Source organism: Streptomyces sp. NPDC001880 (assembly GCF_053594575.1).
In genome coordinates, this window is sequence record NZ_JBSFET010000029.1 from 31,165 (window position 1) to 75,282 (window position 44,118).

Consider the following 44,118-nt stretch of genomic DNA (forward strand, 5'->3'; position numbering starts at 1 on the left):
GGTCGCCACCGCGGTCGTCCCGGCGGTCGTGGCCGCGGTAGCCACCGCGGTCGCCGCCACGGCTGTCCCGGCGGTCGAAGTTGCCGCGCTCGTCGCGACGGTCGTCACGGGCGGCGGGCTGCTCCGGCACGGAGACGGCGGCCTCGATCGCGGCCTCCGCCTCGGCGGCGACCTCGGCGACGGCGGCCTCGGGGTCGTCGCCCCGCTCGCGCGCGGCACGGGCGACGAGGCGGTCGGCCTCCTCGCGCAGCTCACCGGCGCGGCGCTGGACGCGCTCCAGCTGCCTGGTCAGGTCGGCGACCTCGCGCTCGGCCTGCTTGGCGGCGTTGTTCGCGGAGTCGGCCTGGACCTCGGTCAGCGAACGGGCACCGGTGATCTCGGCGACCTCCGGGTCGAACGCGCCCGCGCCGCCGACGATGTGGCGCGAGGCGTCGACGCCCGCGTCCTCCATCAGACGGAAGATCTGACGACGCTGGTGCGGCAGCGCCAGCGAGACGACGACACCGGACTTGCCGGCGCGGGCGGTACGGCCCGAGCGGTGCAGGTAGTCCTTGTGGTCACCGGCCGGGTCCACGTTCAGCACCAGGTCGATGCCGTCGACGTGGATGCCGCGGGCGGCGACGTCGGTCGCGACGAGCGCGTTGACGTAGCCGTCCTTGAAGTCGGCGAGCACCCGGGTACGGGCACCCTGCGTCATGCCGCCGTGCAGCGCGTCCGCCTTGACGCCCGCCTCGACGAGCTGCTCGGCGATGCGGTCGGCGCCCAGCTGGGTGCGGACGAAGATGATGGTGCGGCCCTTGCGGGCGGCGATGGCGGAGGTGACCGGTGCCTTGTCCTTCGGCTTCACGACGAGGACGTGGTGCGACATGGTCGTGACGTTGCCCTGGGCGCTGTCGACCTCGTGGCTGACCGGGTTGTCCAGGTAGCGCTTGACCAGCGTGCCGATCTCGTTCTCCATCGTGGCGGAGAAGAGCATGCGCTGACCGCCGACCGGAACCTGGTCGAGCAGCTCGGTGACCTCGGGCAGGAAGCCCAGGTCGGACATCTGGTCGGCCTCGTCGAGGACGGCGACCTGGACGTTCTCCAGGGAGCAGGCGCCGCGGTTGATGATGTCGCGCAGTCGGCCCGGGGTGGCGACGAGGATGTCGACACCGCGCTCCAGCGCGTAGATCTGGTTGCCCATCGACGTACCGCCGCAGACGACCTTCATCTTCAGGCCGAGCACGTCGCCGTACGGCTGGAGCGCGTCCGCGACCTGCATCGCGAGCTCACGGGTCGGGGTGAGGATGACGGCGCGGGGCTTCTTCTTCTCGGTGTGGCCGCCGGCCAGGGTGGCCAGGGTCGGCAGACCGAAGGAGAGGGTCTTGCCGGAGCCGGTGCGTCCGCGGCCCAGGATGTCCTTGCCGGCCAGGGCGTCCGGGATGGTCGCGGCCTGGATCGGGAAGGGTTCCGTCACACCGTTCTGCGCGAGCTTGCGGACGATGCCCTCGGGCAGGCCCAGGTCGGCGAAGGTGACGGTCGGCTCGGAGTCCGCGTCGGCGGAGTCGGTACCGGCCTGCTCGGCCAGGGGGGCGTCGGCCTCGATGGAACCGGCGGTCCCGGCGACGACGGTCTCGACGAGTTCGTCGTTCTCGATGCTCTCGGGCATGGCGGTGTGGTCAGAACTGGAAATTGACATGCGAAATGCGAAACCTTCCGGAGTCTCGGCACGCGCCCGTAACTCCGTGATTCGCAATTTCGACCGCCTCAATGCGGTCCAGCCACGGCAAGGGAGAGTACGCGCCACACGGCGCGCTTCTGTTTCGGCGCCGGGCAATGGGATCAAACGATCTACCACCATACGCACTCCCCCCTACATCGCGCAAACCGGCCTTTCGTCGACGCTGGGGCGTGTTCCGAAAACAGGGTCGTCCGCCCGGACGCCCTGACCATGCGGGACTTTCGAATCACGCCCTACGCCGGCCCCGCCTGCGGCGACACCTCGGGCGTCCGCAGCGGCACCGACCGGGCCGACGCCCCCGCCGCCTCGCTGCGGAGCTGCGCCGCGGGCGAGGCGGACGGCGGCGGCGCCGACGGCGGTCCGGACGGCTCCGGCTCGGGAGAGCTCGGCGGCTCGGGGGTCGGCGACACGGAGGGCTCCGGCGATTCGGGCTGCTGCGGCACCCCGGGCCCGGGGTGCGAGGCCGAGGGCGCGGGCGGCACAGTGCCCCGGGGCGGCTCCGTCCCACCCGGCTCCGCCCCCGGGCGCACGCCATCGGGGGCGGCCGGGGGCCCGGCGGATTCACCGGGCTCCGGCGACTCGACGACCTCCCGCTCGGAGTGCGCCTCGGCCCGGCCGCCACCGGTACGGACCCGGCCGGTGCCCGCCACGGTGCCGCCGTCCGGCCTGGCGGCGCTCCCCCCGTGCTCGGGCGACGACGACGGCAGCGGTTTCCCTTCGCCGTCGCCGACGCTCATGCAGCCGGTGGACGCGGCGACCGTCGCGGCGACGACGGCCGCCCATCGGGCGGGGACGGGCAACTGGCGCACGGGAGGCACCTCCGGGGTACGGGGACGGAGCGGTACGGAAGAAGTGGGGGTGTCGTGCCCAACTCCCTTTGCCCCGCCGGGGACACGCCCCGGACCCCGGCCCGCACACCACCCGCACGCCTTCCACGCCCCGTCCGCACGCCACCGGGCGGACCCGGGTGCGACCGGTGGCTCACCCGTAGCCGAGCGCGTGCAGCCTCGCGTCGTCGATGCCGAAGTGGTGGGCGACCTCGTGGACGACCGTGATCTCGGTCTCCGCCACGACGTCCTCCCGGGAGTCGCACATCCGGAGCGTCGGCCCGCGGTAGATGGTGATCCGGTCCGGCAGCACCCCCGCGTACCACTCGCCGCGGTCGGTCAGCGGCGTGCCCTCGTAGAGCCCGAGCAGCTCCGGGTCACCCGGGTCGGGCTCGTCCTCGACGAACACCGCGACGTTGTCCATCAACCGCGTCAGCTCCGGCGGAATCCGGTCCAGCGCCTCGGCGACCAGTTCTTCGAACTCTTCGCGCGTCATCTCCAGCACCCCGCCATTGTCCCGTACTGCCGGTCGCGGCGCCCCGGCCCGGACCACCCGTCCGACCGCTTCCGCGACGGCGCGCGCACCCCTGCCGCGTCCCCGCCGTAAACCGTTTTGGCGATAGCCGCCGGCATCCCATATGCTTCTCACGTCCCCGACGCGCTGGAAAGCGCGCAGGTGGGCCCTTAGCCCTCATCGTCTAGTGGCCCAGGACGCCGCCCTTTCAAGGCGGTAGCACGGGTTCGAATCCCGTTGGGGGCACGCTTTACCGTGTGCGAGACTCGTCTCGCACATTAGCTTGGTCCTGTGGAGCAGTTTGGAGTGCTCGCCACCCTGTCAAGGTGGAGGCCGCGGGTTCAAATCCCGTCAGGACCGCTGCAGCTTTCATGAGCTGCGTGGCTGGGTAGCTCAGTTGGTACGAGCGATCGCCTGAAAAGCGATAGGTCGCCGGTTCGATCCCGGCCCCAGCCACCACTCGAAGGCCCCGTCCGGTGGACGGGGCCTTCGTCGTGTCAGACCTCTTCCCGGTCCGCCGAATTCACACGGCCCCGGCCGCGCCAGGCCCGTACCGCCAGCACCAGCAGCACCGCCGTGACCACGGCCACCAGCGCCATGGCGTCCGGCACGTACTCGCCCATGCGCTGGGCCCACTGCTCCACGGCGAACGAATCGTCCACGTCCAGCAGTCCGGGCAGCGCCGTCGTCCCGTCGTACACGAGGAACAGCACGCCGAGACCGATGAAGAAGAGCCCGGACAACAGGGACGTGGTGTGCAGCTCGAAGCGGCCGAGCCGGAAGGCGCGGCCGCGCAGCCAGGCCCGGCGGCCCAGGTCGAAGCGTTCCCAGAGCAGCGCGAGCAGAAAGAGCGGGACCGCCATGCCCAGGGCATAGACGGCGAGCAGCAGCCCGCCGTAGACCGGGCTGCCGCTGACCGCCGCCACGGTGAGGACGCTGCCGAGGATCGGGCCCGCGCAGAAGCCGGCCAGTCCGTAGACGGCGCCCAGGGCGTAGACGGACAGGGCGGTGGTGGGGCGGATCCGGCCGCTGAGGGCGGCGATCCGGCGCGAGGCGAAGCCCAGGCCCACGATCTGCGCGACGCCGAGCGCGATGATCAGCCAGCCGGCGCCGAGGACGAGCGCGTCGCGGTGGCTGTAGAAGAGCCGTCCGGCGTACGAGCCCGCGGCGCCGAGCGGGACCAGGGTGGTGGCCAGTCCGGCGTAGAAGATGCCGGTACGGGCCAGAAGGCGCGAGGTGGAGTCGATGGAGTAGGCGAAGAAGGCGGGCAGCAGCAGCGCGCTGCACGGGCTGACCAGGGCGAGCAGCCCGCCGAGGAAGGCCGCGAAATAGCCGATGTCAGCGGTCATTTCGCATCGTCCCCGGAGCCCTGGGCGCCCTTGCCGCTCTTGGCGTCCTCGGTGTCGCGGGCCTTCTCGGCCGCCGCCTCGATGGCCGCGGTGAAGGTCTCCATGGGCTGGGCCCCGGCGATCGGGCGGCCGTTGATCAGGAACGACGGGGTGGAGGCCGCGCCGATTCCGTACCCCTCTTCCTGGTCCTTGCTCACGGCGGCGCGGGCGGCGGCGCTGTCCGCGTCGCGGGCGAACCGGTCGAGGTCGGGGACCCCGGCCTGCTGGGCGAGCGCCTTCAGCTGGTCCTTGCCGAACCCCTTCTCCATCGCCCCCTCGGCGTATGCGGCGGCGTGGAACTGCCAGAAGCGGTCCTGCTGCCCGGCCGCCCACGCGGCGCGGGCGGCGGCCTCGGACCCGGCGCCGAAGATCGGGAAGTTGCGCCACTCGATGCGCAGGGTGCCGTTGTCGACGTACTTCTTGACCAGGGCGGGTTCGGTGTCGCGGGCGAACTTGGCGCAGTAGCTGCACTTGAAGTCGGCGTACTCGATCAGGACGACGGGCGCGTCGGCGCGGCCCTGCGCGAGCTTGTCGTCGGGGTCGCGGCGGGCGAGCTTTGCCAGCTCCGGATAGACGCCGGCGTCCGGGTCGGCGGCGACATCGGCGACCGAGGAGGAGCCGGAGCCCGAGTCGCCGGGGGCGGTGGCCTGGTAGGAGACGAAGCCGAGGAGTGTGGCGGCGAGGACGACTCCAGCGCCGTAGATCAGCGGCTTCTTTTTCCTGGGCGAGGGCTTGCGTGCGGACGTGGAGCTGGGCGTGGACTTGGACATGCGGGACTCCGTGCTGGTGAGGCGGAAGGAAAAGGTGCGGCCGGGTGGGGACGGCCGGCTACACCCTCAGCACGGAGAGCTCGACGGGGGTGGGAGCGGCAGGCGCGAGGGCGCGCAGTTTCAGCCGCACGGGTGGGTGGACCGGGCCCGGTCCGGTGGCGGCGGGCAGGCCCCACTCGGCGAGGCCGGGCACCTGGTCGGACGCGGCACGGGCCCGGCCCGGGAACGCGGGTTCGCCGTCCTGCTTCCTGGTCTTGCCGCAGCCCGGCGTCGGGTGCCGGTCAGAGTCCGTCGTCACCACCGTGGCGGAGCCGGCCGGGGCGTCCGTGTCCGTCGCGGCGGCCACGACGGCGGTGGCGGACACGGTGGCCCGTGCGGCGCCGCCGGGGACGGCCTTCCCCAGTCCGCAGAACAGCCCCACTACGACCGCGAGCACCGCGATCAGGCAGCACCACTGCGTACGGGACACGGCGACCGGCCTTTCCGGGCGGGGGCAACGGGTGGTCAGCTGCCCGAAATGGTACGTGCTGTGATCCCGCAACTCTGCGCGGTGCCCAGGGGGTGACCCGGACCGCACGAAATATGTTCGCCGTTCGTCGGGCCCGGGTGAGATCCTGGGCACCGTATGTCTACTTCCTTCGCTGATCTCCAGAACCGGCTCGGACAGATCTCGCTCCGCGACGCGCACCGACTCGGCCGCCGTCTCGAAGGGGCACGCCGCATCCGTAAGCCCGAGGCCCGGCAGTCCGTACTGGACGAGATCGCCGCCGAGGCCGGAAAGGCAGCCGAGCGGCTTTCGCTGCGTGCCGCGCGGATGCCCGTCGTCTCGTACCCGGAACAGCTCCCGGTCAGTCAGAAGAAGGACGAGATCCTTGAGGCGATACGCGACCACCAGGTCGTGATCGTCGCCGGGGAGACCGGCTCCGGCAAGACCACGCAGATCCCGAAGATCTGCATGGAGCTGGGGCGCGGTGTCCGGGGCATGATCGGGCACACCCAGCCGCGCCGGATCGCGGCCCGTACGGTCGCCGAGCGCGTCGCGGACGAGCTGAAGACGCCGCTGGGCGAGGCGGTCGGCTGGAAGGTCCGTTTCACCGACCAGGTGAACCCCGACGCGACGTTCGTCAAGCTGATGACGGACGGCATCCTGCTCGCCGAGATCCAGACGGACCGCGAGCTGCGCGCATACGACACGATCATCATCGACGAGGCCCACGAGCGGTCGCTGAACATCGACTTCCTGCTCGGCTATCTGGCCCGGCTGCTGCCCAAGCGCCCGGACCTGAAGGTCGTCATCACCTCGGCGACGATCGACCCCGAGCGGTTCGCGCGCCATTTCGGCGAGGCGCCGATCGTCGAGGTCAGCGGGCGTACGTACCCGGTCGAGGTGCGGTACCGGCCGCTCCTCGAGGAGGAGGGCGACGACTCCGACCGCGACCAGATCACCGCGATCTGCGACGCCGTCGACGAGCTGCAGACCGAGGGTCCGGGCGACATCCTGGTCTTCCTCTCCGGCGAGCGGGAGATCCGTGACACCGCGGACGCGCTGAACAAGCGCAATCTCCGCCACACCGAGGTGCTCCCGCTCTACGCCCGGCTCTCGCACGCCGAGCAGCACCGGGTCTTCCAGCGCCACACCGGCCGCCGGATCGTCCTGGCGACCAACGTCGCCGAGACCTCGCTGACCGTCCCCGGCATCAAGTACGTGATCGACCCGGGCAACGCCCGGATCTCCCGCTACAGCCACCGCACCAAGGTCCAGCGGCTGCCGATCGAGCGGATCTCGCAGGCCAGCGCCAACCAGCGCAAGGGCCGCTGCGGCCGTACGTCGGACGGTGTCTGCATCCGGCTGTACTCCGAGGACGACTTCCTGACCCGTCCGGAGTTCACCGACCCGGAGATCCTCCGTACCAACCTCGCCTCCGTCATCCTCCAGATGACCGCGGCCGGCCTCGGCGACATCGAGAAGTTCCCCTTCATCGACCCGCCGGACCACCGCAACATCCGTGACGGCATCCAGCTCCTCCAGGAGCTCGGCGCGCTGGACGCGGAGGAGAAGGATCCGAAGAAGCGGCTCACCCCGCTCGGCCGCAAGCTCTCGCAGCTGCCCGTGGACCCGCGCCTGGCCCGCATGGTCATCGAGGCCGACCGCAACGGCTGTGTCCGCGAGGTCATGGTCATCGCGGCGGCGCTCTCCATCCAGGACCCGCGCGAGCGGCCCTCGGAGAAGCAGACACAGGCCGATCAGCAGCACGCCCGCTTCAAGGACGAGACGTCCGACTTCCTGGCGTTCCTGAACCTGTGGCGGTACGTCCGCGAGCAGCAGAAGGAGCGCGGCTCGTCCAGCTTCCGCCGGATGTGCAAGCAGGAGTATCTGAACTTCCTGCGCATCCGCGAATGGCAGGACATCTACGCGCAGCTGCGCACGGTCGCCAAGCAGATGGGCATGAAGGTCGAGGAGCCCTCGGCGGACACGGCCGTGCCGGAGCAGTCGGTGCACACCTCGCTGCTGTCCGGGCTGCTGTCGCACATCGGTCTGAAGGACACCGAGAAGAACGAGTACCTGGGCGCGCGCAGCGCCAAGTTCGCGATCTTCCCGGGATCGGCGCTCTTCAAGAAGCAGCCACGGTTCGTGATGTCGGCCGAGCTGGTCGAGACGTCCCGGCTGTGGGCGCGGGTCAACGCCAAGGTCGAGCCGGAGTGGATCGAGCCGCTGGCCCAGCACCTGCTCAAGCGCACCTACAGCGAGCCGCACTGGGAGAAGGATCAGGCGGCGGTGATGGCGTACGAGCGGGTCACGCTCTACGGGGTGCCGATCGTCGCCCAGCGCAAGATCAATTTCGGCCGGATCGACGCCGAGACCTCCCGTGATCTGTTCATCCGGAACGCCCTGGTCGAGGGCGACTGGCGGACCCACCACCAGTTCTTCCACGACAACCGCAAACTGCTCGGCGAGGTCGAGGAACTGGAGCACCGCGCCCGGCGCCGCGACATCCTCGTGGACGACGAGACGCTCTTCGACTTCTACGACCGGCGGATCCCCGAGCACGTGGTCTCCGGGGCGCACTTCGACTCCTGGTGGAAGCACAAGCGCCGGGACGAGCCGGACGCGCTGGACTTCGAGCGCTCGATGCTGATCAACGAGAAGGCCGGGGCCGTCACCAAGGACGACTACCCGGACTCCTGGCGCCAGGGGAAGCTCAAGTTCAAGGTCACGTACCAGTTCGAGCCGGGTGCGGACGCCGACGGTGTGACCGTCCACATCCCCCTCCAGGTGCTCAACCAGGTCACCCCCGAGGGCTTCGACTGGCAGATCCCCGGCCTGCGGGAGGAAGTGGTCACCGAGCTGATCCGCTCGCTGCCCAAGCCGATCCGCCGGCACTACGTCCCCGCGCCGAACTACGCGGACAAGTTCCTCGACCGGGCCGTACCGCTCCAGGAGCCGCTGCCGGTCACGCTGGCCCGGGAGCTCCAGCGGATGGTCGGCGTCCCGGTCTCGGCCGACGACTTCGACCTGGGCCGTGTCCCGGACCACCTGAAGATCACGTTCCGGATCGTCGACGAGCGGCGCCGCAAGGTGGCCGAGGACAAGGACCTGGAGGCGCTGAAGCTCCAGCTGCGCCCGAAGGCCCGTCAGGCGCTCTCCAAGGCCGCCGCGGCCACCGCCGGGCCCTCGGGCGAGTCCATCGAGCGTTCGGGCCTCACGGACTGGACGATCGGCACGCTGAACCGCGTCTTCGAGACGAGGCGGGCCGGCCAGCCGGTCAAGGCGTATCCGGCTCTGGTGGACCAGGGCGGGACCGTCGCCGTACGGCTCTTCGACACCGAGGCCGAGCAGCAGCAGGCGATGTGGCTGGGCACCCGGAAGCTGATCATGCTGAACGTCCCGGTGAACCCGGCGAAGTTCGCCTCCGACAAGCTGACGAACCAGCAGAAGCTGGCGCTGTCACGCAATCCGCACGGCTCCATCCAGGCGCTGTTCGAGGACTGCGCGACGGCGGCCGCCGACCGGCTGATCGGCGCGCACGGCGGCCCGGCCTGGGACGAGGAGTCGTTCCGGAAGCTGTACGACAAGGTGCGCGCCGACCTGGTCGCCCTGACCGAGCACACGGTCGAGCAGGTCCAGCAGGTGCTGGCCGCCTGGCAGGCCTGCGAGCGGCGCCTGAAGGCCACCAACAGCCTGGTCCTGGTCAACAACGTCACCGACGCCCGGGACCAGCTCGCGGCCCTCGTGCCGCCGGGTTTCGTCACGAAGACCGGGCTGCGCAGGCTGCCCGACCTGATGCGCTATCTGGTCGCCGTGGACCGCCGGCTCCAGCAGATGCCGACGGCCGTCCAGCGCGACACCACGCGCATGGAGAAGGTCCACGAGATGCAGGACGAGTACGCCTGGCTGCTCGAACAGATGCCGCAGGGCAGGCCCGTACCGCAGGAGGTGCTGGACATCCGCTGGATGATCGAGGAGCTCCGGGTGAGCTATTTCGCCCATGCGCTCGGGACGGCGTACCCGGTCTCCGACAAGCGGATCGTGAAGGCGATCGACGCGGCGGCGCCGTGAGAGGGCCCGCCCGGACAGACCGATCCGACCGTGACGGAGTCGCCACCATCAGTGAGTTCGACCTGAGCCTCTGACCTGCTGTACAGTCTGTCTTCGCAGCCAGCCGCAAGGCAAGCAGCGAAAACCTGGTCCTGTGGAGCAGTTTGGAGTGCTCGCCACCCTGTCAAGGTGGAGGCCGCGGGTTCAAATCCCGTCAGGACCGCAGTATCGAAAGCCCGGATCCTCATGGATCCGGGCTTTCGCGCGTCTTGACTCCGGCAACTGCCGACGAGCAGTCAGACGGCAGAGACCACCGCTGTTTCCCCCGGCGCGGGGCAGCGGTCCACCGAGAGGTGGCCCGCATCGCGGCGTCCGCCGCGCACGAGACCCGCGCGCCCCTGCGCCCGGCTGGCAGCCGTTTCCGGCTGCGGTCGCCTCACCCCGGCCACTGCCCGGCCACCGCCCGGCCCATCATCGGCCCCTGCGGCTCGCCGTGGGGCCCGCGACGGCCCGCCGGACCGATTCCGCCCCCGAGTCGCCGGCGCCGCTCCTGGGGCGCCGGACGACGCCTCAGGAGCCAAGGGCGAAAGTCCCCCAGGAGGGTGACCATTGGCGAGCCTTTCCGCTTCCCCGCAGTGGCAGGCTCGTATCCGGCAGGACTTGCACGATGTGACGGGAGTCACCGTAAAGAGTTTTATGAAGGGGTGACTTTACGCCCTTCCTACAACTGGCGAATTTAATATGTGCAATTGCACCGCTCGGACGGGAGCACCCGGGGACCGTTCCCACCACCCCGGCCCAGCCTCCCCGGGCAGTCCGGAACACTCCCGAACAGACTCGCTCGGGCCCGCACGGCGCCCCGGTCACACCCGACCGGACGCGCGGTTTGCGGCACAGTCGAGCCCGGCCTCCAGGCCCCGCGCGGGCACAAAAAAATCGCGCTGGACCCGGCGGAGTCCAGCGCGATCGAATGACGCACCCGTATTGCACAGGTATGGCGCCCGTTGGGGCGGTCGCCCGTCATGTGGAGCCATGGGCGGGCCTGCGCGGGTTGGGGGACCCGGAAGCCCGGTTGTTGCGGCGTGGCAGGGGTACGTCAGGCCTCGCTGCGCTGCTGCGGAATACCCGCAAGCAGTGCGCGGACCTCTGCCTCGCGGTACCGGCGATGTCCACCGAGCGTGCGGATGGACGTGAGCTTGCCTGCCTTGGCCCAGCGGGTAACCGTCTTCGGGTCCACGCGGAACATCGTGGCAACCTCAGCCGGGGTCAGCAGCGGCTCGGCATCAGGGGTGCGAGCGGTCATGAGCGGCCTCCTCGGGAGAACCGAACCATCTCGGTTCTTTCCTCTAAATTCTGCACCTTGACCCACGTTGCCCGAAATGGCGGACGCGGGCCGAGTCGGTTATAGGACGAACGGCTTGTCCTCGGCACTACAACTACACCATCCGTCCAGCCACGTCGGCCAAACCGATGGAATTGCCCTCCCAGGTGTTCATCAGCGACGGAAGCCGATGGACCATGCCATAGCGGACAGTCACCCCACCGTAACGATCAGTCACAGAGCGATCAGGAGCCATCAGACCCCCCATAGAGTGCAATGCTGAGCATTCCGCCCTTAGTTGGGCGGAGGAACCCCTCCCCAGGTTCCTTGTCCTATTTTGGCATGAGGAGTAGGGAAGGACGCAAGAGCCCAGTTAGTGCTATCCGTCACGCTTGAGTCAAAGGCCCGGTTCGGGACGTAGGTCCCAAGGCCACGGGAGTACGCTTCCGCCTCTGCGCTCCCACGAGTCACACAGGACACAGGGACAGACGCAGATATCGCCCTGTCAGTTCGCGAACTGACGATCCCTTACGGCACGCCAGCGCTCCGCCAGCCGGCTGTACGCCTCGCTCGCTCCCTCGGTGTCGCCGGCCTGGAGTGCCGCGATGCCCTCGGCCACATCCGCGGCCGACCGGTCCCCGGCGAGCTGCTCGGCCGGCAGCGCGTGCACCAGACCTCCGTAGTCCAGCTCGACCAGCGCACGCGGATGGAACTCCTCCAGCCAGCGCCCCACGTCCACCAGCCCCTCGGTCAGCCGGCCCTCGTCCACCGAATCCCGCAGCGTCCTCAGCCCCCGGGCCAGCCGACGGCGGGCATGCACCATCGGCGTCCGGTACCGGAGCACGGGCCCCGCACCGTCCTCGCCCGCCTCCACGTACTCCCGCTCCTCGTCGGAGAAGAGCACGAACCACCGCACCGGCACCTGCCACACCGAGGTACGGATCCACGGCCGGGCGTCCGGATTCCGCTCCGCCCACCGCTCGTGGTCCGCCGCCGCCTGCCCGCGCACCACCGGCGGCAGCACCGCGTCGAGCACCGGCGCGGGGAACATCTCCGTCAGCTCCTCCAGCGCCAGCCAGCCGCGCAGCCTGGTCCGCCACGGGCAGACGCACACCACACCGTCGGCCTCGGCGACGAACGCGTCCCCGCTCTCGTGCGCCGGCACGGCGGCCGGCGGGGTGGCCACCAAGTCGGCCAGCGAACGGCGCAGTTCGTCCTGTGCCGTGGGCATCCGGGCCCGCCCGGCGTACCGCGCCCAGTGGGCGCGTTCGGGCTCCGGGAAGGCGGCCAGCGGCTCGTACACGCGGAGGTAGGACGCATAAGGGACAAGCACCGAAGACACCACCGACATGCAGCAGATCGTGTCATGCCCGTACTCCGCCGGGGGGTGATCCTGGGTAGTGGAAGAGATCCACGTCCGCGAAGGACATACCCTCGTGCCCAGTCGGACCAGCCGCGCCGGCCGGTCCGCGGCCCTCCCCACCTTCAGGAGGGTCTTCGCCGCTTCGTACTTGGGAGTCACCACAGTGACCAATGTGACCGACGGCGTCCTGCACACCCTGTTCCGGTCGGAACAGGGGGGCCACGAACAAGTCGTGCTCTGCCAGGACCGTGCCAGCGGCCTCAAGGCCGTCATCGCCATCCATTCCACCGCCCTGGGCCCGGCCCTCGGCGGCACCCGCTTCTATCCGTACGCCTCCGAGGAGGAGGCCGTCGCGGATGCGCTGAACCTCTCGCGCGGCATGTCGTACAAGAACGCCATGGCCGGTCTCGACCACGGCGGCGGCAAGGCCGTCATCATCGGCGACCCCGAGCAGATCAAGTCGGAGGAACTGCTGCTGGCCTACGGCCGGTTCGTGGCCTCGCTCGGCGGGCGCTACGTGACCGCCTGCGACGTCGGCACCTACGTCGCGGACATGGACGTCGTCGCCCGCGAGTGCCGCTGGGCCACCGGCCGCTCCCCCGAGAACGGCGGCGCCGGCGACTCCTCGGTCCTCACCGCGTTCGGTGTCTTCCAGGGCATGCGGGCCTCGGCACAGCACGTCTGGGGCGACCCGACGCTGCGTGGCCGAAAAGTGGGGGTCGCCGGAGTCGGCAAGGTCGGTCACCACCTGGTTGAGCATCTGCTCTCGGACGGTGCGGAGGTCGTGATCACGGATGTGCGGGAGGAGTCCGTACGCCGGATCACCGGGAAGCACCCCGAGATCGCCGTCGCCGCGGACACCGACGCGCTGATCCGTACCGAGGGCCTCGACATCTACGCCCCGTGCGCGCTCGGCGGCGCGCTGAACGACGAGAGCGTCGCGGTGCTCACGGCGAAGGTGGTGTGCGGTGCGGCCAACAACCAGCTCGCGCACCCCGGCGTCGAGAAGGACCTCGCGGACCGGGCGATCCTGTACGCGCCCGACTACGTGGTGAACGCGGGCGGCGTCATCCAGGTCGCCGACGAGCTGCACGGCTTCGACTTCGACCGGTGCAAGGCAAAGGCGTCGAAGATCTTCGACACCACGCTGGCCATATTCGCACGTGCGAAGGATGACGGCATTCCGCCGGCCGCCGCGGCCGACCGGATCGCCGAACAGCGGATGGCCGAAGCCCGCCGCCGCTGACGGTGGCGGACGCGTCACCGCGCGTCCGCATCACCGTGGACCGTCGACCCGCCGACCGGCGAGACAAGACTCACGCCGGTCGGCGGGTCGCGTGCCAAGAAGAGGTTAAAATCGCAGTTGACCAGCGAGGACGGGGCTTCTCGCCGGTCTCCTTCCGGGGCGCGTGATGCGGGCGACGTACCGTATGGCCGCGGAAGCAGGTACCGTTAAAGCCCTACGGGCACGGTCTCTCATCCGAGAGTCCGTCCTGAAACATGAACGCGTGTCAAGACTCTGGGGCCGTCGAGCCCCGTCACCGAGGGGGTCGAGCCATGGGGCGCGGCCGGGCAAAGGCCAAGCAGACAAAGGTCGCCCGCCAGCTGAAGTACAGCAGCGGCGGGACTGACCTGTCGCGTCTGGCCAATGAGCTGGGCGCAACCGCTTCGAGTCAGCCACCGAACGCAGAGCCGTTCGAGGACGACGACGAAGAAGATGACCCGTACGCACGGTACGCGGATCTGTACAACGACGACGAGGACGAGGACGAGGACGACAAGTCCGGTCCGTCGTCACAGCGCCGCGGCGCTTGACCTCGCGCTGACACATCAACCCGGTCCGGGCCTGTCCCGGACCGGGTTCTGTGCTGCCCCGGCCCGGCCGCCCGTGCGGGAGCCGGTTTGCCGATGCCTTCCTCGGCCGCCGGACGTGCTGCGATCCCGGCGGCCAAGGATGTAGCGGACACCGGGTTCGCCCCGGTGCACCCACCCGTGTCTATCGCGCGTACCCGCCGACGAGCTCCGCACCCGAGGTGTGTGCCCCGCGCTCGGTGATCTCGCCCGCGACCCAGGACTCGACCCCGCGGTCGGCCAGCGTCGTCAGTGCCACGTCCACGGACTCGGCCGGGACGATCGCGATCATGCCGACGCCCATGTTCAGCGTCTTCTCCAGCTCCAGCTGCTCGACCTGTCCCGTGCGTCCGACCAGGTCGAAGACCGCGCCGGGCGTCCAGGTGGAGCGGTCGACCCTGGCGTGCAGTCCTTCCGGGATGACCCGGGCGAGGTTGTTGGCCAGGCCGCCGCCGGTGATGTGGCTGAAGCCGTGCACCTCGGTCGTGCGGGTCAGCGCCAGGCAGTCCAGCGAGTAGATCTTGGTGGGTTCCAGGAGTTCCTCGCCGAGCGTGCGGCCGAACTCCTCGACCTGCCGGTCCAGCGACCAGCCGGCCCGGTCGAACACCACGTGCCGGACGAGCGAGTACCCGTTGGAGTGAAGACCGGACGACGCCATGGCGATCACCACGTCACCCTTACGGATACGGTCCGGGCCCAGCAGCAGCTCGGCCTCGACCACACCCGTACCGGCGCCTGCGACATCGAAGTCGTCCGGGCCGAGCAGACCGGGGTGCTCGGCGGTCTCGCCGCCGACCAGGGAGCAGCCCGCGAGGACGCAGCCCTCGGCGATGCCCTTCACGATGGCCGCGACACGCTCGGGGTGCACCTTGCCGACGCAGATGTAGTCGGTCATGAAGAGCGGCTCGGCGCCGCAGACGACCAGGTCGTCGACGACCATGCCGACCAGGTCGTGGCCGATGGTGTCGTACACGCCCATCTTGCGGGCGAGGTCGACCTTCGTGCCGACGCCGTCGGTGGCGGAGGCGAGCAGTGGACGCTCGTAGCGCTTGAGGGCCGAGGCGTCGAAGAGGCCGGCGAAACCGCCGAGGCCGCCGAGGCCCGCGACCTCGGGGCGCTGCGTCTTCTTCACCCACTCCTTCATCAGCTCGACGGCGCGGTCGCCGGCTTCGATGTCGACGCCCGCTGCCGCGTAGGAAGCACCTGTTGTCTCAGACATTGCCTGGGATCTTTCGTGTGGAAATACGGGGCTGGTGGCCAGAGGTGTGCGGCTGGGCCGTCACGGACGACGCAGTGCGTCGGACGCGGCGGTCGCCGCCGGGCCTGCCGCCAGCTCGGTCTCCAGCAGCTGCTTGCCGAGCAGCTCCGGGTCCGGGAGCTCCATGGGGTACTCACCGTCGAAGCAGGCGCGGCAGAGGTTCGGCTTGGCGATCGTCGTCGCCTCGACCATGGCGTCGAGCGAGATGTACGCCAGCGAGTCCGCGCCCATCGACGTGGAGATCTCGTCGACGGTCATGCCGTTGGCGATCAGCTCGGCGCGGGTCGCGAAGTCGATGCCGAAGAAGCAGGGCCATTTCACCGGCGGGGACGAGATCCGGATGTGGATCTCGGCGGCACCGGCCTCGCGGAGCATCCGGACCAGTGCGCGCTGGGTGTTGCCGCGGACGATCGAGTCGTCGACGACCACCAGGCGCTTGCCCTTGATGACTTCCTTGAGCGGGTTCAGCTTGAGGCGGATACCCAGCTGGCGAATGGTCTGGGACGGCTGGATGAAGGTACGGCCGACGTACGCGTTCTTCACCAGGCCGGCACCGAACGGAATGCCGCTGGCCTCCGCGTAACCGATGGCGGCGGGGGTGCCGGACTCCGGGGTCGCTATGACCAGATCGGCCTCGACCGGGGCCTCGGCGGCGAGCTTGCGGCCCATCTCCACCCGGGAGAGGTAGACGTTGCGCCCGGCGATGTCGGTGTCGGGGCGGGCCAGGTAGACGTACTCGAAGACGCAGCCCTTGGGCTTCGCTTCCGCGAACCGCGAGGTGCGCAGGCCGTTCTCGTCGATGGCGACGAGCTCGCCCGGCTCGATCTCGCGGACGAAGCTGGCACCGCAGATGTCGAGGGCGGCGGACTCGGAGGCCACCACCCAGCCGCGCTCCAGCCTGCCGAGGACCAGCGGACGAATGCCCTGCGGGTCACGGGCGGCGTAGAGAGTGTGCTCGTCCATGAAGACGAGGGAGAAGGCGCCCCTGACATCGGGGAGCACCTTCGCGGCGGCCTGCTCGATGGTGAGCGGCTTGCCGTCCTCATCGGTCTGGCCGGCGAGCAGCGCGGTCACCAGGTCGGTGTCGTTCGTCGCGGCGACCTGGGTGGCGCGGCCGTCCTTGCGAGGAAGGTCCGCGACCATCTCGGCGAGCTGGGCCGTATTGACCAGGTTGCCGTTGTGACCCAGGGCGATCGAGCCGTGCGCGGTCGCACGGAACGTCGGCTGCGCGTTCTCCCACACCGAGGCACCGGTGGTGGAGTAGCGGGCATGACCGATCGCGATATGGCCCTGGAGAGATCCCAGAGACGTTTCGTCGAAGACCTGCGAGACCAGTCCCATGTCCTTGAAGACCAGGATCTGGGACCCGTTGCTCACTGCGATGCCCGCGGACTCCTGTCCACGGTGCTGCAGGGCATACAGTCCGAAATAGGTGAGCTTGGCGACCTCTTCGCCCGGAGCCCAGACACCGAAGACGCCGCAAGCGTCCTGGGGGCCTTTCTCTCCGGGGAGCAGGTCGTGGTTGAGTCGTCCATCACCACGAGGCACGCCACCGAGTGTAGGCGAGATCGACCACTGGTCCGAATTCGGGATACCGGGCCGGACCGCCGGGGAAGCGCCCCCAGGGGTGGTTCGGCGGCCGCTTCGGACAGTTACACGGAGTGATCATCCGCGGGTCGCGGTGGCGCCCGGATCGGGCCACGGAGCGGCGGTCGCCCGGATCAGCGCCCGGTTACCGTCGAGTTCCGGCCATCCGGGCCGGGTGGTCCGCCGGGCCGGATGGTGGCGCTCGGTGAAGCAGTCGGCGGCCCGGCGTTGAGTCCGACCGAACGCGCGGTTCGTGGCGAGCCTCACACCGCAATGCCCGGGACGCGGGCCCCGGGACCCCTCGGCGCGGCATCGCCGGCCGGGGCGGAGGGTCCGCAGCGCGAGACCCTGGATGACAGGCGCATGACCGGTCGGCAGGCTCCTGCACCGTGCAGCCCCGGCCTCTCGGTGACCGTTCGGTCACGCTCGTGGAGCGTCGGCACGTCGATCCGGGACGTGTCGCGAGCGCCATCTGTCGCTGCGCCCTCGGCTGCCGTCGCCTCCCTGGTTCTCACCGCCCTCCCGCCGCGCGCCGGTCTGCGCACCTCACCCGCTTTTCCCCCTTCCACAGCCCTGCGCGCAGCCGCAGCCGCTCCGGCAGGCCGCCACCCGCTCCCCCGCCCGGTCCAGCCTCTGCACCGGGCGCTGTCCGGGACGTACGGAGGACGGGCTCGCCGAGCCCGTCACGGACCGGTCGGACTACCGGGGCAGGAGCGGGAGGGACCGGCTGCTCCGGATCGCCCACGACCGGCGCCAACAGGCCGGCCGGGCGGCCGCCGAGCCGGAGCAGCCGGCCGAGTTGCGGGCGTCCTGGGAGCGGACCGACGCCGGGCTGCTGCCGTACCCGACGGGGTCCTGAACCGGCCCCGTACCGAATCGCCGCCCCGGACGACGGGGGCGTCCGGTACTCACCTCATCAGGGGCAGCAGGGCGGCGAGGTCGGCCCGCTCCCCGCTCGCGGCGACCTTCGCCTCGTCGAGCGCCCGCGCCCACTCCGTACGCCCGGTGGCGAGCCGGATCCAGGTGAGCGGGTCGGTCTCGACGACGTTGGGCGGCGTGCCGCGGGTGTGCCGGGGGCCCGGCACACACTGGACGACGGCGAACGGCGGGATGCGCACCTCGACCGAGCCGCCCGGCGCCTTCTCCGCGAGGGCGTCGGCGAGCAGCCGGGTGCAGGCGGCGAGGGCCTGCCGGTCGTACGGGATGTCGAGGCCGGCCGCCTCGTTCAGATCGTCGGTGTGCACGACGAGTTCGACGGTACGGGTGACGAGGAAGTCGGCCAGCCGCATCACCCCGACCCGCGTCGGCACCAGCCGCTCGTCGCCGGCCCCGGGCACCAGCTCCTCGAACCGCTCCGCGACCTCCCCGTACAACGCGTCCAGGTCGAGGCGGTCCGCGGCGAGCGCCCTGGTGTCGTCCGCGATGTGCGCGGCCCGGTCCACGGTCCTGAACGGCCACTCGACGGGCGTCAGATCGGGCTTCGCCGCAACGGGTTCCGGGTGCTCCGGATTCCGGCTGACGGCCGAGAGCGCCATGGTCAGATGTACGGCCAGGTCGCGCACGGTCCAGTCGCCGAGCCGGGTCGGCAGCGCGAGCTGTCCGGGCGTCAGGGTGCGTACGGCTTCCCGGACATGGACGAACTGCGCCAGGACCGCGCTGCGGGTCCTGGCCGGGTCGTAGCGGCGGGCACGTTTCTGGGACGGCGGCATGCCCGGGAGCTTAGACCGACCGGCAATTGGGGGGTGGGAGAAGGAGCGGGGCCGGGTGCGTGCAGCTGCAAGGCGGAGGATTGAGGCAGATGGGGTCTCCCCTGCTCGAACGCAGCGGAGAGCTTGGGGAAGGAGCGTTGTCGATTGACGACAACGCGGCAGATGCGCGCACCCAGCCCCGCGACGCCGCCCCCCAATTGCCGGTCGGTCCAGGACCGACCGGCACGCACCGCTACGGCGGCCTCAGGGCCGGGTCGCGAAGTCGGCCAGGCCCTCGGCGAGCAGGCCGAAACCCCGCTCGGCGAGCACGACGGCGTCCGGCGCGACCGCGTCCGCCGACTCCCCGGCCAGCAACCGCAACTGGTTCGCCTGTATGAGCGCGTTGCGGGTGCCGATCAACTGGACGGCCACGACCCGGGCGAGGGACGGGTCCTCCCCCTCCTCGACCAGCACTTCGGCGAGCAGGTCGAAGGAGCGCATGGAGAACGCGTGGGCCCGGGTGAGCAGCGCCGGGGTCTCCACGATCAGCCGGCGCACTCCGAGCACCACCGGCTCGTCGCTCATGCCGACCGAGGGATCACGGCTCTCGACGCAGGCCAGGAACTGCCCGCGCACGGCGGCCAGGACGGACTCGCCGGAGGCCCGGTCCCGCACCGCGCGCGCGACATCGCCGATGTGCTCCTCCATGGGAGCGAGGACCAGGTCCTCCTTGCCGGCGAAGTAGTTGAAGACAGTCATCTTCGACACCTCGGCCGCCTCCGCGATCTCGGCGACCGAGACCTTGTCGAAGCCGCGCTCGGCGAAGAGTTCGGTGGCCGCGGCCAGCAGGCGGCGCCGCGTCTGGAGCTTCTTGCGCTCGCGCAGGCTCATCCCCTCGGTCATGGCGTCACTGTACCAGGATGAATGTTAATCCCGGATTAATTATTTACCCAGTGCATTTTCTTGGCCAGGATGGTGCCCGGCCGCCACGGCACCACGCCACCCGGGAAGGGAACTCCGGCATGTCCGCTGTCGCGCCCGCAGTCATGACCGACCGTCAACGCCTCGCCGCGCTCGTCCTCGTCGTACGCCGCCAGGCCACCGCGGCCGAACCGGTGCTGCCGCTCGGCCTGTTGGGGATCCGCGAGCGCCGGTACGGCTTCGCCGTCCAGGGCCTGGCCGACGCGGCCATGATGGGCTCGATGGCCTACGTGATGATCTGTCTCCGGATCGTGCGCGGGATCGCCGCCTCGTCGGCCGGGCTCTGCCTGATCCCGATGACGATCGGAATGACCGCCGCCGGTCCGCTCTCCGACAGGCTTGCCGTGGCCGGCCGGCCACGCCCACCAGCAGGCCCTGGACGTCTTCGTCGCCTCGCCGCATACGGTCTTCCGGGCCACGACCGGAGTGATGCTCCCGGCGACCGTTCCGGCGACCCGCCTGCCGACCCGGCGGGAACCGGAACCGGCGGACATGAATGCCGCCGAATTCACCACGCCGCGGTCACTCTCGTCGCTCCACCGATGAAACGGAATTCCGCCGGAATTCCGCACCCGGACGGTACGAGGACGGCCCCGCCCATGAAACGGGGCGGGGCCGTCCTCGTCAGGAACGGATACGTCAGGCGAGCAGAGCCGGAATGGTCGCCTCGTGCGCCGTACGCAGCTCGCTCAGCGGAATGCTGAACTCACCCTGGATCTCGATCTCCTCGCCGTCCACGACACCGATCCGGGCGACGGGCAGCCCCCGCGCACCGCACATGTCGTTGAAGCGAAGCTCCTCGCTCCGCGGCACCGAGACGACCGCGCGCCCCGCCGACTCGGAGAAGAGGAACGTGAACGTGTCCAGACCGTCCGGCACGACCAGCCGGGCACCCTTCCCGCCGCGCAGGCAGGACTCGGTGACCGCCTGGATCAGACCGCCGTCGGAGAGGTCGTGCGCCGCGTCGATCATGCCGTCGCGGGAGGCCGAGATCAGGATCTCGGCGAGCAGCTTCTCGCGGCCCAGGTCGACCTCGGGCGGCATGCCGCCGAGGTGGCCGTGGACGACCTCGGACCAGGCCGAGCCCCCGAACTCCTCACGCGTGTCGCCCAGCAGGTAGAGGAGCTGGCCCTCTTCCGCGAAGGCGACCGGCGTACGCCGGGTGACATCGTCGATCACACCGAGCACGGCCACGACCGGCGTCGGGTGGATCGCCGTGTCACCGGTCTGGTTGTACAGCGACACATTGCCGCCGGTGACCGGGGTGCCCAGCTCCAGGCAGCCGTCCGCGAGACCGCGGGTGGCCTCGGCGAACTGCCACATGACGTCCGGGTCCTCGGGCGAACCGAAGTTCAGACAGTCCGAGATGGCCAGCGGCTTGGCGCCGGAGGCGGCGACATTGCGGTACGACTCCGCCAGCGCGAGCTGCGCACCGGTGTACGGGTCGAGCTTGGCGTACCGGCCGTTGCCATCGGTCGCCATGGCCACGCCCAGGTTCGACTTCTCGTCGATCCGGACCATGCCGGCGTCCTCGGGCATCGCGAGCACGGTGTTGCCCTGCACGAACCGGTCGTACTGGTCGGTGATCCAGGACTTCGACGCCTGGTTCGGCGAGGCCACCAGCTTGAGGACCTGCTCGCGCAGCTCCGCGCCGTTCGCCGGCCGGGCCAGCTTGCCCGCGTCGTCGGCCTGCAGCGCGTCCTGCCAGGACGGGCGGGCGAACGGACGGTGGTACGTCGGGCCCTCGTGGGCGACGGACCGCGGCGGCACGTCGACGATCTGCTCGCCGTGCCAGAAGATCTCCAGCTGGGAGCCCTCGGTCACCTCACCGATGACGGTGGCGATGACGTCCCACTTCTCGCAGATCTCCAGGAAGCGCTCGACGTGCTGCGGCTCGACGATCGCGCACATGCGCTCCTGCGACTCGCTCATGAGGATTTCCTCGGGCGAGAGGGAGGAGTCGCGCAGCGGCACTGTGTCCAGTTCGACGCGCATGCCGCCGGATCCGGCGGAGGCCAGCTCGGAGGTGGCGCAGGAGAGCCCGGCGCCGCCGAGGTCCTGGATGCCCGCGACGAGCTTCTCCTTGAAGATCTCCAGGGTGCACTCGATGAGGAGCTTCTCCTGGAACGGGTCGCCGACCTGGACGGCCGGACGCTTGGCCGGGCCGGTCGACTCGAAGGTCTCCGAGGCCAGCACGGAGACGCCGCCGATGCCGTCGCCGCCGGTGCGGGCACCGTAGAGGATCACCTTGTTGCCGGGGCCGGATGCCTTGGCCAGGTGGATGTCCTCGTGCTTCATCACGCCGATGCAGCCGGCGTTGACCAGCGGGTTGCCCTGGTAGCAGGCGTCGAAGACGACCTCGCCGCCGATGTTCGGCAGACCCAGGCAGTTGCCGTAGCCACCGATGCCCGCGACGACGCCCGGCAGGACGCGCTTGGTGTCGGGGTGGTCGGCCGCACCGAAGCGCAGCGGGTCGACGACGGCGACCGGGCGGGCACCCATGGCGAGGATGTCGCGGACGATGCCGCCGACGCCGGTCGCCGCGCCCTGGTAGGGCTCGATGTACGAGGGGTGGTTGTGCGACTCGACCTTGAAGGTGACCGCGTAACCCTGACCGACGTCGACCACACCGGCGTTCTCGCCGATGCCCACGAGCATCGCGTCGTTGACGGGGGTCTTCTCGCCGAACTGCTTGAGGTGGACCTTGCTGCTCTTGTACGAGCAGTGCTCGGACCACATCACGGAGTACATGGCGAGCTCGGCGCCGGTGGGACGGCGGCCCAGGATCTCGCGGATCCGGGCGTACTCGTCCTCCTTGAGGCCGAGCTCCTTCCAGGGCTGCGCGACGTCCGGGGTCTCGGCCGCGTGCTTGACCGTATCCAGGCTCATGCGTTGACCAGCTTCTTGATGATCGAGGTGAAGAAACCGAGACCGTCGGTACGGCCGGTTCCGATCAGCGGCTCGACGGCGTGCTCCGGGTGCGGCATCAGGCCGACGACATTGCCCGCGGCGTTGGTGATGCCGGCGATGTCGCGCAGCGAGCCGTTGGGGTTCATGTCCAGGTAGCGGAAGGCGACCCGGCCCTCCGCCTCCAGTTCGTCGAGCACCCGCTCGTCGGCGACGTAACGCCCGTCCATGTTCTTGAGCGGTACGGAGATCTCCTGGCCCGCGGAGTAGTCCGAGGTCCAGGCCGTCTCCGTGTTCTCGACGCGCAGCTTCTGGTCGCGGCAGATGAAGTGCAGGTGGTTGTTCCGCAGCATCGCGCCGGGCAGCAGATGCGCCTCGGTCAGGATCTGGAAACCGTTGCAGATGCCGAGGACCGGCATCCCCGCCTTCGCCTGCTCGATGACGGTCTCCATGACCGGCGAGAAGCGGGAGATGGCGCCGGCCCGCAGATAGTCGCCGTAGGAGAAGCCGCCCGCCAGGATGACCGCGTCGACCTGGTGCAGGTCCTTGTCGCGGTGCCACAGCGATACGGGTTCGGCGCCCGCGACCCGTACGGCCCTCAGGCTGTCCCTGTCGTCGAGCGTGCCGGGAAAGGTGACGACTCCGATACGAGCAGTCACTTCGACTCCTCGGCCTTCTCCACCTTCACGGTGAAGTCCTCGATGACGGTGTTGGCGAGGAAAGTCTCGGCCATCTCGTGAATACGGCTGAGGGCGGCGTCGTCGACCGGCCCCTCGACCTCCAGCTCGAAACGCTTTCCCTGACGTACGTCCGCGATTCCCTCGAAGCCGAGACGGGGCAGTGCGCGCTGCACCGCCTGTCCCTGCGGGTCGAGGATCTCGGGCTTGAGCATGACGTCGACTACGACGCGTGCCACTGGCACTCCCGGTTTGGTGTGGTGCGGCTGTTTCTCCGGGGGGCTCCCCAGACCCCCGCAGGTCCCCTCAGCGTACCTGGCCAGAAATTCTACGCGAGTAGATATCGAGAAGCCTTGATCACGCCCAGATATCGGACGCGACAACACGCAGGGAAAATCCTGCAAAAAAATCCCCACCGGCAGCACGCATAGAAGGCTGACACGCGGAGGTAATTGGGCGGGCTTCACAATGCGGCACCCACCGCTGTACAAATGATTACCGGGGAATGCAGTATTGCCCCTAAACGGTCGGCAACTGTCGACGCCGTATCCGCCTGGCAGCCGGAAGGCCGGCATCGGCGCACACTGGACGCGCCGATTCCGTAGGAAAGGACCGATATCCGTGGCTCAACGCGTAGTGGTCACGCTCTCCGACGACATCGACGGGGGAGACGCGGCGGAAACGGTCAGCTTCGCCCTGGACGGGAAGTCGTACGAGATCGACCTCAATCCCTCCAACGCGAAGAAACTGCGCAAGGTCCTCGCGCCATACATGGCGGCGGGCCGGAAGCAGACAAAAGCCGGCAAGCGCGGCAAGACCCCCGCCTCGTACCGGCACACTTCACTCGCGCCCGACCCGGCGGCCGTGCGCGCCTGGGCCCGCTCGCACCAGATGGAGGTGCCGGCCCGCGGCCGGATTCCCAAGAAGGTCTACGAGGCGTTCCGCGCAGCGAGTTGACCGGCCGGCCCGGTCCGACCCCGTCCGCACCGCCCGCCGGGAGCCGCCGCGGACCCCTTCGGCGACACCCTGCGGGCACCGACTTGCGCTACACCCCTGCAGGTCGGCTAAAGTCTGGAGCACGCCGAGGGGCAAGGCCGAAAAGCCGAACCCCACGCAGCGTGCGGGTGTAGTTCAGTAGTAGAACATCCCCCTTCCAGGGGGAAGGCGCAGTGTGCAATTCCTGTCACCCGCTCTGCATCACTCTTATCGGCCACTCCGGTGGATCAGGTAGAGTAATGCTCGCACCGCCCGACGGACCTCCTCTCGGGGAGTACAATGAGCGGCAGCAATGCGGACGTGGCTCAGTTGGTAGAGCATCACCTTGCCAAGGTGAGGGTCGCGAGTTCGAATCTCGTCGTCCGCTCTTGATCGAGACGAAGGCCCTGGTCGATATCGACCAGGGCCTTCGTCGTGCTCCTCATCACATGACGTTTGTCATGAGCAGTGATGACAGCTCGCACTGATCTCGTCGCCGATCCCACGGAAATCTGTAGGCATGACCAGCGACGACATTCCAGGCAACCGCGCTGACCGGGCCGTGACGCCCGCCACATCCGCCTCCGCCACACCTGCCTCCGCATCCGCATCCGCCACTCCCTCTTCCGCGTCCGGCTCCACTTCCGGTGCGGTGATCGAGGCGACCGGTGTACGGCGGCGTTACGCGGGTGGCTTCGAGGCCGTGGCCGGTGTCTCCTTCTCGGTGGCGCGCGGCGAGCTCTTCGCCCTGCTCGGTACGAACGGCGCCGGGAAGACTTCCACCGTCGAGCTGCTGGAGGGCCTGGCCAGGCCCGAGGCCGGCACAGTGCGGGTGCTCGGCCACGACCCGTTCCGCGAGCGCGCCGCCGTCCGGCCGCGCATCGGGGTGATGCTCCAGGAGGGCGGCTTCCCGTCCGAGCTGACGGTCACCGAGACGGTACGGATGTGGGCGGGCTGCACCAGCGGCGCGCGCCCGACCGGTGAGGCACTGGAGCTGGTCGGGCTCGGCCACCGGGCGCGGGTGCGGGTCAAGCAGCTCTCCGGTGGCGAGCGGCGCCGTCTCGACCTGGCGCTGGCCCTGCTCGGCCGGCCCGAGGTGCTGTTCCTGGACGAGCCGACCACCGGGCTCGACGCCGAAGGGCGGCGGGACACCTGGGAGTTGGTGCGCGCGCTGCGGGACGGCGGCACCACCGTCCTGCTCACCACGCACTATCTGGAGGAGGCCGAGATGCTGGCCGACCGGCTGGCGATCATGCACCGGGGGCGGATAGTCACGGCGGGCACCACCGCCGAGGTGACGGCCGCCCGCCCCGCCCGCATCCGGTTCGAGCTGCCGCAGGCAGTGCCGCCGTCCCGGCTTCCGCTGGGGCTGCGGGCCGCCGCCGAGGGCCACCGGATCGAGGTCCGTACCCACCGCTTGCAGGAGTCGCTGGACGAGCTGCTGACCTGGGCACGTGAGTCGGACGTCCGGCTGCTCGGCCTCGATGCCCGCTCGGCCTCGCTCGAAGAGGCGTTTCTCGATATCGCGCAGAGCGCGTCGGAGTGCGAAGGGGTGGCCGCGTGATGACGATCACGACAACCGGCACGACGACCGGCACGACCAACACGACCGGCACTCCCACGGCGGCCCGCACGACGCTCCGGGGCCGGCTGACCGCCCTCGGGCGCGCCGAAGTCGCCCTGCTCGCCCGCAATCGGACGGCGGTGTTCGTCTCGCTGCTGATGCCCGCAGCCATGGTTCTGGCGATGAAGTCGACTCTGAAGCAGTCCGTTCTCGACGGGACCGGCCTGTCCGTCGCCGCGGCGGCGCTCACCGGCGGCATCGGCATCGTGCTGCTCCAGGCCGTCTACATGAACCTGGTCTCGTCCTATGTGGCGCGGCGCGAGGACCTCGTCCTGAAGCGGCTGCGTACCGGCGAGGTCACCGACCGGGAGATCCTCATCGGGACCGCCCTGCCGTCGGTCGCGCTGGCTCTGGCACAGACCGTGGTGATCGTGGTGGCGGGGACGGCCTTCTTCGGTCTCACCGCGCCACAGCGGCCCGCGCTGCTGCTGGCGGGCCTGCTGCTGGGCGTGGTGCTGCTCGCGGCACTGGCCGCGGCCACTTCCGCGGTGACCCGCACCGTGCAGACGTCGCAGCTCACCACCCTCCCGCTGTTCTTCGTCTCGATGATGGGCTCGGGGCTCTTCGTGCCGCTGGAGATCATGCCGGACCCGATGGCGTCCGTGTGCGAGCTGCTGCCGGTGACCGGGGTGATGACGCTCGTGCGCACGGGCTGGCTGGGCGGGGCCGAAGGGGACGAGCTGCTCGTGGCCGCTCTGACGGGGCTGGCCTGGACCGCGTTCGCCGTGTTTGCTGTGCAACGGCGGTTCCGCTGGGATCCGCGACGCTGAGGGGGGACGTGCCGTGTCGGTGCTCGTGCGGGGCTGGCGCCGCAGCTGGCAGAAGCGCAGCAAGCTGGAGCGGATCGACCTCTACTCGCGGCTGATCCTCTCGGTGATGCCCTGGCTCTTCACCCTGTCGTGGCAGCTGGCCCCCTTCGAGTCCGACATCCGCCATGCGCCGCTGCCGATCGCCCTGGGCGTGGCACTGCTGCTCGTGAGTCTGGCGCAGTGTCTGCTGAGCAACCGCAACGTCCAGCTGTCGTACGCGCACTACCTCGGCACCGCCGTCTTCCCCCGGCGACGGCAGTTGCCGCCCCTGGTGCTGCTGCTGGTGAGTCTGGGGCTGCTGGCGACGATGGCCGGGGTGGACGGGGTCGCCGCCAGCGGGCTGCTGGTCATGACCATGAACGCTCCGGTGGCACACGCGATCACGCAGGTCCTGGTGACCCCGGTCCGCACCTTCCTGATCCAGTCCCTCGCCCTCGCCGCGCTGTACGTCGGTGTCCTCGCCGCGGTCGGGGTACGGGGCGGGGCACTGGCCGGGGTGGTGCCGACGATGCTCTTCGGCTGCCTGCTCACACTGATCGCCGTACGGCCCAGTGCCTGGAGCCTGAGCGTGATGTGGCAGGCCGAGGAGGCCCGGGACCTTCAGGCCCGGCTCGCGGTCGCCGAGGAACGGCTGCGGTTCGGGCGGGACTTGCACGACGTGCTGGGCCGCAATCTCGCCGTGATCGCGCTGAAGAGCGAACTGGCCGTGGAGCTGGCACAGCGCGGCAGGCCGGAGGCGGTGGCCCAGATGGTCGAGGTGCAGCGGATAGCCCGCACCTCGCAGCAGGAGGTGCGCGATGTCGTACGGGGATACCGGGAGGCCGATCTGAGTACGGAACTGGCCGGCGCCCGGGGGGTGTTGAGTGCGGCCGGGATCGAGTGCGAGGTGACGGGCGACACCGGCGACCGGCTGCCCGCGACCGTGCAGTCGGCGCTCGGCTGGGTCGTGCGGGAGGCGGCGACCAATGTGCTGCGGCACGGCGATCCGCGCCACTGCACGATCCGGCTCAGAGCCTCGGCGGACGCGGCCGTGCTGCTGGTGGAGAACGACGGGGCGGCGGTGGCCGCCACGGGACCGGGTGGGGGGTCCGAGCCCGGCGGCTCCGGGCTGGCCGGGCTGCGGGAGCGGCTGCGCGTGGTCGACGGTTCGCTGGATGCGGGTCCGGCGGGGAACGGCCTGTTCCGGCTCACGGCTACGATCCCGCTCGGCCCGGTGGCGTCTCCGGCCCGCCTTGAGAAGCCACCTGCCGCCCGGGAGGCGCCCGTCCTTCAGGAGGAACGACGATGACGACCGTGCGGGTGCTGCTCGCCGACGACGAGCATCTGATCCGGGGCGCGCTGGCCGCGCTGCTGGCCCTGGAGGACGACCTCGTGGTGGTCGCGGAGGCTGCGACCGGCCCGGAGGCGCTGGCCATGGCTCGGGCCCACCAGCCCGATGTGGCGGTCCTCGATCTGGAGATGCCGGGCGCCGACGGTGTGAGTGTCGCCACATCCCTGCGGGCCGAACTGCCCGGCTGCCGGACGATGATCGTGACCAGTCACGGCCTGCCCGGACACCTCAAACGGGCGCTCGCGGCGGGTGTGCGGGCCTTCGTTCCGAAGACCGTCAGCGCCCGGCAGCTGGCCGGGATCATCCGCACCGTGCATGCCGGAAACCGTTACGTGGACCCGGAGTTGGCGGCCGACGCGATCTCTGCCGGGGACTCTCCGCTGACCGCGCGAGAGACCGAGGTGCTGGAGCTGGCGGCGGACGGGGCACCCGTCGCGGAGATCGCGGAGCGGGCTTCGCTGTCGCAGGGAACGGTGCGGAATTACCTCTCCGCGGCCGCTTCGAAGCTCGGGGCGGAGAATCGCCATGCTGCGGTGCGTCTCGCACGGCAGCGCGGATGGGTATAGTGGTTCTCGCGCTTCGGCGCTTGCGGACGTAGCTCAGTTGGTAGAGCGCAACCTTGCCAAGGTTGAGGTCGCCAGTTCGAACCTGGTCGTCCGCTCGGTTCAGCAAGAAACCCCCGGCCCTCCGGCCGGGGGTTTCTTCGTTTTCCTGCGGCGGGGCCTTACTGCCAGGGCGTGCCGGTGAGGAGTTCGTACGCCTCCAGATACTTCGCCCGGGTCGCGTCCACGATCTCCTGGGGCAGTGCCGGCGGCGGCTGCTCGCTCCTGCGGTCCCAGCCGGAGGCCGGCGAGGTCAGCCAGTCGCGGACGAACTGCTTGTCGTAGCTGGGCTGGGCCCGGCCGGGCTCCCAGGCGGCCGCGGGCCAGAAGCGCGAGGAGTCCGGGGTCAGCACCTCGTCCGCGATGATCAGTTCCTCGGCGCCGTCGGCCGTGGGGGCGAAGCCGAACTCGAACTTCGTGTCGGCGAGGATGATGCCGCGCTCGCGCGCGATGTCACGTGCCCTGCTGTAGACGTCCAGCGTGGTGCCGCGCAGCCGGCCGGCGGTCTCCTCGCCGACCTGGCGGGCCACCTCCTCGAAGCTCACGTTCTCGTCGTGGTCACCGACGGCCGCCTTGGTGGCGGGGGTGAAGATCGGCGCCGGAAGCTCGGAGCCGTCGACGAGCCCCTCGGGCAGGGCGAGACCGCAGACCGTGCGGGACTCCTTGTACTCGACGAGGCCGGAGCCGGTGAGGTAGCCACGGGCGACGCACTCGACCGGGACCATCCGCAGCGACTTGCAGATCAGGGTGCGGCCGGCCCAGTCCGCGGGGGCTCCGGCGGGGAGCTCCGTGGACAGGACGTGGTTGGGCACGAGGTCGGCGAGCTGGTCGAACCACCAGAGGGAGAGCCGGGTGAGCACTCGGCCCTTGTCCGGGATCTCGGTCGGCAGGACCCAGTCGTACGCGGACATGCGGTCGCTGGCGACCATGACAAGGTCGCCCGCCTCGTTCCGGTACAGGTCGCGCACCTTGCCCGTGTGCAGGTGGGTGAGCCCCGGGACCTGTACTGGCTCGGGCTTTTCTACAAATCCGGACACGCTGCCTCCGCGTAGGTTGATCCAGGAGTCGTTCCGATTCTCCCGTATCGGGGTGCGGTGGGGTGGAGCGGGGGCGTCCGTGGCGCCGACTGCCGCGGGCCCGGGGGCGGTTCGGGCGCGGTTCGGGCGTGGTGGCCCAGGGCGGTTCGGCACGGTGGCCCAGGGCGGTTCGGCACGGTGGCCCAGGGCGGTTCGGCACGGTGGCCCAGGGCGGTTCGGGAGCGGAGGCCCAGGGCGGTTCGGGAGCGGAGGCCCAGGGCGGTTCGGGAGCGGAGGCCCGGGGGCGGTTCGGGAGCGGAGGCCCGGGGGCGGTTCAGTCGCGCTTGCAGATGCGGTCGAGGAGGTTGGCGGTGGCCCGCTGGATGCGGGGGTCCACATGCCCGGGGCGGTCCAGCGCCGGGGACCAGGCGAAGGTGCCCGAGGCGAAGACGATCGCCCCGGACGGGGCCCGGTACACGGATGTCTCCTGGTGGCGCTTGACGCCTTCGGCGTCCAGATACGGAGAGTGGGCGAGCAGGATGCGGCTCTCGTGCTCGGGAAGTGCGGTACGCGGGAAGTAGCGGTCGGCCTCGCCGGCGACCAGGCCGTCGAGCTCGTCGCCCTCGCCCGCGCCCGTCGCCTCCCAGAGCCAGTGCTGGGCGTTCCGTACGACCAGGGGGTGGGGGTCGGGGACCCGGCCCGCGTACTGAATTCCCAGGAGCTGCTGCTCGGGGCGGTCGATCTCACGCCAGAGGGCGGGCTTCCCCGGGCCGCGGCGCTTGCGGCAGGTGAGCAGGCGGTCCGGGACGCCGGACGGCGACGGGGCGAGGCTGACCTGCCAGTACATGGTGTTGGCGGAGAGGAAGACCAGCGAGGTGCCGCCGTCACGGGCGCTTTCGACCGTGCGGCGCATGGGGACCGACCAGTACTCGTCATGGCCGGGGAAGACCAGGCCCCGGTAGCGGGCCGGATCGACGCGGCCCGCGTGCAGGTCGCGGGTGTCGGCGTACGCGATGTCGTAGCCGTACCGCTCGGCCCAGCGGATGAAGTCGTAGGCATGGCCGACGTGGAGCGGCAGGCCGGCGCCCGCGTAGGGGCGGTCGAACGAGACGGTGACCGCGGCGTCCTCCTCGCCCAGGAGGCCGCCCTGCTCGTCCCATGCGTGGTAGAGGCTGGCGCCGGTGCGACCGTCCTCCGGATAGAGGTTGTATGCCTGCCAGGTGATGTCCGGCAGGACCAGCAGCAGATCGGCGGGGTGGTCGTCGCGGACCGTGAAGGGGATGTGGGAGCGGTAGCCGTCCATCGTGGTGAGCACGGCGACATACGCGCCGATCGACCAGTAGCTCGGGATCTGCAGCCGCCAGGACTGCCACCAGTGGTGGCAGGAGACCGTGCGGTCGGCGGTGAGCGGCGCGGGCTGCACGATGCCGCAGAGCCGGGGGCTCGTGGTGATCTGGGCGGCGCCGTCGCCCCCGTAGTGACCGATGCGGTAGATGTCCACGGAGAACTGCTGGGGCGGGTCCACGGTGATGTGGAAGTCGATCGCCTCGCCGGGGGCCGCCGCGCCCGTGGAGATGAAGCCCTTGATCTGGCGGTGCACGTCGTCGGCCGTACGCGTGCCGCCGTCGGTGGAGCCGCGGGCGAGGGTGGGGTCGGCGTACCAGGGGACGACCTGCCCGGTGTCGTCGAAGTAGTTCTCGCTGCCGCGCAGCCAGGGCAGGGGGCCCTGCCCAAAGGGGTCGGAGACGGCGTGCGCGAGGGCACCCGACTCCCACCGTCGAATCTGCTCCGCCCCCATACCGTTTCCCTCCCTCAAGTCCCCCGAGACAACAGTCGATGGCCGATGGCCCACGGTCGATCACCGGTGGGCCGATCGCCAGTGGTCATGCGTCATCAGCGCGCCAGCAGCGGTGCGCCGACTGTCAGCGTCGATCCCCAGCACATCACATAACGCATGCAGCCCGTCACCGTTCGTCGCGAATTGACGTGAACGGAACGTACCGTTCCGGGTTTTCGATGTGCCGGACGGGACTGGTGGGTCAGACGAGGCGCACGGGCTTGTCGGCGCGTACGCCGATCGAAGCGAGCCAGGTACGCAGCGGTTCCGCGTCCCCGTCCTCGACCAGGCTGAGGACAGGACTGCCCAGGTCCGCCCGGCGCTCGCCGTCGACCAGCAGCGCGGGGCCGTCGAGCCAGTCGAGGCCGGGCGCCGCGCCGGCCGTGTCCACCGCCGCGCAGCAGACCATCGCCGCGACGTGGTCGGCGAGCAGCTCCGTAGCCGTACGGGGCGGCTGGAGCGGGAAGAGCGGGAGGGGGTCGGTGCCCCAGGGATCCAGGACCTCTCCGCCGGTGCCCGCGGCAGCGGAGGCGCCCGTCGGGCCGGACGCGCCATCGGTCCGGTGCTGCCGTACAGCCGCCTCCTCGCGGGCCACCGCGGCGCTGATTCCGGCGGCGAGCGCCTCGCCGCCCGCGGCCCGGCCCGCCAGATGCTCGACGACACGGGCCAGCGTGGGCACCCCCATGGCGGGCTCCGCAGCCTGGGCGGGCGCGGCGGTCATCGAGTCGAGGACGCGGTGCAGGCGCGCGGCCTCGGTGCGCCACTTCCGGTCGACCACCTCGTCCGGATAGTGCTGCCAGTCGACGGGCGACCAGTCGGGACCCGGCCGGGCCGGGCCGCCGTGGAACAGCCGGGCCGCCAGCAGCGAAGCCGCCTCGTCGGCCGCGCCCGGCTCCTCCAGGAGGTCGCAGGCCGGGCGCTCGCCGAGCCGGGAGGCGAATCCGTCGGCGAGCCGGTCGCGCCGGGACAGCTCGGTGAGTGCGGACACCACGCCTGCGTCCAGCCGGGACGGCCAGCGGCCCATCCGCCAGGCGGGCAGAGCGACCCGGGTGAGCAGCCGGTCCCAGCCCGCGTAGGCGAGGCCGACCTGCTCCTGGGCGACGATCCGCAGACCGTAGTCCACACCCTGTGCGCGGACCGAAGCGGCGGCGGCGACGCTCCGCTCCATCTCCGCCGCGTGGCTGCGACAACTGCGCAGCAGCAGCCCGGCGATCCGGCCGACGAAGGCACGGGGCAGTCTGCGCACCCCGGCCAGCGGTCCCGGCACGGGTGCGGCGGCGTCGGCGACCGCGCCGTCGAGCCCCCGTACGAAGCGGCGGGCCGCAGCTATGTCGGGATGCGCGGACGGGCCCGTGCCCGCGACGACCGGGGCGAGCACCGCCCGTAGCTCCGCGACCCGCATCCACCACAGGAACGGGGATCCGATGACCAGCACCGGAGCCGCCTGGACCCGGCGGCGGGTCCGGGCCGCGGAATGCGCCGCCCGATCCGCGTCGGGGCCCGCCGCGGCCTGCGCCGAGGGGTGGGTGCGGTCCTCCAGCCAGCTGTCGCAGTCGGGCGTGAGGGCTATGGCCGAGGGCGCGGGAACCCCGAGCCGGTCGGCGAGGTCCCTGACCAGGCGGTAGAGATCGGGGGCGGCCTTCTCGGGGAGCGGGACGGTCGGGCTGACCGCCGGCCTCGCCCGTACGATCGCGACTGCGACGGCCGCGGCAAGGAGGAGCACGACGACCGCACAGGCCGTCACGGCCCAGCGCGCCGTGTCCCAGCCGCTGCCCACGGCGAGGCCCTGGGCGCCTGCCACGAGCAGCACGACGGCAACCGCCGCCGGCAGGATCGCCACGGCTGTCGCCCTGCCGCGGATGCGCAGCAGGGCATGAGCTCGGGCATGCGCACTCGACGCACCCAGCTCCTCACTCGTACCGATACCGGACACGGCCGGACGTCACCCCCTCTGCCCCTGCGGCGGTGTTGTTCACTCCCCCACTGTGGCACCCGTCACTGACATCGCAATGCCAGTGGGCCAAATACCGGAATGCTTGCGCCGCACCCTAGTTGGGGCCTCGGCGGGCGTCATCCGGATGGCTCAGCCGTCACTCGATGGAATGGCTTTGGGTAAAGGTGCTGACGCGCCGCCGTCCTTGAGGCAGCGGCACGTCGGGGCATGTCAGCGAGGGTGAGGGCGGGTGCGGGACGCGGGGTGCGTACGGGACGCGGGGTGCAGGTACGGAAGGACGGGCTCGGCCCTCCGCGACCCGCCTCAGCCCTCCGCGACCTGTCTCGGTCCTCCGCGACCTGTCTCAGCCCTCCGCAGCCTTCCGGGCGATGTCCGTGCGAAGCTGCGAGCCGTCGAGCCGGATCCGGGCTGCCGCCGTGTAGGCGCGCTCCCTGGCGCTCGCGAGGTCCTTGCCGGTCGCGGTCACGGACAGCACCCGGCCGCCCGCGCTGACGATCGTGTCGCCCTCCCGCCTGGTGCCCGCGTGCAGGACGTACGCGTGTGGGGCATCCTGCGCCGCCACCTCGTCGAGCCCCTCGATCGGGTCGCCCGTGCGCGGCGTACCCGGGTAGTTGTGCGAGGCGATGACCACGGTGACCGCGGCCTCGTCGCGCCACCTGAGCGGGGGCAGCTCGTCGAGCGTGCCGTTGGCGGAGCCGAGCAGGACACCGGCCAGCGGGGTCTTCAGACGGGCCAGGACCACCTGGGTCTCGGGGTCGCCGAAGCGGGCGTTGAACTCGATCACCCGGACGCCGCGCGAGGTGATCGCGAGGCCCGCGTACAGCAGCCCGGAGAACGGGGTGCCGCGGCGGCGGAGTTCGTCGACGGTCGGCTGGAGCACCGACTCCATGACCTCGTCGACCAGCTTGGGGTCGGCCCACGGGAGCGGGGAGTACGCGCCCATGCCGCCGGTGTTCGGGCCCTCGTCGCCGTCCAGGGCGCGCTTGAAGTCCTGTGCGGGCTGGAGCGGCAGCACGGTGGTGCCGTCCGTGATCGCGAAGAGGCTCACCTCGGGGCCGTCGAGGAACTCCTCGATGACCACGCGGTCGCAGGCCAGGGCGTGGGCACGGGCCACCTCGACGTCATCGGTGACGACGACGCCCTTGCCCGCGGCGAGACCGTCGTCCTTGACGACGTACGGGGCGCCGAAGGCGTCGAGGGCGGAGTCGATCTCGGCCGGGGTGGTGCAGACGTAGCTACGGGCGGTCGGGACGCCGGCCCCGGCCATCACGCCCTTGGCGAACGCCTTGGAGCCCTCCAGCTGGGCCGCCTCGCCGGAGGGGCCGAAGCAGGGGATGCCCGCGGCGCGCACGGCGTCGGCGACCCCGGCGACGAGCGGTGCCTCCGGGCCGACGACCACCAGTTCGGCGCCCAGGTCGGTGGCGAGGCGCGCGACGGCGTCGCCGTCGAGGGCGTCGACCGGGTGCAGTTCGGCCACCTCCGCGATGCCGGCGTTGCCGGGAGCGCAGTACAGAGCGGTGACGTCGGGGTCGAGGGACAGAGAGCGGCACAGGGCGTGTTCGCGGGCGCCGCCGCCGATGACGAGGACCTTCACGGGGTGCAGCCTAACCGCCGGGGCGCGGCGCCCTTGACGGGACGCCGCTCCGCGGACACCCGCGGAACCGGGGCGGACGCCTCGCGCCGCCGGGGCGCACCCTGCCGCCGCCCGCTACTCGTTGGTGAACTCCTCGACAACTGTGGCGCCGAGCTCGCGGACGATCAGCTCGTGCCCGGAGAGCGCCGAGTCGACGAGGTCCGGGTCGTCGGCCTCGGGGATGTCGTCCTCGGGGGCGACCGCGCGCGGCGGCTCGGGCGCGGAGTACGGCTGCGGTGCGGGCTCCGCGGCGGACGCGGTACCCGACGGCTGGTGACCGGACTGCTGGTGAGCGGGCTGAGCGGGCTGCTGCTGGCGGCTCGGCTGCTGTTGCTGCGGAGAAGCGGCCGGCCGGGGTTCGTAGCTCTGCTGGGGCGCAGGGGCCTGGTATTGGTGCGCGGGCGGGGCGCCGGGGCGGCCGCCGGTCTGCGGGAGTGCTCCGGCACCGCCCGAGGGGTCGACGACGGCCTCGATCTTCCACTGTGCGTTGAACCGCTCGGCGAGTGCCTGCCTCAGCACGTCCTCGCTGCCGCTGCTCGCGAAGTTGTCGCGGGCACCGGCGTTGAGGAAGCCGATCTGCAGGGTGCTGCCGTCGAAGCCGGTGACCTGGGCGTTCTGGCTGAGCAGGATCCAGGTGAACCGGCGGCGGTTCTTCACTGCCTCCAGGATGTCCGGCCACATGTTCCGCACCTGGCCGGCGCCCTGCGCCATGCCCGGACTCGGCTCGGCGGCGGTCGGCCCCGGAGCCGGGGCCTGGGCCGGAGCGGCGGCCGGAGCGGCTTGCGGGACGGGCGACTGGCCCGGGGCGGAAGCGGTCGGCCAGCCGCCGGGACGCCGGCCCGATTCCGGCGCGGCCGCGGTGGGCCAGGCACCGGGACGCTGACCGCCCGCCGGAGCCGGGGCCTCGGCCGGCGGCTGCGGGGCGGCGGGCGGTGCAGCGGCGGGGGCGGGCGGTGCCTGGACCGGCGCGGGCGCCTCGCCCCGTACCGCGGCACGCGCGGCGGTGGGTCCCCCACCGGGCTGCACGAGCGGTGCCGTCGGCGCGGCAGGCGCGGGTGCGTGGGCCAGTGCCTCGGGCCCGGGTACGTACCCCATGGCGGGCCCCGGGCCGGTGGTCGCGAAGGAGGCGCCGCGCTCCAGCCGGTCGAGCCGAGCCTGCAGCGAACGCTCGTCGTCGAAGGCGGCGGGCAGCAGCACCCGGGCGCAGATCAGCTCGACCTGGAGACGCGGCGAGGTCGCCCCGCGCATCTCCGTGAGCCCCTCGTTGACCAGGTCGGCGGCACGGCTCAGCTCGGCGGCACCGAAGACGGACGCCTGGGCCTGCATCCGCTCGACGACATCGGCGGGGGCGTCGATCAGCCCCTTCTCCCCGGCGTCCGGCACGGCGGCCAGGATCACCAGATCGCGCAGCCGCTCCAGGAGATCGGCGACGAAGCGGCGCGGGTCGTTGCCGCCCTCGATCACCCGGTCCACGACCTCGAACGCCGCGGCACCGTCGCCCGCCGCGAAGGCGTCCACGATCGAGTCGAGCAGCGAGCCGTCCGTACAACCGAGCAGCGAGGTCGCCATGGCGTATGTCACACCGTCGTCGCCCGCGCCGGCCAGCAGCTGGTCCATCACCGACATCGAGTCACGCACGGACCCGGCCCCGGCCCGCACGACGAGCGGCAGCACGCCGTCCTCGACGGGGCTGTTCTCCCTGCCGCAGACCTCGGCAAGGTAGTCGCGCAGCGTCCCCGGCGGCACGAGACGGAACGGGTAGTGGTGCGTACGCGACCGGATGGTGCCGATGACCTTCTCGGGCTCGGTGGTCGCGAAGATGAACTTCAGGTGCTCCGGCGGCTCCTCGACCACCTTCAGCAGGGCGTTGAACCCCGCCGACGTGACCATGTGCGCCTCGTCGATGATGTAGATCTTGTAACGACTCGACGCGGGCCCGAAGAACGCCTTCTCCCGCAGATCACGGGCGTCGTCCACACCACCGTGCGACGCGGCGTCGATCTCGATGACATCGATCGATCCCGGCCCGTTGCGCGCGAGGTCCCGGCAGGACTGGCACTCCCCGCACGGCGTGGGCGTCGGCCCCTGCTCGCAGTTCAGGCAGCGGGCCAGGATGCGCGCGCTGGTCGTCTTGCCGCAGCCGCGCGGACCGCTGAACAGGTACGCGTGATTGACCCGGTTGTTCCGCAGCGCCTGCTGCAGCGGGTCGGTGACATGCTCCTGCCCGATGACCTCGGCGAACGACTCGGGGCGGTAGCGGCGGTACAGCGCAAGGGACGACACACATACGAGGTTATCCGGGCGGACCGACAACCGGCCCCGGACCGTGCGAAGCACCGCCCCGGAAACGCAAGGGCCCCCCACGCACCCGCCAGAGCCAACCTACCCTTGCTGCCTTCCGGCCCTGGGGGAGTTCAGTCAGATAGCGCCACGTGAGGGGCTGACGCCCACCTTAGCCGATCCCCACCCATGCCGGTCCACTCCCCCGCCTTTCACGACCGCCCGGGAGCAACCCGGAAGGCCTCCGGAGCGATCCCGAGGGGAACGGGTTCGCGAGCACTCCTCAACGTCTTGTATTGTTTGCCGCGGAGGATTCGCCTAGTGGCCTAGGGCGCACGCTTGGAAAGCGTGTTGGGGGCAACCCCTCACGAGTTCGAATCTCGTATCCTCCGCCAGTGCCTCACCGGGCACGATGTCGAAGGGCCCCACCGTTCGCGGTGGGGCCCTTCGACGTTCGTAGTCTCATCCGCAGTCTCAACGAGACTTTTCGGAGCCCTCCGGGCCGCTCTCGTCAGGCTCCTTGGCCACTTCCCAGATGAGTCTCCCGACCCGCTGCGCTTGTCGTCTCGAGTGGCGACGGCTCTGGCGTGCTTGAGCTTGTTGATGGCCCGCTCGACGGTGTTGCGTTTCTTGTACCGCTCTTCGTTGAACGCGGGCGGCCGCCCGCCGCCTGAGCCTTTGCGCAGGCGAGCGGCCTGGCTGTCAGTCTTCTCCGGGATCGTCTGCCGGACGCCGCGGCGCCGCAGGTAGTCGCGGACGGGGCCGTTGCTGTAGGCCTTGTCCGCAGCGAGGCTGTCCGGCTTCTTGCGGGGCCTGCCCGGCCCGAGACGGGGTACCCGGATCTTCTCCAGCACCGATTTGAACTGGGTGCAGTACGCCCGCTGCCCTGGCGTGACGACCAGGGACAGCGGACGGCAGCGGCCATCCGCGCTCAGGTGGATTTTGCTGGTGAAACCGCCCCGCGAGCGGCCCAAGCCCTCGTCTCCGGCACCACCTCCACCAGGCGGCCGTGAAGGCTCTGCCACGGCGTCTCGTCCTGGTGTGCTGCCTTCGCGGCCCCCTTTGAAGCGGGGGCTGGCGGCGGGCCGGTGCGGGCGCCGGCCGCATGCTGATGCGCACGCACGACGGTGGAGTCGACAGAGATGCCCCAGTCGATCTCCCCGACCGCGTCGGCCTCGGCCTGGACCTGCTGGAGCAGACGCTCCCAAGTCCCATCGGCCGACCACAGACGGTGGCGTTCATGGACGGTCTTCCACGGCCCGAACCTCTCGGGCAGATCACGCCACTGCACCCCGGTCCGCACCCGGTGCAGAATCCCGTCGATCACCTGCCGGTGATCCCGCCACCTGCCACAACGTCCGTTGCTGACCGGCAGGAACGGCCACAGCCGTGCCCACTCGGCATCCGTTAGATCGCCCCGCCCCATGCTCACCTCAACGATTCGGGCACAGCGGCCGTCACGTGGGCAGAGAACTTCGTGGTCACTCCGTTCGTACCTGCTCGTGTCTTCACGTCGAACCGCGGGTCTTCACGTCGAACCGCGGGCGAACTCGCCGCAGGGGCGGGCCTGAAGGCGGTCCGGGAAACCCGGGTTCGTGCGGAAGTCGCCGGCCCGCAGAAGTCCGCCCTCACCGCTTGGCCGGCGTCGCCCCCTCGAAGCGAACCGCCTCCGTCATTGCCTCGGGCCGTAGGTGTTCAGGAACAGCACCGGGCCGTCCAGACCGGCTGTCAGAGCGGCGGCGAACGCCTTGGCGGTGTAAACGGGGTCCAGCCGCAGTCCGACAGCCGCGGCGGCCTCCGCAGCGGCGGCGGCTTCGGGTGTGGGGTGGCCGTAGCCATGGCCCAGGTAGGCGCGGGTCGAGGCGAGCCGCAGCGGTGGAAGGTCGCATGCCGCTCCGCGCTTGCGCAGCACGGTCGCGGCCCGGCCGGCGAGCCGGGTCAGATCGCTCGCGGCGAGCGGCAAGGTGTCGTTGACGACCACCCCGAGCACCCGCGACCGCAGTCCGGCCAGCGCGCAGCCCAGTGCCAGACCGGCGGCGGTCCCGCCCGAGCCCACGGCGGTGACGATGTGCCGCGGCTCCGGCAGCTCGCCCGCCGCCACCTGCTCCCCGAGTTCCAGTCCCGCCTCGACGTAGCCGAGCACACCGATGGGTGCGGAGCCGCCGGCGGGCAGGTAGTAGGGCAGCCGCAGTCCCTGCGCGTGTCGCAGGAACAGCCACGGCACGGCGGCGATCGTCAACGGCTTGGTGCGGGTGAGGTGGACGGTCGCGCCGGACGACCGCAGCCTGCGCTGCTGCTCGCGCACGTGCTCACCCTCGGGCTGGTCGATGAGGGCGAGCACGGTGTCGATGCCGAGTTCGCGCGCGTACAGCGTCGCCGCCAGGCCCCAGTTCGTCCCGGTCGCTCCGACGGTCAGGACGGTGCGCACCCCGCGCCGTCGCACCTCGGGCAGGAGCCATTCCAGCTTGCGGACCTTGTTGCCACCCCAGCCGCCCGAGCCGTACGGGCTCTCGTCCTTGCACCACAGGTCGTTCCGGGCTGCCCCGGTGAGCTCGCGCACCGGGGTCGGGCCGTCCCCGAGCCGGAGGAACGGCAGTGTTCGTGCGAGTTCGGGACAACGCGTGTGCAGCAGCGCCTTGTTCATATCTCTCCCAGTACCCGACGGATATGGGCGTTCGCGAACCGCCCGTTGGCTCGGGCCGTCTGCGCACCGCCGTGAAACCATCCCATTCGGGGACCGCGGGCGCAGGGTTTCCGGGGTCCGGAAGTGCTGCTTGCCCCAGTGCGGCCGACCACCGGAGGAGTTCTGGAGATCGCTTCCGCGGCACGGGAGTACGGCTTCCAGGGGAGCTTGTGGTGCTGGTGCAGCACGATGTAGCAGTTCTCGCGCCCGGCAGCTGGCGACAGGTCAGCTCATCTCCGATGCCGCCACCCGCCTGTTCCTTGTCCAGGGCTTCGAGCAGACCACCATCGCCGAGATCGCCGCCGAGCACGCAGTCGACCTGCTGGAACCCTCCCTCGCCGACTACGCCACCGCCTGATCCGGCGGGCTCCGGTGCGGGGCAGACCTGTTGAGTCCTCGACCGTTGCCGACCGCGGCGGCTCTCCGCCGCCCCGGGCCCCTCCCGATGAGCTCGCTACGATCGCCGGTCATGGACTGGGTCGAGCGTGCCGCGAAGCTGAGGCAATGGGCCGGGAACGGAATACGGGCCCCGCACAAGCCTCTGCTGCTCCTGTACGCCCTCGGCCGGTTCCAGGAGGACGCCGACGGCGAGTTGCGGTACAGCGCGGTGGAGGAGGATCTGAAACGGCTGCTGACCGAGTACGGGCCGACCAACAGGACGACGCCCGCCTACCCCTTCCACCATCTGGTCAGCGACGGGGTGTGGGAAGTACGTACCGATCGTGGGCCCGGCAGCCCCGGCAGCGGGGTGCTGGCACTACGGGCGACCGGTGCGACGGGTCGGTTGGCGCCGGAGTTGCGCGCAGCCCTGCGACGTGAACCGTCGCTGCTCGGCCGGATCGCCGGGGTGCTGCTCGATCAGCATTTCCCGCCGTCGCTCCACGGCGAGTTGCGCGAGGCGTTGGGCCTGGCGCAGGTGCCGGTGGAGTCCGATCCGGTTCCGGCCGTGCGGCGGCAACGAGACCGGCGAATGCGCGAGATGGTGCTGACCGCGTACGAGTACCAGTGCGCCTTCTGCGGTTACGACGGCAGGATCGGTACGGTGCCGGTCGGGTTGGAGGCCGCGCACGTGCGCTGGTGGGCGTTCGACGGCCCGGACGACATCGACAACGGGCTGTGCCTGTGCGCACTGCACCACAAGCTGTTCGACAAGGGCGCCCTCGGCGTCGGCGAGGGCCACCGCATCCTGGTCTCACAGAAGTTCGTCGGGCGAAGCCCGGCAGCCCGCGAGCACGTGACAGCGCTGGCGGGCCGCCCGTTGACCGGCCCGCAGCCGGGCACGGACCCGGTCGCGGATCGCCACCGGTCCTGGCACACCGAGCAGGTCTTCCACGGCGCCCCGCGCCCCGCCCCCGGGACGTGATCGCCCGCCCCGCGTACCCACCCCGGGCGGCGGTCGATATCGGACAGGTTCGCCCGAATCGCGGTGGAGGCGGCCGGGGCGGCGTAGAACTCATGGAGGTGGGTGAGGACCACGTACCGGGTGGACGGGGAAGGCGACGGGTGCTGTCGGACGAGACTTGGCGCGAGCTACGGGGCCAAGGGGCGACCCGCACCTTTCGTGAACGCAGTGTGATGCTGAGGCAGGGGTCCGCCGGCACACATCTGCTCGCCCTCACCGGCGGGCTCGCCAAGGTCGTGTGCCGGGAGCCGGGTGGAGTCGTGACCTGGCTGGCCTTCCGGGGGCCGGGGGATCTGCTGGGTGAGGTGTCCGTCTTCCACGGCACCCCGCGTTCCGCGGAGGTGGTCGCGCTCACGCACTGTACGGCCGTCGTGCTGGAGGCGGAGCGGTTCCGCCGGTTCATCGAACAGCGCGGGCTCATCATGGACTTGATGCGCCAGGCACTCTCCCGGCTCCGGGAGTCCGACGCGCACCGCACCGAACTGCTGACCCTCCCGCTGGTCGCCCGGCTGGCGCGGGCGCTGCTGCGGCTGGTCGAACTCACCGCGCCCGGCAGCGATTCGGATGTCGTCCGGCTGACCGGCCTGAGCCAGGAGGAGATCGCACAGGCGACCGGAGTCACCCGGAACGCGGTCATCACCGGCCTGCAACGGCTGCGCGAGTCCGGGGCGGTCGAGACGGCCCGCAGAACAATCGTCATCAAGGACATGAAGACGCTGCGCGACTGGGCGATGACCGGCCCGGGAGACACACCCGCGTCGCCCTTCCCACCACCCCCGGCCCGCTGAGCACGCCCATGCTGTGACATGGGACACCTGTGAACTGCCCTGCGCTGTGCAGTCGGGCGGACGGATCCGACGGAGTCTCGAATCAGCCGGCCACCGGCTCCGTATCCGCCCCACCGCCCATGAGGAGTTCACGCATGTCCAGCCCCATTCCCGCCCCGTACGCCGAGAGCCGGACGCTGCCTCCCTACCGTGCCCTGTTCGCCGTCGACGCAAAGGACTTCACCGGCCTTCCCGCCGTGCAGCACGGTCCGGTGAGCCAGTTGATCCCCGGACTCGTCGACCAGGCGCTGGAGCGGGCCGGGCTCCGCGAACTGCGTGACTCCAAGCGGTTTTTGGCCAACACCGGGGACGGCGTGGTGTTCGGCTTCGACCCGGCCCTGCTGCCCTTCGTCCTCTGGCCGTTCCTGGGTGTGCTGGACGACACCCTCGGCGCGTACAACAAGCAGTGCGTGGGCCCCCGCATCCGGCTCCGGGCCAGCGTCCACGTCGGACCGCTGCCGGACGCGGACGGCCCCGGCGACGGCAACGGCACCCCTCGCAACGACACCCACCGACTGCTGGACTCCCGTCCGGTGAAGGCCATCCTGACCGCGGCGAGCGAGCAGGTCACCCACCTGGCGGCGGTCATCTCCCAGCGTGTGTACGAGGACGTCGTGCTCGGCGCGTACACCGGACTGCACCCCGACCGCTGTGTGGAGGTCCCGGCCACCGTGGAGGGGAAGAACTTCTCGCAGCGGGCGTGGCTGTACGTACCGTCGCCGTCCGGAAACCTCGTACAAGCCGGTGTGCGGCCGCGCGAGGAATCCGGGGCACCGGCCGTCGACACCTCCGCCGTCCTGGGGCAGGAACCGGCGACATCGCCCGGCACGCACTACAGCGGCAACACACAGCACGTGGGCGAGGGCGCCGCCGTGATGGGGAGCGTCGGACGGGACGTCTCGTACACCGGCGGCGCCACCACGTACCACGGCACCAACCAGCACTGGGGCGGCGGCGACAACGTCTCGGGCGACAAGCGGGTCGGCGCAGCCGGAGAAGGACGGTGAGCGCGGGCTCGGGCGCGGACACCGGTCCCGGCCCGGACGGAGAGGGAAGGCCCGGCCCGGGGAGTTCCTTCCGCGACAACCAGCAGCGGGTGGACCAGGGCTTCGCGGTCATGGGCGGGATCGCGGGCGACGCCAACGTGTTCATCGGCGTCCAGCCCGACGAGGACGTCAGCGAGCGCATCCCCAAACCCCGTCTGCGGGAAGGGCCTTACCCCGCGCAGGACGTGCGCGCCCGCCTGCACGGGTTCGTCGAACCACCGACCCACACCCGGTGCCGCAAGGTGCTGGACAGCCACCTCCTGGTGCTGCGGGCCGGGGGCGGCACGGGGGCGGGCACGGCCGCGTTCGCGCTGCTGGAGGAGCGGTACGGGGCCGACGGCATCACCGGTCTGGACTCGCCCGACGACCTCTCGCGGTGGCGCCCCAAGGAGCGGCGCGGCTATCTGCTCCAGGGCCTGTCCCCAGAGGCTGCCGACTCGCTCGGCGAAGTCGTGCTCACCGGGCTTGCCGGGGTGCTGCGCCGCACGGGCGCCCATCTGGTCGTCACCGTACGGATGGAGACCGCGCTACCCGGTGGCACGGCGCCCTGGCAGGTCACGCACCGCCCGCCACCGGCGGGCGAGGTGGCCGTGAAGCGGCTGCGAGCCATGGCCGACGATCAAGGTCGTCAGCGCGACCGAGGACCGCTCGGTTCATTTCCACCAGGTCCACCTGGAGGACATGGGCCGGGTCCGTACCCGTAAGGTCTGC

At 70.9% G+C, this 44,118-nt stretch carries 33 protein-coding genes, 8 tRNA genes, 1 other RNA gene and 2 pseudogenes; 20 read left to right on the plus strand and 24 right to left on the minus strand.

The window, feature by feature from the left end; translation table 11 throughout:
* The 3 genes from ACWCQ6_RS18265 to ACWCQ6_RS18275 form a co-directional block, all read right to left on the minus strand.
* A partial coding sequence (locus ACWCQ6_RS18265) for a DEAD/DEAH box helicase (RefSeq protein ID WP_451090303.1) occupies nucleotides 1-1,648 on the minus strand: 1,648 nt, incomplete at its 3' end.
* Nucleotides 1,649-1,953: 305 nt separating this feature from the next.
* On the minus strand, nucleotides 1,954-2,529 hold the full coding sequence (locus tag ACWCQ6_RS18270; protein ID WP_451090305.1) for a hypothetical protein: 576 nt from the start codon (nucleotides 2,527-2,529) through the stop codon (nucleotides 1,954-1,956).
* A 172-nt stretch (nucleotides 2,530-2,701) separates the two neighbouring features.
* The gene (locus ACWCQ6_RS18275; protein WP_451090307.1) at nucleotides 2,702-3,052 is read right to left on the minus strand and encodes a metallopeptidase family protein; all 351 of its coding nucleotides are present in this window, start codon (nucleotides 3,050-3,052) and stop codon (nucleotides 2,702-2,704) included.
* Nucleotides 3,053-3,234: 182 nt separating this feature from the next.
* Between ACWCQ6_RS18275 and ACWCQ6_RS18280 the strand changes: the two genes are divergently transcribed.
* From ACWCQ6_RS18280 to ACWCQ6_RS18290, 3 genes are all read left to right on the plus strand, one after another.
* A tRNA-Glu gene (locus ACWCQ6_RS18280) sits at nucleotides 3,235-3,307 on the plus strand.
* A gap of 39 nt (nucleotides 3,308-3,346) precedes the next feature.
* Nucleotides 3,347-3,421 (plus strand) — tRNA-Asp (locus ACWCQ6_RS18285).
* Between the two features lie 22 nt (nucleotides 3,422-3,443).
* Nucleotides 3,444-3,520, plus strand: a tRNA-Phe gene (locus tag ACWCQ6_RS18290).
* 38 nt (nucleotides 3,521-3,558) lie between these two features.
* On the opposite strand, the gene ACWCQ6_RS18295 is transcribed toward ACWCQ6_RS18290, so the two are convergent.
* The 3 genes from ACWCQ6_RS18295 to ACWCQ6_RS18305 are packed head-to-tail and all read right to left on the minus strand — an operon-like array spanning nucleotide 3,559 to nucleotide 5,688.
* Nucleotides 3,559-4,410: a cytochrome c biogenesis CcdA family protein gene (locus ACWCQ6_RS18295; protein WP_451090309.1), complete on the minus strand. Its 852-nt coding sequence runs from the start codon at nucleotides 4,408-4,410 to the stop codon at nucleotides 3,559-3,561.
* Entirely contained in the window at nucleotides 4,407-5,219 is an 813-nt protein-coding gene (locus ACWCQ6_RS18300; RefSeq protein WP_451090311.1) for a DsbA family protein, read from the minus strand. Before ACWCQ6_RS18300 ends, ACWCQ6_RS18295 begins: the two co-directional genes overlap by 4 nt.
* Nucleotides 5,220-5,277: 58 nt before the next feature.
* Nucleotides 5,278-5,688: a hypothetical protein gene (locus ACWCQ6_RS18305; protein WP_451090313.1), complete on the minus strand. Its 411-nt coding sequence runs from the start codon at nucleotides 5,686-5,688 to the stop codon at nucleotides 5,278-5,280.
* Nucleotides 5,689-5,844: 156 nt separating this feature from the next.
* Between ACWCQ6_RS18305 and hrpA the strand changes: the two genes are divergently transcribed.
* Together hrpA and ACWCQ6_RS18315 are read left to right on the plus strand one after the other, a co-directional pair.
* A complete protein-coding gene (gene hrpA, locus ACWCQ6_RS18310; RefSeq protein ID WP_451090315.1) occupies nucleotides 5,845-9,777 on the plus strand; it encodes an ATP-dependent RNA helicase HrpA in 3,933 nt (1,310 codons plus the stop codon).
* Nucleotides 9,778-9,904: 127 nt separating this feature from the next.
* A tRNA-Asp gene (locus ACWCQ6_RS18315) sits at nucleotides 9,905-9,979 on the plus strand.
* Between the two features lie 873 nt (nucleotides 9,980-10,852).
* Here the strand turns inward: ACWCQ6_RS18315 and bldC are convergent.
* Both bldC and ACWCQ6_RS18325 read right to left on the minus strand, forming a co-directional pair.
* Nucleotides 10,853-11,059, minus strand: coding sequence for a developmental transcriptional regulator BldC (gene bldC / locus ACWCQ6_RS18320; protein WP_003949541.1), 207 nt, complete (start codon nucleotides 11,057-11,059; stop codon nucleotides 10,853-10,855).
* Nucleotides 11,060-11,582: 523 nt separating this feature from the next.
* A complete protein-coding gene (locus tag ACWCQ6_RS18325; protein ID WP_451090317.1) occupies nucleotides 11,583-12,428 on the minus strand; it encodes a hypothetical protein in 846 nt (281 codons plus the stop codon).
* A 175-nt stretch (nucleotides 12,429-12,603) separates the two neighbouring features.
* On the opposite strand from ACWCQ6_RS18325, the gene ACWCQ6_RS18330 reads away from it, so the two are divergent.
* Nucleotides 12,604-13,686, plus strand: a complete 1,083-nt coding sequence (locus tag ACWCQ6_RS18330) for a Leu/Phe/Val dehydrogenase (protein WP_451090367.1) — start codon at nucleotides 12,604-12,606, stop codon at nucleotides 13,684-13,686.
* A gap of 311 nt (nucleotides 13,687-13,997) precedes the next feature.
* Entirely contained in the window at nucleotides 13,998-14,255 is a 258-nt protein-coding gene (locus ACWCQ6_RS18335; RefSeq protein WP_451090319.1) for a DUF3073 domain-containing protein, read from the plus strand.
* A gap of 181 nt (nucleotides 14,256-14,436) precedes the next feature.
* Here ACWCQ6_RS18335 and purM read toward each other — a convergent pair whose 3' ends face one another.
* The 8 genes from purM to purS form a co-directional block, all read right to left on the minus strand.
* Nucleotides 14,437-15,510, minus strand: coding sequence for a phosphoribosylformylglycinamidine cyclo-ligase (gene purM / locus ACWCQ6_RS18340; protein WP_451090321.1), 1,074 nt, complete (start codon nucleotides 15,508-15,510; stop codon nucleotides 14,437-14,439).
* 60 nt (nucleotides 15,511-15,570) lie between these two features.
* Nucleotides 15,571-17,097 carry an amidophosphoribosyltransferase gene (gene purF, locus ACWCQ6_RS18345; RefSeq protein WP_451090323.1) on the minus strand — a complete coding sequence of 509 codons (1,527 nt, stop codon included), beginning with the start codon at nucleotides 17,095-17,097 and terminating at the stop codon, nucleotides 15,571-15,573.
* Between the two features lie 947 nt (nucleotides 17,098-18,044).
* Nucleotides 18,045-18,845 (minus strand): sterol carrier family protein, encoded by an 801-nt coding sequence (locus ACWCQ6_RS18350; protein WP_451090325.1) that lies wholly within the window; start codon nucleotides 18,843-18,845, stop codon nucleotides 18,045-18,047.
* A 243-nt stretch (nucleotides 18,846-19,088) separates the two neighbouring features.
* The gene (locus ACWCQ6_RS18355) at nucleotides 19,089-19,727 is read right to left on the minus strand and encodes a TetR/AcrR family transcriptional regulator (protein WP_451090328.1); all 639 of its coding nucleotides are present in this window, start codon (nucleotides 19,725-19,727) and stop codon (nucleotides 19,089-19,091) included.
* A 35-nt stretch (nucleotides 19,728-19,762) separates the two neighbouring features.
* Nucleotides 19,763-20,320, minus strand: coding sequence for a hypothetical protein (locus tag ACWCQ6_RS18360; RefSeq protein ID WP_451090330.1), 558 nt, complete (start codon nucleotides 20,318-20,320; stop codon nucleotides 19,763-19,765).
* A 124-nt stretch (nucleotides 20,321-20,444) separates the two neighbouring features.
* A complete protein-coding gene (purL, locus tag ACWCQ6_RS18365; RefSeq protein ID WP_451090332.1) occupies nucleotides 20,445-22,694 on the minus strand; it encodes a phosphoribosylformylglycinamidine synthase subunit PurL in 2,250 nt (749 codons plus the stop codon).
* Nucleotides 22,691-23,371, minus strand: a complete 681-nt coding sequence (gene purQ, locus ACWCQ6_RS18370; protein WP_451090334.1) for a phosphoribosylformylglycinamidine synthase subunit PurQ — start codon at nucleotides 23,369-23,371, stop codon at nucleotides 22,691-22,693. Before purQ ends, purL begins: the two co-directional genes overlap by 4 nt.
* The gene (purS, locus tag ACWCQ6_RS18375) at nucleotides 23,368-23,628 is read right to left on the minus strand and encodes a phosphoribosylformylglycinamidine synthase subunit PurS (RefSeq protein ID WP_176729353.1); all 261 of its coding nucleotides are present in this window, start codon (nucleotides 23,626-23,628) and stop codon (nucleotides 23,368-23,370) included. The genes purQ and purS overlap by 4 nt, the downstream gene beginning before the upstream one ends.
* Nucleotides 23,629-24,010: 382 nt before the next feature.
* Between purS and ACWCQ6_RS18380 the strand changes: the two genes are divergently transcribed.
* The 8 genes from ACWCQ6_RS18380 to ACWCQ6_RS18415 all read left to right on the plus strand — a co-directional run bounded on the left by ACWCQ6_RS18380 (nucleotide 24,011) and on the right by ACWCQ6_RS18415 (nucleotide 28,788).
* Nucleotides 24,011-24,346 carry a histone-like nucleoid-structuring protein Lsr2 gene (locus ACWCQ6_RS18380; RefSeq protein ID WP_451090337.1) on the plus strand — a complete coding sequence of 112 codons (336 nt, stop codon included), beginning with the start codon at nucleotides 24,011-24,013 and terminating at the stop codon, nucleotides 24,344-24,346.
* Nucleotides 24,347-24,509: 163 nt separating this feature from the next.
* A tRNA-Gly gene (locus ACWCQ6_RS18385) sits at nucleotides 24,510-24,581 on the plus strand.
* A 98-nt stretch (nucleotides 24,582-24,679) separates the two neighbouring features.
* Nucleotides 24,680-24,752: transfer RNA gene (locus tag ACWCQ6_RS18390), tRNA-Gly, on the plus strand.
* A gap of 132 nt (nucleotides 24,753-24,884) precedes the next feature.
* Complete coding sequence (locus ACWCQ6_RS18395) at nucleotides 24,885-25,928, plus strand: ABC transporter ATP-binding protein (protein ID WP_451090339.1); 1,044 nt, start codon at nucleotides 24,885-24,887, stop codon at nucleotides 25,926-25,928.
* Nucleotides 25,928-26,758, plus strand: coding sequence for an ABC transporter permease (locus ACWCQ6_RS18400; protein ID WP_451090341.1), 831 nt, complete (start codon nucleotides 25,928-25,930; stop codon nucleotides 26,756-26,758). The genes ACWCQ6_RS18395 and ACWCQ6_RS18400 overlap by 1 nt, the downstream gene beginning before the upstream one ends.
* A gap of 19 nt (nucleotides 26,759-26,777) precedes the next feature.
* On the plus strand, nucleotides 26,778-28,085 hold the full coding sequence (locus ACWCQ6_RS18405) for a sensor histidine kinase (RefSeq protein WP_451090369.1): 1,308 nt from the start codon (nucleotides 26,778-26,780) through the stop codon (nucleotides 28,083-28,085).
* Nucleotides 28,082-28,693 (plus strand): response regulator, encoded by a 612-nt coding sequence (locus tag ACWCQ6_RS18410; protein ID WP_451090343.1) that lies wholly within the window; start codon nucleotides 28,082-28,084, stop codon nucleotides 28,691-28,693. The genes ACWCQ6_RS18405 and ACWCQ6_RS18410 overlap by 4 nt, the downstream gene beginning before the upstream one ends.
* A 22-nt stretch (nucleotides 28,694-28,715) precedes the next feature.
* Nucleotides 28,716-28,788: transfer RNA gene (locus tag ACWCQ6_RS18415), tRNA-Gly, on the plus strand.
* A 63-nt stretch (nucleotides 28,789-28,851) separates the two neighbouring features.
* Here the strand turns inward: ACWCQ6_RS18415 and ACWCQ6_RS18420 are convergent.
* From ACWCQ6_RS18420 to ffs, 6 genes are all read right to left on the minus strand, one after another.
* Nucleotides 28,852-29,766, minus strand: coding sequence for a phosphoribosylaminoimidazolesuccinocarboxamide synthase (locus ACWCQ6_RS18420; protein ID WP_451090345.1), 915 nt, complete (start codon nucleotides 29,764-29,766; stop codon nucleotides 28,852-28,854).
* 313 nt (nucleotides 29,767-30,079) lie between these two features.
* A complete protein-coding gene (locus tag ACWCQ6_RS18425; RefSeq protein WP_451090347.1) occupies nucleotides 30,080-31,543 on the minus strand; it encodes a N,N-dimethylformamidase beta subunit family domain-containing protein in 1,464 nt (487 codons plus the stop codon).
* Between the two features lie 241 nt (nucleotides 31,544-31,784).
* Complete coding sequence (locus ACWCQ6_RS18430) at nucleotides 31,785-33,515, minus strand: hypothetical protein (RefSeq protein ID WP_451090349.1); 1,731 nt, start codon at nucleotides 33,513-33,515, stop codon at nucleotides 31,785-31,787.
* Nucleotides 33,516-33,879: 364 nt separating this feature from the next.
* A complete protein-coding gene (gene purD, locus ACWCQ6_RS18435; protein ID WP_451090351.1) occupies nucleotides 33,880-35,130 on the minus strand; it encodes a phosphoribosylamine--glycine ligase in 1,251 nt (416 codons plus the stop codon).
* 114 nt (nucleotides 35,131-35,244) lie between these two features.
* Nucleotides 35,245-37,452 carry a DNA polymerase III subunit gamma and tau gene (locus ACWCQ6_RS18440; RefSeq protein WP_451090353.1) on the minus strand — a complete coding sequence of 736 codons (2,208 nt, stop codon included), beginning with the start codon at nucleotides 37,450-37,452 and terminating at the stop codon, nucleotides 35,245-35,247.
* A 66-nt stretch (nucleotides 37,453-37,518) separates the two neighbouring features.
* An RNA gene (ffs, locus tag ACWCQ6_RS18445) (signal recognition particle sRNA small type) lies at nucleotides 37,519-37,613 on the minus strand.
* A 143-nt stretch (nucleotides 37,614-37,756) separates the two neighbouring features.
* On the opposite strand from ffs, the gene ACWCQ6_RS18450 reads away from it, so the two are divergent.
* Nucleotides 37,757-37,844: transfer RNA gene (locus ACWCQ6_RS18450), tRNA-Ser, on the plus strand.
* A 156-nt stretch (nucleotides 37,845-38,000) separates the two neighbouring features.
* Here the strand turns inward: ACWCQ6_RS18450 and ACWCQ6_RS18455 are convergent.
* Both ACWCQ6_RS18455 and ACWCQ6_RS18460 read right to left on the minus strand, forming a co-directional pair.
* Nucleotides 38,001-38,875: pseudogene (locus tag ACWCQ6_RS18455) on the minus strand (IS5 family transposase); the annotation flags it as partial.
* A gap of 246 nt (nucleotides 38,876-39,121) precedes the next feature.
* On the minus strand, nucleotides 39,122-40,093 hold the full coding sequence (locus ACWCQ6_RS18460) for a 1-aminocyclopropane-1-carboxylate deaminase/D-cysteine desulfhydrase (protein ID WP_451090355.1): 972 nt from the start codon (nucleotides 40,091-40,093) through the stop codon (nucleotides 39,122-39,124).
* A gap of 508 nt (nucleotides 40,094-40,601) precedes the next feature.
* On the opposite strand from ACWCQ6_RS18460, the gene ACWCQ6_RS18465 reads away from it, so the two are divergent.
* The 4 genes and pseudogenes from ACWCQ6_RS18465 to ACWCQ6_RS18480 all read left to right on the plus strand — a co-directional run.
* The gene (locus ACWCQ6_RS18465; RefSeq protein ID WP_451090357.1) at nucleotides 40,602-41,495 is read left to right on the plus strand and encodes a phosphorothioated DNA-binding restriction endonuclease; all 894 of its coding nucleotides are present in this window, start codon (nucleotides 40,602-40,604) and stop codon (nucleotides 41,493-41,495) included.
* A 92-nt stretch (nucleotides 41,496-41,587) separates the two neighbouring features.
* Nucleotides 41,588-42,322 carry a Crp/Fnr family transcriptional regulator gene (locus ACWCQ6_RS18470; protein ID WP_451090359.1) on the plus strand — a complete coding sequence of 245 codons (735 nt, stop codon included), beginning with the start codon at nucleotides 41,588-41,590 and terminating at the stop codon, nucleotides 42,320-42,322.
* A gap of 134 nt (nucleotides 42,323-42,456) precedes the next feature.
* Nucleotides 42,457-43,368, plus strand: a complete 912-nt coding sequence (locus tag ACWCQ6_RS18475) for a hypothetical protein (RefSeq protein WP_451090361.1) — start codon at nucleotides 42,457-42,459, stop codon at nucleotides 43,366-43,368.
* 657 nt (nucleotides 43,369-44,025) lie between these two features.
* Nucleotides 44,026-44,118, plus strand: a pseudogene (locus ACWCQ6_RS18480) (Ku protein); the annotation flags it as partial.

Excerpts from the sequence above, each read along its gene's own strand:
- ACWCQ6_RS18295 (WP_451090309.1), bottom strand. The coding sequence starts at position 4,410 with ATGACCGCTGACATCGGCTATTTCGCGGCCTTCCTCGGCGGGCTGCTC.
- ACWCQ6_RS18300 (WP_451090311.1), bottom strand. The coding sequence starts at position 5,219 with ATGTCCAAGTCCACGCCCAGCTCCACGTCCGCACGCAAGCCCTCGCCC.
- hrpA (WP_451090315.1), top strand. The coding sequence starts at position 5,845 with ATGTCTACTTCCTTCGCTGATCTCCAGAACCGGCTCGGACAGATCTCG.
- bldC (WP_003949541.1), bottom strand. The coding sequence starts at position 11,059 with ATGACCGCTCGCACCCCTGATGCCGAGCCGCTGCTGACCCCGGCTGAG.
- ACWCQ6_RS18325 (WP_451090317.1), bottom strand. The coding sequence starts at position 12,428 with ATGTCGGTGGTGTCTTCGGTGCTTGTCCCTTATGCGTCCTACCTCCGC.
- ACWCQ6_RS18335 (WP_451090319.1), top strand. The coding sequence starts at position 13,998 with ATGGGGCGCGGCCGGGCAAAGGCCAAGCAGACAAAGGTCGCCCGCCAG.
- purM (WP_451090321.1), bottom strand. The coding sequence starts at position 15,510 with ATGTCTGAGACAACAGGTGCTTCCTACGCGGCAGCGGGCGTCGACATC.
- ACWCQ6_RS18350 (WP_451090325.1), bottom strand. The coding sequence starts at position 18,845 with ATGCCGCCGTCCCAGAAACGTGCCCGCCGCTACGACCCGGCCAGGACC.
- ACWCQ6_RS18355 (WP_451090328.1), bottom strand. The coding sequence starts at position 19,727 with ATGACCGAGGGGATGAGCCTGCGCGAGCGCAAGAAGCTCCAGACGCGG.
- purL (WP_451090332.1), bottom strand. The coding sequence starts at position 22,694 with ATGAGCCTGGATACGGTCAAGCACGCGGCCGAGACCCCGGACGTCGCG.
- ACWCQ6_RS18395 (WP_451090339.1), top strand. The coding sequence starts at position 24,885 with ATGACCAGCGACGACATTCCAGGCAACCGCGCTGACCGGGCCGTGACG.
- ACWCQ6_RS18400 (WP_451090341.1), top strand. The coding sequence starts at position 25,928 with ATGACGATCACGACAACCGGCACGACGACCGGCACGACCAACACGACC.
- ACWCQ6_RS18410 (WP_451090343.1), top strand. The coding sequence starts at position 28,082 with ATGACGACCGTGCGGGTGCTGCTCGCCGACGACGAGCATCTGATCCGG.
- ACWCQ6_RS18425 (WP_451090347.1), bottom strand. The coding sequence starts at position 31,543 with ATGGGGGCGGAGCAGATTCGACGGTGGGAGTCGGGTGCCCTCGCGCAC.
- ACWCQ6_RS18460 (WP_451090355.1), bottom strand. The coding sequence starts at position 40,093 with ATGAACAAGGCGCTGCTGCACACGCGTTGTCCCGAACTCGCACGAACA.
- ACWCQ6_RS18465 (WP_451090357.1), top strand. The coding sequence starts at position 40,602 with ATGGACTGGGTCGAGCGTGCCGCGAAGCTGAGGCAATGGGCCGGGAAC.
- ACWCQ6_RS18470 (WP_451090359.1), top strand. The coding sequence starts at position 41,588 with ATGGAGGTGGGTGAGGACCACGTACCGGGTGGACGGGGAAGGCGACGG.
- ACWCQ6_RS18475 (WP_451090361.1), top strand. The coding sequence starts at position 42,457 with ATGTCCAGCCCCATTCCCGCCCCGTACGCCGAGAGCCGGACGCTGCCT.